The sequence below is a fragment of the Hwanghaeella sp. 1Z406 genome (assembly GCF_048892425.1).
Classification (GTDB): domain Bacteria; phylum Pseudomonadota; class Alphaproteobacteria; order UBA8366; family Aestuariispiraceae; genus Pacificispira.
On sequence record NZ_JBLZHU010000003.1, the window covers coordinates 113543 to 170872 of the forward strand.

The 57330-nt window shown below is 55.6% G+C and carries 57 protein-coding genes, 1 tRNA gene and 1 riboswitch (2 of these 59 only partly in view); of the genes, 21 read left to right on the plus strand and 37 right to left on the minus strand.

The window, feature by feature from the left end; all coding sequences use genetic code 11:
• Both ACOSDR_RS07890 and ACOSDR_RS07895 read right to left on the minus strand, forming a co-directional pair.
• A protein-coding gene (locus ACOSDR_RS07890; protein ID WP_420730889.1) for a phytoene desaturase crosses the window boundary here: on the minus strand, positions 1–858 show its 5' portion. Its footprint begins 684 nt before the window's first position; the window shows 858 of its 1542 coding nt (coding positions 1–858); it begins with the start codon at positions 856–858; its stop codon lies off the left edge, out of view.
• 75 nt (positions 859–933) lie between these two features.
• On the minus strand, positions 934–1947 hold the full coding sequence (locus tag ACOSDR_RS07895) for a zinc-dependent alcohol dehydrogenase family protein (protein WP_420730890.1): 1014 nt from the start codon (positions 1945–1947) through the stop codon (positions 934–936).
• Positions 1948–2050: 103 nt separating this feature from the next.
• On the opposite strand from ACOSDR_RS07895, the gene ACOSDR_RS07900 reads away from it, so the two are divergent.
• Positions 2051–3646, plus strand: a complete 1596-nt coding sequence (locus ACOSDR_RS07900) for a GMC family oxidoreductase (RefSeq protein WP_420730891.1) — start codon at positions 2051–2053, stop codon at positions 3644–3646.
• On the opposite strand, the gene ACOSDR_RS07905 is transcribed toward ACOSDR_RS07900, so the two are convergent.
• From ACOSDR_RS07905 to crtA, 3 genes are read right to left on the minus strand one after another with little or no spacing between them, the layout of a single operon-like run.
• Positions 3643–4044, minus strand: a complete 402-nt coding sequence (locus tag ACOSDR_RS07905; protein WP_420725693.1) for an ACT domain-containing protein — start codon at positions 4042–4044, stop codon at positions 3643–3645. The genes ACOSDR_RS07900 and ACOSDR_RS07905 overlap by 4 nt on opposite strands.
• Complete coding sequence (locus ACOSDR_RS07910; RefSeq protein ID WP_420730892.1) at positions 4041–5426, minus strand: cytochrome P450; 1386 nt, start codon at positions 5424–5426, stop codon at positions 4041–4043. The genes ACOSDR_RS07905 and ACOSDR_RS07910 overlap by 4 nt, the downstream gene beginning before the upstream one ends.
• The gene (gene crtA / locus ACOSDR_RS07915; protein WP_420730893.1) at positions 5419–6201 is read right to left on the minus strand and encodes a spheroidene monooxygenase; all 783 of its coding nucleotides are present in this window, start codon (positions 6199–6201) and stop codon (positions 5419–5421) included. The genes ACOSDR_RS07910 and crtA overlap by 8 nt, the downstream gene beginning before the upstream one ends.
• 118 nt (positions 6202–6319) lie before the next feature.
• On the opposite strand from crtA, the gene bchI reads away from it, so the two are divergent.
• From bchI to bchO, 3 genes are read left to right on the plus strand one after another with little or no spacing between them, the layout of a single operon-like run.
• Entirely contained in the window at positions 6320–7342 is a 1023-nt protein-coding gene (bchI, locus tag ACOSDR_RS07920; RefSeq protein WP_420730894.1) for a magnesium chelatase ATPase subunit I, read from the plus strand.
• On the plus strand, positions 7339–9159 hold the full coding sequence (locus ACOSDR_RS07925; RefSeq protein ID WP_420730895.1) for a magnesium chelatase subunit D: 1821 nt from the start codon (positions 7339–7341) through the stop codon (positions 9157–9159). Before bchI ends, ACOSDR_RS07925 begins: the two co-directional genes overlap by 4 nt.
• Complete coding sequence (gene bchO / locus ACOSDR_RS07930; protein ID WP_420730896.1) at positions 9152–10051, plus strand: alpha/beta fold hydrolase BchO; 900 nt, start codon at positions 9152–9154, stop codon at positions 10049–10051. Before ACOSDR_RS07925 ends, bchO begins: the two co-directional genes overlap by 8 nt.
• Here bchO and ACOSDR_RS07935 read toward each other — a convergent pair.
• On the minus strand, positions 10024–11154 hold the full coding sequence (locus ACOSDR_RS07935; RefSeq protein WP_420731061.1) for an NAD(P)/FAD-dependent oxidoreductase: 1131 nt from the start codon (positions 11152–11154) through the stop codon (positions 10024–10026). The two genes, bchO and ACOSDR_RS07935, sit on opposite strands and share 28 nt — an antisense overlap.
• A gap of 346 nt (positions 11155–11500) precedes the next feature.
• On the opposite strand from ACOSDR_RS07935, the gene ACOSDR_RS07940 reads away from it, so the two are divergent.
• A complete protein-coding gene (locus ACOSDR_RS07940) occupies positions 11501–11689 on the plus strand; it encodes a helix-turn-helix domain-containing protein (RefSeq protein WP_420731062.1) in 189 nt (62 codons plus the stop codon).
• Positions 11686–12996, plus strand: coding sequence for a HipA domain-containing protein (locus tag ACOSDR_RS07945; RefSeq protein ID WP_420730897.1), 1311 nt, complete (start codon positions 11686–11688; stop codon positions 12994–12996). The genes ACOSDR_RS07940 and ACOSDR_RS07945 overlap by 4 nt, the downstream gene beginning before the upstream one ends.
• A gap of 175 nt (positions 12997–13171) precedes the next feature.
• Here ACOSDR_RS07945 and ACOSDR_RS07950 read toward each other — a convergent pair.
• From ACOSDR_RS07950 to cyoE, 17 genes are all read right to left on the minus strand, one after another.
• Positions 13172–13247 (minus strand) — tRNA-Lys (locus ACOSDR_RS07950).
• A 69-nt stretch (positions 13248–13316) separates the two neighbouring features.
• Positions 13317–14474: a rod shape-determining protein RodA gene (gene rodA / locus ACOSDR_RS07955; protein WP_420730898.1), complete on the minus strand. Its 1158-nt coding sequence runs from the start codon at positions 14472–14474 to the stop codon at positions 13317–13319.
• Entirely contained in the window at positions 14474–16465 is a 1992-nt protein-coding gene (gene mrdA, locus ACOSDR_RS07960) for a penicillin-binding protein 2 (RefSeq protein ID WP_420725684.1), read from the minus strand. Before mrdA ends, rodA begins: the two co-directional genes overlap by 1 nt.
• A gap of 13 nt (positions 16466–16478) precedes the next feature.
• Entirely contained in the window at positions 16479–17003 is a 525-nt protein-coding gene (gene mreD, locus ACOSDR_RS07965) for a rod shape-determining protein MreD (protein WP_420725683.1), read from the minus strand.
• Positions 17004–17124: 121 nt separating this feature from the next.
• On the minus strand, positions 17125–18009 hold the full coding sequence (gene mreC, locus ACOSDR_RS07970) for a rod shape-determining protein MreC (RefSeq protein WP_420725682.1): 885 nt from the start codon (positions 18007–18009) through the stop codon (positions 17125–17127).
• Between the two features lie 74 nt (positions 18010–18083).
• Positions 18084–19127 (minus strand): rod shape-determining protein, encoded by a 1044-nt coding sequence (locus ACOSDR_RS07975; RefSeq protein WP_420725681.1) that lies wholly within the window; start codon positions 19125–19127, stop codon positions 18084–18086.
• A gap of 228 nt (positions 19128–19355) precedes the next feature.
• On the minus strand, positions 19356–19961 hold the full coding sequence (locus ACOSDR_RS07980; protein WP_420730899.1) for a GNAT family N-acetyltransferase: 606 nt from the start codon (positions 19959–19961) through the stop codon (positions 19356–19358).
• An 11-nt stretch (positions 19962–19972) separates the two neighbouring features.
• A complete protein-coding gene (locus tag ACOSDR_RS07985; protein ID WP_420730900.1) occupies positions 19973–21241 on the minus strand; it encodes a M16 family metallopeptidase in 1269 nt (422 codons plus the stop codon).
• Positions 21238–22644 carry a threonine synthase gene (gene thrC, locus ACOSDR_RS07990; RefSeq protein ID WP_420730901.1) on the minus strand — a complete coding sequence of 469 codons (1407 nt, stop codon included), beginning with the start codon at positions 22642–22644 and terminating at the stop codon, positions 21238–21240. Before thrC ends, ACOSDR_RS07985 begins: the two co-directional genes overlap by 4 nt.
• 9 nt (positions 22645–22653) lie before the next feature.
• Positions 22654–23532 carry a mechanosensitive ion channel family protein gene (locus tag ACOSDR_RS07995; RefSeq protein WP_420730902.1) on the minus strand — a complete coding sequence of 293 codons (879 nt, stop codon included), beginning with the start codon at positions 23530–23532 and terminating at the stop codon, positions 22654–22656.
• A 2-nt stretch (positions 23533–23534) separates the two neighbouring features.
• Complete coding sequence (locus ACOSDR_RS08000) at positions 23535–25040, minus strand: carboxypeptidase M32 (RefSeq protein ID WP_420730903.1); 1506 nt, start codon at positions 25038–25040, stop codon at positions 23535–23537.
• A complete protein-coding gene (locus ACOSDR_RS08005) occupies positions 25033–25767 on the minus strand; it encodes an SURF1 family protein (RefSeq protein WP_420725675.1) in 735 nt (244 codons plus the stop codon). Before ACOSDR_RS08005 ends, ACOSDR_RS08000 begins: the two co-directional genes overlap by 8 nt.
• Before the next feature lie 36 nt (positions 25768–25803).
• Positions 25804–26190, minus strand: coding sequence for a DUF983 domain-containing protein (locus ACOSDR_RS08010; protein WP_420725674.1), 387 nt, complete (start codon positions 26188–26190; stop codon positions 25804–25806).
• A gap of 130 nt (positions 26191–26320) precedes the next feature.
• Positions 26321–27160, minus strand: coding sequence for a cytochrome c oxidase subunit 3 (locus ACOSDR_RS08015; RefSeq protein WP_420725673.1), 840 nt, complete (start codon positions 27158–27160; stop codon positions 26321–26323).
• Between the two features lie 127 nt (positions 27161–27287).
• Entirely contained in the window at positions 27288–27911 is a 624-nt protein-coding gene (locus ACOSDR_RS08020; RefSeq protein ID WP_420730904.1) for a cytochrome c oxidase assembly protein, read from the minus strand.
• A gap of 7 nt (positions 27912–27918) precedes the next feature.
• Positions 27919–28059, minus strand: a complete 141-nt coding sequence (locus ACOSDR_RS08025; protein WP_420725671.1) for a hypothetical protein — start codon at positions 28057–28059, stop codon at positions 27919–27921.
• A gap of 51 nt (positions 28060–28110) precedes the next feature.
• Positions 28111–29070 carry a heme o synthase gene (cyoE, locus tag ACOSDR_RS08030; RefSeq protein WP_420725670.1) on the minus strand — a complete coding sequence of 320 codons (960 nt, stop codon included), beginning with the start codon at positions 29068–29070 and terminating at the stop codon, positions 28111–28113.
• An 18-nt stretch (positions 29071–29088) separates the two neighbouring features.
• Between cyoE and ACOSDR_RS08035 the strand changes: the two genes are divergently transcribed.
• On the plus strand, positions 29089–29211 hold the full coding sequence (locus ACOSDR_RS08035) for a hypothetical protein (RefSeq protein WP_420725669.1): 123 nt from the start codon (positions 29089–29091) through the stop codon (positions 29209–29211).
• Here the strand turns inward: ACOSDR_RS08035 and ctaD are convergent.
• The 3 genes from ctaD to ACOSDR_RS08050 form a co-directional block, all read right to left on the minus strand.
• Entirely contained in the window at positions 29208–30824 is a 1617-nt protein-coding gene (gene ctaD, locus ACOSDR_RS08040; protein ID WP_420725668.1) for a cytochrome c oxidase subunit I, read from the minus strand. The genes ACOSDR_RS08035 and ctaD overlap by 4 nt on opposite strands.
• 88 nt (positions 30825–30912) lie before the next feature.
• Positions 30913–31788, minus strand: a complete 876-nt coding sequence (gene coxB, locus ACOSDR_RS08045; RefSeq protein WP_420725667.1) for a cytochrome c oxidase subunit II — start codon at positions 31786–31788, stop codon at positions 30913–30915.
• A gap of 387 nt (positions 31789–32175) precedes the next feature.
• Positions 32176–33612 (minus strand): DUF3422 family protein, encoded by a 1437-nt coding sequence (locus ACOSDR_RS08050; RefSeq protein ID WP_420730905.1) that lies wholly within the window; start codon positions 33610–33612, stop codon positions 32176–32178.
• A 262-nt stretch (positions 33613–33874) separates the two neighbouring features.
• Between ACOSDR_RS08050 and tldD the strand changes: the two genes are divergently transcribed.
• A complete protein-coding gene (tldD, locus tag ACOSDR_RS08055) occupies positions 33875–35305 on the plus strand; it encodes a metalloprotease TldD (RefSeq protein ID WP_420730906.1) in 1431 nt (476 codons plus the stop codon).
• A 115-nt stretch (positions 35306–35420) separates the two neighbouring features.
• Positions 35421–35915 (plus strand): hypothetical protein, encoded by a 495-nt coding sequence (locus ACOSDR_RS08060; RefSeq protein WP_420730907.1) that lies wholly within the window; start codon positions 35421–35423, stop codon positions 35913–35915.
• On the opposite strand, the gene ACOSDR_RS08065 is transcribed toward ACOSDR_RS08060, so the two are convergent.
• The 4 genes from ACOSDR_RS08065 to ACOSDR_RS08080 form a co-directional block, all read right to left on the minus strand.
• A complete protein-coding gene (locus ACOSDR_RS08065) occupies positions 35912–36646 on the minus strand; it encodes a TVP38/TMEM64 family protein (RefSeq protein WP_420725663.1) in 735 nt (244 codons plus the stop codon). The genes ACOSDR_RS08060 and ACOSDR_RS08065 overlap by 4 nt on opposite strands.
• Before the next feature lie 72 nt (positions 36647–36718).
• Positions 36719–37216: a 6,7-dimethyl-8-ribityllumazine synthase gene (locus ACOSDR_RS08070; protein ID WP_420730908.1), complete on the minus strand. Its 498-nt coding sequence runs from the start codon at positions 37214–37216 to the stop codon at positions 36719–36721.
• Between the two features lie 97 nt (positions 37217–37313).
• Positions 37314–37506: riboswitch (FMN riboswitch) on the minus strand.
• 8 nt (positions 37507–37514) lie between these two features.
• Positions 37515–38438, minus strand: coding sequence for a fatty acid desaturase (locus ACOSDR_RS08075; protein WP_420730909.1), 924 nt, complete (start codon positions 38436–38438; stop codon positions 37515–37517).
• On the minus strand, positions 38435–39694 hold the full coding sequence (locus ACOSDR_RS08080; RefSeq protein WP_420730910.1) for an MFS transporter: 1260 nt from the start codon (positions 39692–39694) through the stop codon (positions 38435–38437). The genes ACOSDR_RS08075 and ACOSDR_RS08080 overlap by 4 nt, the downstream gene beginning before the upstream one ends.
• A gap of 66 nt (positions 39695–39760) precedes the next feature.
• Here ACOSDR_RS08080 and ACOSDR_RS08085 point away from each other — a divergent pair, with 66 nt between their 5' ends.
• A complete protein-coding gene (locus ACOSDR_RS08085; protein WP_420725659.1) occupies positions 39761–40081 on the plus strand; it encodes a heavy metal-binding domain-containing protein in 321 nt (106 codons plus the stop codon).
• Between the two features lie 41 nt (positions 40082–40122).
• On the opposite strand, the gene bmt is transcribed toward ACOSDR_RS08085, so the two are convergent.
• Together bmt and ACOSDR_RS08095 are read right to left on the minus strand one after the other, a co-directional pair.
• Positions 40123–41172: a betaine--homocysteine S-methyltransferase gene (gene bmt / locus ACOSDR_RS08090; RefSeq protein WP_420725658.1), complete on the minus strand. Its 1050-nt coding sequence runs from the start codon at positions 41170–41172 to the stop codon at positions 40123–40125.
• 26 nt (positions 41173–41198) lie between these two features.
• The gene (locus tag ACOSDR_RS08095) at positions 41199–42488 is read right to left on the minus strand and encodes an O-acetylhomoserine aminocarboxypropyltransferase/cysteine synthase family protein (protein WP_420730911.1); all 1290 of its coding nucleotides are present in this window, start codon (positions 42486–42488) and stop codon (positions 41199–41201) included.
• A 92-nt stretch (positions 42489–42580) separates the two neighbouring features.
• Between ACOSDR_RS08095 and ACOSDR_RS08100 the strand changes: the two genes are divergently transcribed.
• Both ACOSDR_RS08100 and ACOSDR_RS08105 read left to right on the plus strand, forming a co-directional pair.
• A complete protein-coding gene (locus ACOSDR_RS08100; protein ID WP_420730912.1) occupies positions 42581–42964 on the plus strand; it encodes a GFA family protein in 384 nt (127 codons plus the stop codon).
• Between the two features lie 7 nt (positions 42965–42971).
• The gene (locus tag ACOSDR_RS08105; protein WP_420730914.1) at positions 42972–43709 is read left to right on the plus strand and encodes a substrate-binding domain-containing protein; all 738 of its coding nucleotides are present in this window, start codon (positions 42972–42974) and stop codon (positions 43707–43709) included.
• 9 nt (positions 43710–43718) lie between these two features.
• Here the strand turns inward: ACOSDR_RS08105 and ACOSDR_RS08110 are convergent, their stop codons facing one another.
• Both ACOSDR_RS08110 and ubiA read right to left on the minus strand, forming a co-directional pair.
• Positions 43719–44357 carry a class I SAM-dependent methyltransferase gene (locus tag ACOSDR_RS08110; RefSeq protein WP_420730915.1) on the minus strand — a complete coding sequence of 213 codons (639 nt, stop codon included), beginning with the start codon at positions 44355–44357 and terminating at the stop codon, positions 43719–43721.
• A gap of 2 nt (positions 44358–44359) precedes the next feature.
• Positions 44360–45310, minus strand: coding sequence for a 4-hydroxybenzoate octaprenyltransferase (gene ubiA, locus ACOSDR_RS08115; RefSeq protein WP_420730916.1), 951 nt, complete (start codon positions 45308–45310; stop codon positions 44360–44362).
• Between the two features lie 50 nt (positions 45311–45360).
• On the opposite strand from ubiA, the gene ACOSDR_RS08120 reads away from it, so the two are divergent.
• A complete protein-coding gene (locus ACOSDR_RS08120; RefSeq protein ID WP_420730917.1) occupies positions 45361–46110 on the plus strand; it encodes a 16S rRNA (uracil(1498)-N(3))-methyltransferase in 750 nt (249 codons plus the stop codon).
• A gap of 50 nt (positions 46111–46160) precedes the next feature.
• Positions 46161–47531: a glutamate--cysteine ligase gene (locus ACOSDR_RS08125; protein ID WP_420730918.1), complete on the plus strand. Its 1371-nt coding sequence runs from the start codon at positions 46161–46163 to the stop codon at positions 47529–47531.
• Between the two features lie 9 nt (positions 47532–47540).
• Here ACOSDR_RS08125 and ACOSDR_RS08130 read toward each other — a convergent pair whose 3' ends face one another.
• Positions 47541–47747 (minus strand): YdcH family protein, encoded by a 207-nt coding sequence (locus ACOSDR_RS08130; RefSeq protein WP_420725650.1) that lies wholly within the window; start codon positions 47745–47747, stop codon positions 47541–47543.
• A gap of 149 nt (positions 47748–47896) precedes the next feature.
• Between ACOSDR_RS08130 and ACOSDR_RS08135 the strand changes: the two genes are divergently transcribed.
• Entirely contained in the window at positions 47897–48502 is a 606-nt protein-coding gene (locus ACOSDR_RS08135) for a TIGR02444 family protein (RefSeq protein ID WP_420725649.1), read from the plus strand.
• Here ACOSDR_RS08135 and ACOSDR_RS08140 read toward each other — a convergent pair.
• A complete protein-coding gene (locus tag ACOSDR_RS08140; protein WP_420725648.1) occupies positions 48499–49023 on the minus strand; it encodes an MlaC/ttg2D family ABC transporter substrate-binding protein in 525 nt (174 codons plus the stop codon). The genes ACOSDR_RS08135 and ACOSDR_RS08140 overlap by 4 nt on opposite strands.
• A 124-nt stretch (positions 49024–49147) precedes the next feature.
• Positions 49148–49993: a VacJ family lipoprotein gene (locus ACOSDR_RS08145; protein ID WP_420725647.1), complete on the minus strand. Its 846-nt coding sequence runs from the start codon at positions 49991–49993 to the stop codon at positions 49148–49150.
• A gap of 451 nt (positions 49994–50444) precedes the next feature.
• Between ACOSDR_RS08145 and ACOSDR_RS08150 the strand changes: the two genes are divergently transcribed.
• From ACOSDR_RS08150 to ACOSDR_RS08175, 6 genes are all read left to right on the plus strand, one after another.
• On the plus strand, positions 50445–50894 hold the full coding sequence (locus ACOSDR_RS08150) for a thioesterase family protein (protein WP_420730919.1): 450 nt from the start codon (positions 50445–50447) through the stop codon (positions 50892–50894).
• Positions 50895–51211: 317 nt separating this feature from the next.
• On the plus strand, positions 51212–52261 hold the full coding sequence (locus ACOSDR_RS08155; protein ID WP_420725645.1) for a GGDEF domain-containing protein: 1050 nt from the start codon (positions 51212–51214) through the stop codon (positions 52259–52261).
• A 151-nt stretch (positions 52262–52412) separates the two neighbouring features.
• Positions 52413–54179, plus strand: a complete 1767-nt coding sequence (locus ACOSDR_RS08160; protein ID WP_420730920.1) for a chloride channel protein — start codon at positions 52413–52415, stop codon at positions 54177–54179.
• Positions 54176–55159: a DMT family transporter gene (locus ACOSDR_RS08165; RefSeq protein WP_420730921.1), complete on the plus strand. Its 984-nt coding sequence runs from the start codon at positions 54176–54178 to the stop codon at positions 55157–55159. Before ACOSDR_RS08160 ends, ACOSDR_RS08165 begins: the two co-directional genes overlap by 4 nt.
• A complete protein-coding gene (locus ACOSDR_RS08170) occupies positions 55156–55569 on the plus strand; it encodes a VOC family protein (protein WP_420730922.1) in 414 nt (137 codons plus the stop codon). The genes ACOSDR_RS08165 and ACOSDR_RS08170 overlap by 4 nt, the downstream gene beginning before the upstream one ends.
• Before the next feature lie 70 nt (positions 55570–55639).
• Positions 55640–57330 carry the 5' portion of an ATP-dependent helicase gene (locus tag ACOSDR_RS08175; RefSeq protein WP_420730923.1) on the plus strand. It continues 745 nt past the right edge of the window, so 1691 of the gene's 2436 nt are visible here — the first part of the coding sequence; it begins with the start codon at positions 55640–55642; its stop codon lies off the right edge, out of view.

Below are 57330 nucleotides of genomic sequence, written 5' to 3' on the forward strand. Positions count from 1 at the left end.
CGAAATCCGCTCCCCCGTTTGCAGGCGCACGCCGGTGGCGCGATCTTGTTCGACGATGATTTCTGCAACATCAGCGTTGCATCGGATGCTGTTGCCTTGTCCTTCGATCAGATCGACCAGACCTTTCACCAGACTGCCTGTACCGCCCATTGCGAAATGAACACCATATTGTCGTTCCAGATGATTGATCAGGATATAGATCGCCGTAACCGTCGTCGGATTGGCCCCAATCAACAGGGGATGCAGGCTGAACACCATACGTAGTTTCGGGTCTTTGATATAGCTGGAAACCAGCCCGAAGACTGTTCGGTGACCCTTCAGCGTCAACATCTTCGGCACGACCTTGATCATGTCCAGGATTGAAGCAAAGTGCTTCATTCCCAGCTTTTCAAAACCAAATTCATAGACCTGCTTGCTGACCGCCATAAAGCGGCGATAGCCCTCTACATCGGTGGGATTAAAGCGCGCGACCTCTGCCTCCATCGCCGCGGCATCGCCGCTGTAATGGAACACGCTGCCGTCATCGAAGCGGATGTCGTAGAAAGGATTCATCGGACGCAGATCGATATGGTCGGAAAACGTCTTACCGCAGAGGTCCCAGAGTTCCTCTAGCAGAAACGGGGCGGTAATGATCGTTGGGCCCGCATCAAACCGAAACCCGTCCTGTTCAAAGACATAGGCACGGCCGCCCGGCTTATCCAATCGGTCCAGAACCGTCACTTTGTAACCCCGGGCCCCCAGCCGCACTGCTGCGGCCAAACCTCCAAAGCCACTGCCAACTACAACCGCGTGCGGTCGCTTATCGTCACGGCCATCAGGGGCACTTCCAGCACTGGGAGAGTACGGCTCTGTTCTCATTAGTTGACACTATACAATGTCAATAAATTCCGCAACGGTACAAAAAGTAAGCTTATTCCAACCTGGGAAGGAACCTCAGAAAGCACAGACAATCTTGCCGATATGCTCGCCTTTGGTCAGCCGTTTCAACGCATTGGCCAGATCGCCAAATTCAAAGGTCTGATCATCCAAAACAGGTTTTGTCTTATGCAGGGCCATTGCGGCCACCATTTCCTGCAACATGTGATGACTGCCAACCGTAACGCCCTGAAGCCGGATATTCTGGGTCACCACACGCCCCAACGGGAGGGATGCATCCGACCCTCCCAGAACACCAATCAGGCTGATTGAGCCACTGATGCGAATCGCCGACAGTGCCTTTTCCAGTGTCCCCGCGCCGCCGATATCGACGATATGATCCAGGCCGCGCCCATTGGTGATTTCCCGTGTCACACGATGCCATTCGGGGGTCTGTCGATAGTTGATCGTATGGTCTGCGCCCAGATGCGCGACCCGCTCCAGTTTCTCATCACTGGAAGAGGTCAGAATAACCTCCGCCCCCTGCATCTTGGCAAATTGCAGTGCGAACAGGGAGACGGCACCCGTGCCTTGAATCAGAACCTTATCCCCCGCCTTGACACCACCCTGGCCGACAACCGCGCTCCAGGCCGTAAGCGCCGCACAGGGCAGGGTCGCGGCCTCTTGCATCGACATATGGGGCGGGGCCTTCACTATGGCACTGGCCGGGACCGGCATTAATTCACGCATGGTCCCATCCAAGGGGCCTCCATGGGCGCCGGTATAGGTCTCTTCTGCGGGACTGCCATGCAGCCAATTGCGGCTGAATGCCGGGATGACGAAATCGCCGACGGTGAAATTCGTTACATTGGTCCCCACGGCGGCAATCACGCCCGCACCATCGCACAAGGGAATCAGCGGCGGCGTGCCCCCTTTGCGACCATAGCCTCCTTGCATCAGAATGCCATCACGCGGATTGATGGACACAGCCTCGATCCGGATCAACACCTCATCCGGCGCTGGTTCTGGATCCGACAGCGTGACCTGTTTCAGGTTTTCCAGTCCCCAGTCCTCAAGACGCATGGCTTTCATAAATCCCATTCCTTCCTGTATGCGGTTCCAGATTGACACCGTAGCGAAAATGCGGCGAATTCCCAACCACATACAAACCATACAATCCGTGGGGAGAAACAATATGGAGTTCGATTACGTCATCGTCGGTGGCGGCTCCGCAGGATGTGTTCTGGCCAATCGTTTAAGTGCGGACCCCAAGGTCACTGTGTGCCTGTTGGAGGCCGGGGGCGAAGACCGCAATCCGTGGATTCATATCCCCGCTGGTTACATCAAGACGATGGTCAATCCTTCGCTGAATTGGCTGTTTGAGACCCAACCTCACCCCAAGACCGGCAATCGCCCGATCCCGGTGCCACGCGGCAAAGTGCTGGGTGGGTCCAGCGCCATCAATGCCATGTTATATGTGCGCGGTCAGGCTCAGGACTATGATACCTGGGCCCAGATGGGCTGTCGCGGCTGGAGTTTTGAGGACGTCTTGCCCTATTTCAAACGTGCCGAACATCGTGAGCAAGGCGCTGATGCCTATCACGGTCAGGGCGGCCCGTTGAATGTGACGCTGCCAACCCAACGCTATGATATCTTAGACAAAGTGATCGCAGCCGGGGGCGCCCTGGGCTATCCAATGGATCAGGATTACAATGGGGCCGATCAGTCCGGTTTCCACTATTTTCAGGTCACCCAGAAGAACGGCACGCGATTCAGCGTCAAATCCGCCTATCTGAACCCGATCCGCAGCCAGCGGAAGAATCTGCATGTGGAAACCTATGCCTTCGCCAAATCCGTTCTGTTCGATCAGGGGCGGGCGACAGGCGTTGCCTATGAAAAGGCCAACCACGAACATGAAGTCCATGCCAGACGGGAGGTCATCCTGTGTGCCGGTGGCATCCAGTCACCACAACTGCTGGAATTGTCCGGAATTGGGCAGGGTGCGCGGTTGCAGGCGCTTGGCATCCCGGTCACCCATGATCTGCCGGGCGTCGGGGAAAACTTACAGGATCACTATATCTCGCGCCTGTCCTGGCGATTGAAAGATGCCGACAGCCTGAACCGCCTGACACGGGGTCTGCCATTGATGGGCGAACTGGCGCGGTTTCTGTTACACCGTAAAGGGGCCCTGACCATGCCTGCCGGAATTATAGTGGGCTTTGCCAAAAGCAATCCGAATATGGACCTGCCGGATATTCAGTACCACATTGCCCATGCCACCTTTGCGGACCCAAAGAAGCGCACTTTTGATAAATTCCCCGGATTGACCATAGGCCCGTGCCAATTGCGCCCGGAAAGTTATGGACATGTCCACGCGGTTTCCCCCGACTATCGCGTGGCGCCTGAAATCCAGCCAAACTTCCTGAGCAGCGAAACCGATTGTGCGGTCCATGTGGCTGGATTGAAACTGGCCCGTGACCTGGTCAAAACCGATCCGATCCGGGATAACATCGACGACGAAATCTCCCCCGGTCCCAATCTGCAAAGTGATGAAGAGCTTTTGACCCATGCCCGTACTACCGGGGCAACGCTGTATCACCCCACCTGCACCTGCCGCATGGGAACCGATCAGAAGGCGGTTGTTGATCCCAGCCTGCGCGTGCGGGGCGTAACAGCCCTGCGGGTTGTCGATGCGTCCATCATGCCCCGCCTGATCAGCGGCAACACAAATGCCCCAACAATCATGATCGCAGAAAAAGCCGCCGATATGATCATCGAAGCCAATCGCTAACCTTCTGATTTCCGGGACAAGGCTTGCAATGCCTGAAGGGCGCGATCTGCATCCGCCTGTGGCACGAAGATATGATCATGGTAATATCCGGCAACGACATTGGCCGATATGCCATGATCGGTCAGGCAGGCGGAAAAGGCCGCAGTCAGCCCCACAGCCTCCAATGCAGAATGCACAGAAAGAGTAATTCGCTGAAAACCCGCCCCACTCACCCCCTCTTGTTCCGCTTCCCTTTGGGACAGGATCAGGGTATCCCCCTCGACCTCCCGAAAGCGCATCAAGGGCGGGACCGTTGTCTGGTATTCATGGGGAACGGTCACAATGCTATACACTATTGGATCCAGAACAGGATTCATATCCGCCAACAAAAGCGCCAGGTTGCGTTCACCGCTCATCATTTTCCCTCCCTACGCCGAACCACATGCATTTCAATTTCCCCCGCCGGACGGGTTGCCAGATGGCTGATCGGCCGGACCTTCTGTGGATTTGATGTTTCGAAGTCGTACCGCCGGATCAGGCGGCTCAGTATCAGTACCGCCTCCACCGTGGCAAACGCCGCCCCGATACAAATGCGCGGCCCCAAACCAAAGGGTATATAGGCGCCGGGCGGTTGCGTCTGCTCACGATCTGGCATGAACCGGTCTGGGTCGAACCGATCTGCGGCCTCCCACAACCCTTCGTGACGATGAATGATCCAGGGCGAAATCATCACCATCGCACCGCGCGGTGTCGGCACACCCTGAATCACTGTGTCAAACAGACTGACGCGCGGGATAAATCCCAATGGTGGGTAAAGGCGCAAACTCTCCCGAAAGACATTGCGCGCCGTGGCCAATTTCTTTGTCACCGCAAAGCTGATTCCCCCCGATCCAGCGACATTCTGAACTTCGTCGCGCAAGCGCTGCACCATTTCCGGCTGCTGCGACAGGATAAAGAAGGCCCAGGTCAGGGCGCTGGCGGTTGTTTCATGTCCGGCCAGGAAGAAAACACCAACCTGATCAATAATTTCCTCCCGATCAAAACCTGTCCCTGTGACGGGGTCACGGGCGGCAATCAAATCGCCCACGATATCCGCCCGCTTCGGGGCTCCCAGCTCCATTCGCTGATCTACCAGATGCCCCAAATGGGATCGGATCACCATTGCCGCCTCTTGCGCCAGGGGTGGTTGTACCATTGACGTCCATGCTTTTCCCAAAATCAGACTTTTTAAATCGATGGTCGCGACAGAGTCCTGAAAACTGGCCCAGGCGTCAAAAAATTCAAACGCAACTGAGTTTTCCAATTTTTGTGAAAAGATTGTCCTGGTAATGATATCCGCGGTCAGGTGGCTCATTTCCCGTTCCAGTGACAGGGGTTTTCCCTTGTCAGACAGGATATCCCATCGGGCTTCAATATCGGCAACCGCCCCGACCATAGCGTCGAAGGCGCGATTGACCCGCATGTGACTGAAAGCCGGGTCGACCATTGCGCGCTGTCGGGTCCAGGTTTCCCCGGTTGATATGAACAGGCCGTCATTGATCAAAGGGGAAAGAGACCCCACCATCAGATCACTTTTCGGGAAATTCTCAACCTCTTCGATCATCACGCGACGAATGGCGGCAGGATCATTGACCAGGATTATCTTGCGCCTGGAAAATCCCAAGGGCGCAACGCTGCTGTGATAGGCCTGTTTGGGGATCAGGGCCAACAGATCCCGATCCCCCGCAACCAGGCTGCGCATCAAGGCCATGACAGGCCCGATTGGGGTTGGTGCCGGCGGTCGGTATAAATCCTTAGTCATCTTTTACAATATTCGTGCAGTTTGTTAGAGGATAAACTCCCTCCCATTTCCCATCTATCTGGAGTACGCGAAAGCGCGCGAACAATTCCTCACTAAACCAGCCCCCGGCGCGAACCGCCTGTACCGCTTCCCCATGCCATTGGCGATAGGCAAAGGCATCCATGGCGGCTTTGTTTTCCCAAATCGTGAAAGTCACCTGATGCAGCCAGGGCACTTCCCCCAAACCAATTTTGAATTGCAATTGATCCTGACTGCGGATCGCTGCACTGATATTGGGAACCTGACGCCAAAAATTGAGAATGTGGCAGGGTTTGATTGTTGCCCGTGTCAAAACAGCAACGGATTTGTTTTCCGCCTCGATAGGCTCCTCCCCCACATCAAAGGGCCGTATGCCAGCCCACTGCCCCCGGCAGCGCACTGCAGATAAATATACCGTACAGGTTTCCACTGCATGGCGGCGATACCGTTGAAACACTGGGGCTGACGCAATCTGGGTCTGCGCGTCTTCCTGCGTGGCCCACGTTGCCAGAATTCCATACACGCCAAAGTTCGGATAAGGATGAAATCCCTCCCGCGTGCCAGACCCTAAAAGTTTGTGAAACCCGATCCCCGGTACGGACTTCAGCGGATAGCGAGCAGCCAGCATCTGCGAAAAGGCCCACAGTTTGTTGGAAACCCCCTTAAACCTGAAAAAAGAAAGGGTTATTACCTGCATCGCCTCGCCGGATATGGTTGTTTCCAGGATCGTCGCACCCTTTGCAAAACCGTGCAACATGTGGCGAAATCATCTTACAGTATTGGTGTAAGGGTTCGAAGTTTGAAAGATTCCCTCATAAGGGGACGACACTTCGCATTTTATACCCGTAATAAGAACTGATTTTGGGGAGTTTTCTGTGGCAATACCGTTTCCGTTTTCCGCCCTGGTTGGGCAGGACGAAATTAAGCTGGCGTTATTGATCGCCGCAGTAGACCCCTCAATCGGGGGCGTTTTGATCTTTGGTGACCGGGGAACTGGAAAATCCACCGCTATTCGCGGGTTGGCCGCCCTGCTGCCAAAAATGCAGGCAGTCGCCGGATGTCGCTATTCCTGTAGCCCGGATGCCCCGTCTGACCTGTGCCCGGACTGTTCTGGGGAAAAGAAGAAAGCCTCTAAAACTGTTGAGATTTCTGTTCCAGTTGTCGACCTGCCCCTGGGTGCGACCGAGGATCGTGTGGTCGGCGCCCTGGACCTGGAACGTGCCCTGACCCAGGGCGAGAAGGCCTTTGAACCAGGGCTGCTGGCAAAGGCCAATCGCGGATTCTTGTATATCGATGAGGTGAACCTGCTGGAGGATCACCTGGTTGACCTTTTGCTGGACGTTGCTGCATCAGGGGAGAACCTTGTCGAGCGTGAAGGACTGAGCATCCGCCATCCCGCCCGCTTTGTCTTGATTGGCAGTGGCAATCCGGAAGAAGGGGAACTGCGCCCACAACTGCTGGACCGGTTCGGATTGTCTGTGGATGTGACAACCCCAGGCGATGTCAAAACCCGTGTTGAGGTTATAAGGCGACGCGATGACTTTGAGTGGGACCCGGCCGCCTTTCGCGATAAATGGATGAAAGAAGAAGACAAAACCCGCAAAAGCCTGATGCGGGCAAAGAAGTTACTGAAAGAGATTTCCGTGCCCGACACGGTATATGAGAGAGCCGCAGAACTCTGTCTTGCCCTGGGCACCGATGGTCTGCGCGGTGAGCTGACCTTGATCCGGGCCGCGCGCGCGCATGCCGCCCTGCATGGAAAAAAGACCGTAACCATCCAGGATTTGCGCAGCGTGGCTCCCCTGGCCCTGCGCCACCGCCTGCGCCGCGATCCCCTGGACGAAGCAGGATCCGGCACACGGGTACAACGCGCCATTGACGATGTTTTCGCCCCATGACGGGTCTGGCGCTGGATATTGCCTTTCGCGCACCAGCATTGCCGGATGATGCCTGCCGGGCTGCCCTGCTATTTGCAATAGACCCATTCGGTCTGGGGGGCGTGTGCCTAACCTCTCGTGCAGGGCCTCAGCGGGAGGCCTGGCTGACTTTTCTGCGTGCCCGATTGCCCCCGGACATGCCGGAACGCCGCCTGCCCAACGCCATCGCCGATGACCGATTGTTGGGAGGGCTGGATCTGTCCGCGACCCTGTCGTCCGGTAAGCCAATCGTTCAGCGGGGCCTTTTAGCCGATGTGGATGGTGGCCTGCTGATCATTCCAATGGCCGAACGCCTGGACCAGGGCACAGCCGCGAAACTATGTGCAACCCTGGACCAGGGGGAGGTACGGCTGGAGCGGGATGGCCTGACCGCCTGTCACCCGACCCGATTTGGGACAATCCTGCTGGATGAACGCACAGAAGATGAAGAACCCCCGCCAACTGGGTTGTGTGACCGTCTTGCCTTCCTTGTGGCATTGGACCCGACACAACAGGGTGATCCCACAATGTTCGAAGCTGCAGACCGGGATGCGATCCTTCTGGCGAGGGAGATTCTGCCAGGCGTTGAAATCGCACCGGAATATCTGGATGCGATCTGCGGAACGACCCTGGCCTATGGTGTTGCCTCCGCCCGGGCAGCCCTCCTAACTCTGCGGGCCGCCCGCGCTGCTGCGGCTCTGGAGGGGCGCAGTCAGGTCACGCAAGACGATGTGGCCCTGGCCGCCAGATTGGTCATCGGTCCCCGCGCGACGCAAATGCCCGCCCCACCAGAAGAGCCAGAGGCCGAGCCTGAAGAGGCCGAGCAGCCGAAACCACCACCAAATGACCTGCCGGAAGACCCGCAGGATGAACGCGATGCACCGCAAGATCCGCTGGATCCAAGCGCGCTGCAGGAAATGATGATTGAGGCAACTAGAGCCTCTCTTCCTGCCAATCTTTTGGCATCCCTGGCCTCAGAATTGGGCCGTGGCAAATCCGGACAGGGCGGGCGCAACGGCCAAACCCAAATGGGAGATCGCAGAGGACGCCCCATTGGCACACGACGCGGCATCCCAAAGCCAGGCCAGCGGCTGAATGTGTTGGAAACCCTGCGCGCCGCCGCCCCCTGGCAGCCCCTGCGCCGACACCAAAGGGCCAATGATGCAAAATCCGGTACGGTGCCGCGTATGGAAATCCGTCGGGATGATTTTCGCATCACCCGCTATAAGCAGAATGCTGAAACCGTCACAATTTTTGTCGTCGACGCTTCCGGCTCTGCTGCGGTGAACCGACTGGCAGAGGCCAAAGGGGCGGTCGAATTGCTGTTGGCGGATTGTTATATTCGCCGCGACAGCGTTGCCCTGATCACCTTTTCAGGCCGATTGACAGAGGTCGCCCTGCCGCCCACACGCTCCCTTGTAATGGCGAAACGCCGGCTGACTGGACTGCCGGGCGGGGGCGGCACGCCAATGGCAGCCGCCATTGATATGGCCGCCGACCTGGCACTGGCTATTCGCCGCAAGGGGCAAACGCCAACGCTGGTATTCATGACCGATGGCAAGGCGAATTTAACCCGCGAGGGTAAGGGAGATCGGGCACAAGCGGGTCAGGAGGCAATGACCGCCGCCCGTCAGTTGGCTGCTTCTGGCATTGGTACGCTGATGGTGGATATCAGCCCCCGCCCAAGCACGCCTGCCAGAGAATTGGCTGCTGCGATGCGGGCGAAATACCTGCCTCTGCCCTTTGCGGACCCCGCGAAACTGTCTAACGCCGTGAAGGGAGCGACGGACCATGTTTGAGCGGGATCGTCTGTCGCTGGACATTCATGGAAAGGACTGGCCCCTGCGCCAGCACAGCCGAACCGTCACAGCGGGGGGATTATCCTGGCATGTGCAGATCATGGGAACCGGTCCGGTTTTATTGATGCTGCATGGGACCGGGGCGTCGACCCATACCTGGCGTGCGCTGATGCCCGAACTGGCGCAGCATTATACCATCGTCGCACCGGATCTTCCTGGGCATGGATTTACCGGAGCCCCCACACGGCAGGATTTAACAGTCGGGGGCATGGCCCGTGCCGTTTCCGCCCTGCTGAAGGTTTTGAACCTGACACCAGACCTGGCTGTTGGTCACTCTGCGGGGGCGGCGGTCCTGATCTGGGCAACATTGGAGGGTTTGATCCATCCCAAGGCGCTGATCGCCATCAATGGGGCCCTGCTGCCATTCAAGGGGGCCAGCGGTTGGATATTCCCGACGATGGCGCGGTTGCTTTTCGTTAATCCCTTTACCCCCCGTCTGTTTGCCCGTCAGGCCAGCGCGGAAGGGGTCGCCCGCCTGATACGCCAGACCGGATCAACATTGGATGAAGGCGGGATTGATTATTATCGCCGCCTGATGCGCAGCCCCGCCCATTGCGCCGCCGCCCTGGGCATGATGGCAAATTGGGACCTGCGCCCGATGGGCCGCCTGTTTCCCAGATTACAGACACCCCTGCACCTGATTGTGGGGGAAGAGGACGAGGCGGTAGATCCAGATGATATGGAAATTGTTCTGAACAAGGTCCCCAAAGGTACGGGATACCGCCTGCCAGGGTTAGGACATTTGGCCCATGAGGAAGACCCGCACCAGATTATCGCCTTGATCCGGAAGATCGATAGGGACCTTCAGGGCACCGACCCCCCAGCGGCATGACCGCTGGACCAGGCCCATTGGAAATTGTAACCGCCCAGCCAGCCAGTGACATCCACAGCCTCCCCGATCACATACAGGCCAGGGACCGTCTTTACCTCCATTGTGCGCGATGACAGGGCATTGGTGTCCACGCCCCCCAATGTCACCTCAGCCTTTGCATATCCTTCTGTTCCCGACGGCGTGACACGCCAGGCATTCAGGCGGTCCCCCAGGGCAACCAGGTCTTTATCAGCGATTTCGCCAATTGGGCGCTTTGGCAGGTGATCGGCTGCAAAGGCGGATGCCAGACGCGCCGGGAGAAGTTCTGACAGCGCCGTTTGTGGCTCAATCTTTGCCCGTCCGCGCTTACGCTGACACAAATAATCCGCTGCCGATTGATCGGGCACCACATTCAGCGTGATCTCCTCCCCTTCGCGCCAATAGGAGGAAATTTGCAGGATCGCCGGGCCGGACAGGCCACGATGCGTCAACAGCATTGCTTCGCGAAAGCTGCGATTGCCACACTGGGCAATACAGTCCAAGGCAAGCCCGCTCAACGACTGCATCAGCGCCAGGTCCTGCGCCGCCACTGTCAGGGGGACCAGGCCAGGTCGCAAATTATGCAGCGGCAATCCGAATTTCTGCGCAATATCATGGGCAAAACCGGTCGCCCCCATCTTGGGGATCGACAGGCCACCGGTTGCCAAAACCAGAGCGGGCGCTTTAAACGCACCGTGATGGGTCGAAACCGTAAAGCCATCAGAATGGCTAACATCTGTGACGCTATGGCTGGTCCTGATATCGACCCCGACGACCTGACATTCCGCCAGCAACATCGCCACGACGGCGCGCGCAGAGCCATCGCAAAACAATTGCCCCAGGGTCTTTTCATGCCAGGCGATTTTGTGCTTTTCGATCAGGTCCAGAAAATCAAACTGGGTATAACGCGCCAGGGCGGATTTGCAGAAATGCGGATTGCCAGACAGAAAGTTTTCCGCAGAACAGCCGATATTGGTGAAGTTGCAGCGCCCGCCGCCTGAGATCAGAATTTTTTTCCCAACCTGATCGGCGTGATCCAACACCAGAACCCGCCGCCCCCGCGCACCCGCCGTCATGGCACACATCAGACCAGCCGCCCCAGCGCCGATGACAATCGTATCGAACTGCAGTGTCTGCACCAGGATTTACCACCAATTTTAGGAAGAATGGTTAAGGACAAAACCGATAAATTAAACGCGATACTGATCACCTGTATAACAAGGAACATGCCTGTAAAAGATTAAAATCTGGAGCAATATTTTATATATTTTTTGCTATAAATTTAGCTTAAGGGAATCATTTCCGCATTTTTATAGCGAAATCAATATTAAAATAGTATAATCTGCACCAAAATGTTATTTTATAGTAAAATCGCTATCAAGGCATACTATGATTAAGAGTCCCGACCAAAGAATATCGACGCCGGCTGAAATGGGAACCGTGATCCATCGGCGGAGACGTGCGCTTAAACTCAGCCAAGCCACACTATCCTCCATAAGCGGTGTAGCGCAACCGAACCTGTCTAACATCGAGCGGGGAAAGAGCTCGGCCACACTCGATACATATCTACGCCTGCTCACCGCCCTTGGCATCGACCTGTATGGAATTCCGCGATCATGAAACTGGATGTCTGGCTTGAAGGCAAAATGACTCCCGTTGGGACGCTAGAAAGGCTGGCCGACAAGACGCTGCGATTCACGTATTCCAACGATGCGACCCTTCCAATTTCCGCATCAATGATCGTCAGACAAGCATCCTATAGCGATGCAGCCTGCGTCGCATACTTTGGGAACCTTCTGTTCGAAGGCCAGGCATTGGAACACGTTGTTGCAACTCATGGCCTTGATCGCGATGACATCGGAAGCCTTCTGTATCACCTTGGTACCGATTGCGCTGGTGCAATATCAATTACGCCAGAAGGAACGGGACCGGGCAAATACCCAGGTCGATTCCCTCATGACTATGAAGAAATTGACCACAATCGGATGCGGACAATCATCACCTCGCTGCATCGGCATGGTCGGTTACCGGATGGCGAACGAGACCCATCCCCCGTGGCTGGCATCCAACCGAAGCTGGCGGTTGTCTATCATGACCAGAAATTCTACCAACCCAAAATCGGCAGTAAGGCGCCAACAACGCATATCCTGAAAGTATCCCCAAGATCCGATCTGGCAATCGCAAAATATGAGGCTGCCCTGTTGGGATTCGCTACAACAATTGACATCGTTTCTGCTGAAACCCAATTCCTGGAGTTTATAGGAGATGACGGCGAAGAAATTGGGGCTGTGTTGTCCACCAGGTTTGATAGACGTGTCGATGACAGCTGTATCTCCCGTCTGCATTGCGAAGACTTCTGCCAGGCGCTAGGCCTTTCCAAAGTTTTAAAATATGAACGAAACGCCCAGCGCGACGATCTCCGTTTCTCAGCAAAAGCCATAGGACAGATCGCTTCTCAAACTGCCGTCCCAGCAAATTTTCAAATCGATTTCTTTAAGCAGACATTGTTCAATCTTGCGGTCGGTAATACCGATAATCACGCAAAAAACGGAACCATTCTGTATCGTGGGAATTATGGAGTATTGGCACCGCTTTATGACGTTGTCCCGATCACGATAAACCCGCACTTTACGCACCAACTTGCTTTCAGAATCGGTGATGCTAAATGGACCGAAGACGTCACAGTCGATAACATCGAAAAATTCATGGGAGATATTGGTTTTCGACGAAAAAAGTTTGAAAAGAGATGGCTCGATATTCTGTCTCACATCGCGAAAGAAAGCGTGCCATATTTTGCGGCACAGGGGGGAAAACCGCTCGCAGATGGAATTGCAGCACAATTGACCGTCCTTCAGGAAGCCCTCAAACTCAACTTGAACATTCCTGAGCGGGACTATTTTCCGAGACCAATTCGGGATCAAGGGTGACATATCGAATTGTTAGATAAGGCGGTGTCCGAAAAGGACTGCGGTTTCGCAGAACGCGATTTTCTAGCCACCAACAATATCAGATTCCAGCAAGACACTGGTGAAGGTTCGAGATGAAACATACAGTCGCCAGCAACGCGACCGGATTAACCGGCCGCAGCGCGCGACGAAGGAATGGTGGGCCATGTAAGATTCGAACTTACGACCTGCCGATTAAGAGTCGGATGCTCTACCAACTGAGCTAATGGCCCGTACCGATTTTGTCGAACGGTGGCGCGGTATAGCGTCTGTGGACGGGCTTGTCGAGACCGAAGATGACCTTAAAGGCCATTGCTTTCGCCCTGTCGACCAATACGAAGGTCGCGATGGACATAGACATTCATAATCAACGCGAATCCGAACATCACCGCCAGCAGGGCAGACCCGCCATAACTGACCAGGGGAAGGGGCAAGCCGACCACGGGAATAACGCCCATCACCATGGCGATGTTAATGAAGACATAGAAAGAAAATGTCACGATACAGCCCATGGCCAGCAAACGGCCAAACTGGTTACGGGACCGCAAGGCGATGCCAAAGCCATATACCATCAAAACCAGATACAGCGACATCAGCGCCAGGCACCCGATCAGGCCGAATTCTTCCGCAAGCATCGTGAATATGAAGTCAGTCTGTTTCTCTGGCAGGAAATTCAAATGACTTTGAGACCCTTTGGTAAAGCCGCGCCCGACAATGCCCCCCGCCCCCATCGCAATTTTAGACTGCAGGATATGATACCCACTGCCCAGCGGATCAGATTCAGGGTTCAGCAACACCAGGACACGGCGTTTCTGATAGGGGTGCATCATGCTCCAAATCAAAGGACTGGCCGCCAGACCGGCAATCCCGACAACGGCGAATTTCCACCAGCGAACCCCTGCCAGCAGGAACATCACCACACCGCCGCCGCATAAAACAATGGCAGTTCCCAAATCAGGCTGGCGCAACACCAACAATGTCGGGGCGGCGATAAACAGGGCGGGAACGATCAAAACGCTGAAACGACCGACATCCTCGTAGGACAATTTATGAAAGTAGCGGGCAAGTGCCAGCACCAGCGTGAATTTCATTAATTCTGATGGCTGGAATGTGCCGATAAAGGGGATCGCGATCCATCGCGTAGCGCCGCCCCCGACAGCGCCCTTGATTTCCACGATAACCAACAGCAGAAAACTAAGCATATAAATAAGATAGGCATAACGCATGATGATGCGGATATCGACCAGGGCCAGCACCAGCATCCCGACAGAAAACGCCAGATACTTTGTCAATTGACTATGTGCCCAGGGGTCCCAGGACCCATTGGCCGCCGAATATTGCATCGCCAGCCCAACCCCGACACACAGGCCAATCAAAAGAAACATGATCCAATTGATCTGCCAGATCTTTTGACCCAGGGTCATTTCCGGTTGGCGCAACTCTCCATGGCGAATCGCCATCAGCCTGCCCCCTCGGATCCGGTTTCATTGGTTTTGGCGTCCGCCGTTGCAAATCCCTGCAGGCGCAGAACCTCTTCTAAAACATCGCGCGCGACAGGCGCAGCGGCACGTGATCCCCCCTCTGCATGTTCAACGACAACCGATACGGCATATCGGGGATTGTGAACCGGTGCAAAACCGACAAACAGAGCATGATCCCGCAAGCGCCAGGCAATATCATCGCCGGACCGAATGCCGGCATCGCGCTCCGCCTGGGAAATTCGACGAACCTGACTGGTTCCCGTTTTGCCGCCCATCGTCAAGTCGGCAAAGCGAAGGGCTGATTTTCGTGCCGTCCCATGAACCCCATTGACCACCGCATCCATACCGCGAAGAACGATTTCCAAATGATCCGGATGAAATCCGGTATCTTGAAAATCTGGGCGGGTGGCATCCGGCGGCGGGTTAATGGACCCGGCAGCTTCCGTTGCAGCCGCCAGCTTCTGTTCCGGCGACATCTCTTTGGAGGGGATATTTTGGGCATCATCCGACAGGGGTTTCCCATCCAGACCAAACCCTGGCACAGGAAAGGTCATACGCGGACGCACGGCCTTGCCGCCATTCACAATACGCGCCGTCATGACTGCTAGTTGCAGGGGAGTCGTTAACACGAAGCCCTGACCAATACCGACGACCAGTGTCTCCCCCATATGCCAGGGCTGTCCGCGTTCTTCACGTTTCCACTTGCGGGTTGGAATCAGTCCTGATCGTTCGCCCAGCAGCTCAATTTCAGTAGGAATGCCCAGCCCCAATCGGGCACAGACCTCTGCAATCCGGTCCACACCAACCCGTCTTGCGACATCATAGAACCAAACGTCACAGGATTGTTCCAGGGCCGAAACCATGTCCATGGAGCCATGGCCATAATGCTTCCAGCAATGGAACCGGCGATCCCCCAGTTCCATAAAACCGGGGCAATAAACGGAATGATCAGCAGCAATACCATTTTCCAGTGCCGCTAGGGCCACGGCGACCTTAAACGTGGAACCAGGTGAATACTGCCCGGCAATCGCCTTATTGGTCAGGGGACCATAGGGATTCTTCACCAGTTTCTGCCATTCGGTGGCTCCGATCCCTTCACTGAATGCGTTAGGATCGTATGACGGCACGGAAACCAATGCCAGGACATCGCCATTATGCACATCCATCACAACGACGGAGGCCGCCTTTTCATCCTTCAGACGATTTGCGGTGAATTCCTGTAACCGCATATCCAGTGTCAGGCGAATTTCACGGCCGGGTTGACCTTCCTGGCGGTCGATTTCCCGGATCACACGTCCCAGCGCATTCACCTCAACCTTGCTGGTGCCAGACGTTCCGCGCAAAGCAAGGTCATAATGCTTCTCAATGCCATTCTTCCCGACACGGAAGCCTGGCAATTCCAGCAAAGGGTCGCCGGTTAAGTCCTTTTCCGATACAGCCGCCACATAGCCCACGACATGCGCCATATTCTCCCCATAGGGATAGTGTCGGATCTGTCCGACATCAATACTGACCCCGGGAAGGTCGGGTTGATTGACCCCGATCCGGCTGACATCTCTCCAACTGAGATTCTCTGCAACAGTGATTGGAACGAAGGCCAGGCGGCTTTGCGCCTCTTTCAGCACCCGCGCGATGGTATGGTCCTTTAAGTCAATCAGCGTTGCCAGCTTGTTAAGCACCGCCTCTATGCCGCCAGCCGCCTGAGCCTGTTCCCGGACCAACACGACACGATAGTTCTGAACATTGATCGCCAGGTAGTCACCAGCACGATCCACGATAAACCCTCTGGGCGGTCCAATCAGGCGAAAATTGATGCGGTTCTCTTCCGCCAGCATGGCATAGCGTTCACTCTCCAGCACTTGAAGGTAATAGAGACGCGCACCAAGCCCGCCCATGACCAGGGTCTGTCCGCCCATAAACAGGGCGGCCCGGCGGGTAAATACTTTGGCCTTGGTCTTATCCGGATTCATTGTGTGCTAGATCCTATGCATCCGAGTCTCGTGCAGGCACCGCTTTATGGGCTTGTGATAACAAGGCAGCCAGTGGTGGATACAACATAATCGTTAACAGCAAACCAAAGGTCGCCCCCAGTGGATCAATGAACTGACCGGCCAACATGACATGGATCATCCATGTCACCATTGCGCCGCCAAATGCGATCAGCATAAAGCCCCACCATACGACACCAAAACTCTTGCCATGAAAGAAACGGCGTTGAGATACAACGACCAGATAGGTCAACAACAGGATAAAGGACGTGATGCCAATTGGCGCCCCGGTTAACATATCCTGCAGGGCGCCCAGCAACAGGATGTAAAACGTGTTCAACAGGTCCGGTCGATAAATCGTCCAATAGTAAACCGCGATCAAAGATAAAGCCGGGGCGATAAGGGGTAACATCGGCAAACGGGTCGGCACCGCGCTGACGACAACGATGACCAATGTGCACAGCAGGGGCAGCAAGCCGCGCGCAAAGTGATCCATTTTGTTAAAAAGTCCGGTTCTCATCGCCGTCCCATTCGTGATCCGGCGCCTGTGCCGTTCACCGATGCACTTTGGTCAGATTCTTAGAGCATCATGCGCTCGCATGAGCTCATACATGATGCTCTAGCCCAATGCAGAAATCGTCTTAGTCACTTTGTGACGTTTGGCCAGACCTGATCATGCCGTCCCCTAAAATGCCATCCAGCCCGAATTCCATCAACCGGACCAGCTCCGGGCGCTCAGACGTGGCATAAGGCATGACCCGAACGCCATTCTCATCCACGCTTGAAATAACGCCAACCGGCAGGCCCGGCGGAAAGGCCGCTGCATCACCCGACGTCACAACCCGTTGGCCCAGTTTCAATTCAGAATTGGCGGCCCCGTAAATCAATCGTGGAACGGCCGTGTTATCCCCGGCCAGAATTGCCCGCGCACGCGAACTTTCGATGACAACAGGAATGCGGCTATTCAAATCCGTGATCAACAGAACCCGCGAAGAGCGGCGACCAACTTCTGCGACGCGCCCGATCAGCCCGGCACCGGTCACGGCAACCTGTCCCTTTCGAACGCCATCCTGAGACCCGACATTCAACAACAGGGCCCGAACGAATATTCCCCCTGTACCGATGACGCGACCGGTTACAAATCGTTCTACATCCTGGCGCTGAAATGCCAGAAGGTCACGCATCTGGGTATTTTCAATTTCAAGATTTCGGGCAACGGCCTGCCATTGCTGCAGGCGCGCAACCTCTTGGCGCAGACGCGCATTGTCCTGATACATATTGGCAAATGCATCAATGCGATCAACCAAGAGATTGGCAGCATCGATCGGGCGCGCCAGGGTATCTAGGATTGGGGCAGCAACATCGGTGACCTGCGTGCGCGCCCGTTCAAATGCAGCAGGATCGGTTCGCCCAATGATCATCAAGGCGACGGCCGACCCCAGGAACAAGAGAAACAGAATCCTTTGCGCTGCCGTACGAAGCGGCTGCGCCGTTCTGATTTCCGGCCCTTTCGCGCGTTTCGCCAAGGTGGCCCCCGCCCTTTCAGATTCTATAAAACCAAACGACTCGCCAGAGAGTCGACCTTTTGAAAGGCAACCAGTTAATTATACATACTAATCAAGACGTTCTTCAAGGTTCGCATCTCTTCCAGACACCGTCCCGTCCCCAAAGCGACGCAGCTTAATGCTTCGTCAGCGATCGAAACAGGAAGACCCGTGGCATGACGCAGAACATAGTCCAGGTTGCGCAGCATCCCGCCGCCGCCAGTCAGAACAATCCCTTTATCGACAATATCAGCAGCCAGTTCCGGCGGCGTCTGTTCCAATGCGACTTTCACCGCCTCGATGATCGCGCCAACCGGTTCAGCCAGGCTTTCAGCAATTTGGCGTTCTGAGATGTTCAATTCCTTTGGCACACCATTCATCAGGTCGCGCCCTTTGATCTCCATCATTTCGCCATCGCCCTCTTCCGGCGGACAGGCCGAGCCGATCTTCTTCTTGATGCGCTCTGCAGAACCTTCCCCGACCAGCAGGTTATGATTGCGGCGAATATAGGCGATAATCGCCTCATCCATCTTGTCACCACCGACACGCACGGATCGGGAATATACGATCCCGCCCAGGGACAGAACCGCGACTTCCGTCGTGCCCCCGCCGATATCAACGACCATGGAGCCCGTTGGCTCGGTTACCGGCAGATTGGCCCCAATTGCTGCTGCCATAGGTTCTTCGATCAGGAAAACGCGGCGTGCGCCGGCGCTTTCTGCAGATTCCTGAATGGCGCGGCGCTCGACCGCGGTGGATCCGGACGGAACACAGACAATGACCTGCGGGCTGGCAAAGCTGCGGCGGTTATGGACCTTGCGAATGAAATGCTTGATCATTTCTTCGGCGACTTCGAAGTCGGCGATCACACCATCGCGCAATGGGCGAATGGCCTGGATGTTTCCAGGGGTTCGGCCCAGCATCATCTTCGCCTCGTCCCCAACAGCCAAGACCTGCTTTTTGCCCTTCACATCTGCGATTGCAACCACGGACGGTTCATTCAGGACAATACCGCGCCCTTTCACGTAGACAAGAGTATTGGCCGTGCCGAGGTCGATTGCCATATCGGCGGACAGAAAACCAAGTAACCGAGAAAACATAGTGGGTGCCTTTAGCCTCTAACGCTGTGTGATCCTATTTATCAGGATCTGACAGTGGGATTGTTTCATGCTCTGGTTAAGGGATCTGATGTGGTTTATAAAATTGGACCGCCTATTCCAAGCTAGGTCTTCTGGATGTACGCTGATTCATGCGACGCGGCAATTCTTTTCTCCGCAGAAAATCAGGCAAAAGTAAGGCATTTAACCAGATTGAAACCGTTGCTGTTGCTACTGTCTTTCTATAACCGGAACGGCGGGGCGGTCGTCTGTGCGCAAGATGCCAAAGGTGTCATGATCCTGCCATCGGCCATTTATGCATAGAAACTTGCGCGCGCGCCCTTCCAACTGGAATCCGGACTTTAGCAACAACTGGCGGCTGGCCTCATTATCAATCAGACATGCCGCCTCCACCCGGTGCAAATTGAGCTTGCGGAAGGCGAAATCCAGCGTGATTTGAAGGGATTCCGACATATAGCCCTGGCGCGCATATGCTTGCCCGACCCAATATCCAATGTTGGCGGATTCCACCACCCCATGGCGGACATTCGCTAGGGTGATCCCCCCAACCAGGCTTGAGGTTTTACCGTCAAATATAAAGAAACCGTAGCCGATACCCGAGCGCCATTCCTGTTCAACCCGATGAACACGGCGACGGAATGCCGCCGCAGTCAAGGCATCGCGCGACCAGGCAGGTTCCCATGGTTCCAGAAACGCCTTGGACTCTCCCCGAACCTTCAGCCACTCCTTTTGATCGGCCCATTTGGGGGGGCGCAAATAGACCCGTGGCCCAGAAAAGACACATCGTGGGGGAGAGCTTCGGAAAAAGTCAAACATCAGTCCCGCCGTCAGTTCAGGCGCAAACGATCTGAGATACGCTCATAACTTTCAAGCTGAGAAAGCGGCCCAATCGCCGCCAGGCTAAGCGGCGAGGCAAACACCCGCCGCGCCATAGCGGTCAAGGCATCATGGTCCACAGCGTCCAGCGCCTTGAGTTGATCTGCTTCGGACACTGGATGACCATGCGCCAGCATCTGATTTCCCAATTGATCGCTGCGGCTGTTCGTGCTTTCCCGCGACATCAGCAAGGACGCCTTGGATTGCGCGATTGCACGACTGATTTCAACTTCCGTTAGAGTGTCAGCCAGCGCACATATTTCGTCCGTCACAACGGGGATAAGTTCGGCAACATCCTTTTCGCTGGTACCGGCATACAGCCCAAACATGCCGCTATCGGCAAAAGTCGAACTGAAGGAATAGATTGAATAAACCAATCCACGCTCTTCCCGGATGGACTGAAACAGGCGAGATGACATGCCGCCGCCAAACAAGGCGGACAATACACCAGCCGTGTAATAGTCCTGACCTTCGAAGGAAGGCCCCTCAAACCCCATCAGCAGATGAACCTGTTCGCTGTCGCGGGCTTCGCGATACTCTCCCCCCCGATAGACTGCGCGGGGATTATCAGTCTCTTGTGCCGGGCCCAGATTCTGGAATTTCTCTGCCGCCAATTGGGCGAATTGTTCATGATCCAGTCCACCAGCGGCACACAGGACCATATTCTCCCCCGCATATCGCTTTGCCATAAAGTCACGGATTGCATCACGGGGCATATCGCGCACCGTATCAACAGTACCCAAAACAGGCCGCCCCATCGCCTGGCCGGGATAGGCGACTTCCTGGAACCGATCATAAATCACGTCATCGGGCGTATCATGACACTCCCCGATTTCCTGCAGGATGACGCCCCGTTCCCGCTCTAATTCCTGTGGATCAAAGGTTGAATTTTGTAGAATGTCGGCAATGATATCCAGGGCCAAAGGTAAATCATCGGCCATGACCTTGGCATAGTAAGCGGTATTCTCGCGCGACGTATAGGCATTCAGCAACCCACCAACCGCTTCAATTTCCTCGGCAATATGGCGGGCACTGCGCCGTTTTGTGCCCTTGAAAGCCATATGCTCCAGGAAATGCGCGACACCATTTATCTCCGCAGGTTCAACCCGCGCCCCGGCCCCGACCCACACGCCGACACTGGCGGTGCGCAGACCTGGCATCGGATCGGTTGCAATCCGCAAACCATTGTCCAGTGTTGTGATCTGGGGATCACTGGTCATTGCACACCCGCCCGATTAGACCCACGGCGCACATAATCCTGAACCGCACTGACGGAATTGGGCAGACGATCATAGCGCTCTTCCCGGTCAAACAAATCCAGCAGACGCGGGGGTAAACTGGGATGCAGCCCCGTTGCCTGCTTGACCACATCAGGGAATTTCGCGGGATGCGCCGTCGCTGCGACAACAAGTGGCACGCTGGGATCATGACGACGGGTCCAACCTGCGACAATGCCGATTGCGCTGTGCGGATCAACCAGTTCGCCAGTCGATTCCAAGACCGCCTTGATGGCTGCTATCGTCTGTTCATTAGACAATCTGTGACTGGAAAACAGTTGCAAAGCGTTTTGCCAACGGGGTGTTTCGATATTCAGATATCCCGACGCCCGGAAGGTTTGCATCAAATGGGCCGTCGCCGCGCCATCCCGGTCCATCAATTCAAACAACAACCGTTCGAAATTGCTGGAGACCTGAATGTCCATAGAAGGCGAATGGGTTGGCACCACATCGCGCATCGACATGTCGTTGCTTTCAAAAAAGCGAGTCAGAATATCGTTCTCATTGGACCCCACAATCAGTTGGGAAATGGGCAAACCCATCTCCCGGGCCGCATAAGCTGCAAAGACATTCCCGAAATTACCGGTTGGAACAGAAAAAGCGACTTCCCGATCCGGTGCCCCCAGCGACAGGGAGGCATGCACATAATAGACGATCTGACACATGATCCGCGCCCAATTGATCGAATTGACGGCAGACAGATGCATGTCATCCCGAAATTCCAGATCATTGAACAGGGCCTTTACGACATCCTGACAATCATCAAATGTCCCATCAATGGCGATGTTGTGCACATTGGATGCTGCTACCGTGGTCATTTGACGGCGCTGCACGTCCGAGCACCGCTGATACGGATGCATGATGAAGATATCAATCGCATCCCGGTCGCGACAGGCCTCGATAGCCGCGGACCCGGTATCACCCGATGTCGCACCAACGATACAGATCCGTTCTCCCCGTCGGGTCAGGACATGTTCGAACAAGCGTCCAACAACCTGCAAGGCATAATCCTTGAAGCTGAGTGTCGGGCCATGAAACAGTTCCATCAGCCACGTGTCAGCGCTGAGCTGCTTTAGCGGGGCAACGGCATCATGATCGAACCCGCTATAGGCATCGGTGGCGATGTCGGCGAAATCATCTTCTGAAATGACATCCCCCAGGAAGGGCATGCAGACCCGCACCGCCAATTCGTCATAGGGCAGGCCGCGCATTTCCCGCCATTCCGCAGCGGAGAATTTCGGCCAGTCGGATGGGACATACAAACCGCCATCCCGTGCCAAGCCGGTCAGCAAAACATCGTCAAAACCTAAATCAGGCGCAGAACCACGGGTCGAAACATAGCGCATCGCTGTATCCTATTTGGCGGGAACCGATGATGTTGCGACCTTTGACTCTGTGGTCGTGACCGGAATCATTCGCATATCCCGCTGCGGGAATGGAATGCTGAGCCCAGCGGCTTCGATCTGTTCCTTGGTCCACCGGGTCATATCCCACTTCAGCCCCCAGAAATCGGCGCTGTTTGCCCAGAACCGCATGGTGATATTGACCGAATTGTCGCCCAGGGTCGTGACCATGCATTGCGGCGCCGGATCCTTCAGGACGCGATCATCCTTTTCCATAAGACCATTCAAGACAGTCATCGCAACGCCAATATCATCCTCGTAGGATATGCCGACCACCAGATCCATCCGGCGCCGTCCGTTGCGGGAATAATTTGTCACCTTTGCATTCCAAATGCTGCTGTTCGGGCAGGAAACATAAACGCCATCAACCGTCGTGAATTGGGTCGTGAACAGGCCGATTTCATCCACCGTCGCTGAGACGGGACCAGCATCAATAAAATCACCGACCCGGAACGGGCGCAGAATCAGCAACATGATTCCGGCGGCAATATTCTGCAGGGTACCTTGCAGGGCCAGACCGATTGCCAAACCAGCGGCACCTAAAATCGCAATAATGCTGGCCGTCTGAACACCAAACTGGTTCAGGATCGCGATGATCGTGATAATGACAATCAAATAGCGCAACAGGCTTGCGAACAGTGGTTTCAAGGTACCATCGATCCGCTGGTACTTGTTCAGACTGCGTCGTGTCCAGCTTGACAAACGCCCCGCCAACCACAGCCCGATAATCAGGATTATCAAGGCCTGCAGAATGTTGCTGCCATAATCCAGGGCGGTGGGCACCAGCCAGTTCCAAACTTCTTCCATTTGTTCGGTCGAAAAATCCATCATCTCTATCCTTCCAGGTACCGTCGATGCAAATGACGCTTAAACGCCGTTGCGTCCAACGTGCGACCGGTTGCTTGGGTGATCAATCCATCGGCTTCCAGGTACGATCCTTTGGTATGAATGGCATCACCAAGCCACTGCATCAAGGGTGAAAAATCCCCGCGCGCAAGGGCTTGTGGGATTTCTGAATTGGCTTTGTGGGCCGCCTCCGCCAGTTGTGCGGCCAGCATCGCCCCCAATGTGTAGGTTGGGAAATACCCGAAGGCCCCGTCATACCAGTGAATATCCTGTAGGCAGCCACGACGATCATCTGGCACATCCACGCCCAGCAGTTCTTTCATCCCCTGATTCCAGGCGCCGGGCAGATCCGCCAATGGCAAATCCCCCGACAAAAGCGGTCTCTCTAATCGTGTGCGCAAAATAACATGGGCGGGGTAGGTCACTTCATCCGCTTCGACACGAATGAAATCCGGTTGAACCCATTGTTGCAGGCGTCGAAAATTCTCCGGCGCATAGGCGGGATCCGGGCCCAGAACATCCGATGCCTGAACAGCCAACCAACCCAGAAATTCTGAAGACCGACTGGCCTGCATTTCGACACTTAGCGACTGGCTTTCATGCACCACCATGCCCAGGGCTTGTCCAACAGGCTGTCTTGTCCAGGCGGCAGGCAATCCAGCCTCATAAGCGGCATGACCACATTCATGCAGCACTGCCATGACCGAGGCCATCGGGTCATTTTCGCGATAAGAAACGGTGATGCGCTGATCCCCGCGATACCCGGTTGAGAAAGGATGTGCACTGACATCAATGCGGCCTGCCTCAAAACGAAAGCCGGTTGCGCCTGCCAGGCGCTCCACCAGTTTCTGCTGCTGCGCCACTGGCACTGGTTTTGGCAGTACGGGCAATCCCTTTTGCGCCTGACGCGCGGTCACAGCTTCCAGGAAATCTGGCAGAAAAGCAGCATAATCATTAAACACCGGGTCAATATCAGCCGCCCGTACTCCCGGCGCATAGGATTCCAGCAAGGCATCATACGGATCCAGGTCCAAGGCCTGCCCATAGGCTTGGGCGCTTTCCTGGGTCAAATCTATCACGATCGACAGCTTGTCTGATACGACAGCAAAATCCGACTTGGCCCTGGCGTCGCGCCAGACATGCTCACAAGTACTGGTCGCATTGCTGATGGCCGCGACAAGATCGTCGGGCAGCGCTGTTGCAAATCTATGGTCCCGCCGCATTTCGCGCAAATTTGCGCGCTGCCAGGACTCCAGATCTTCCTGTTCTGCTGCGGAGAACAGATCCTCCATCACTGGGTCGGTTAGGGCGCGATGACCCAATACCCGTAATTCGGACAATTGCTCTCCCCGTGGCGACGCCCCTTCCGTGGGCATCATCGTGGCTGCATCCCAATGCAGGACGCTGGCCACTTCACCATATAGGGCAATCTGGCGAAACCGCGCTTCTAGTCTCTTATAGGCGGAATTCTGTTCCATCGCGGCATCAGGCATCCGATTGAGGATCCTGCTTCGGCGGGCGGTGATACAAAACAAATATGACCGCCAAGGCAATCGCCAGGAAGAACCATGTCAGCGCATATTGCAGATGATTATTTGGAATATCCAAACGCCACTGACGCCCCACTGGAAAGAGACCCGGTACCATGTCATTACCATCCACGACATAGAAGTTTGGTAAGGATGCGCCAATCTGAGTCCCCATCTGGGTACTGTTGATCGAATACCACATGTTTCGTTCCGGCTCATTCTCCGGAAGGAATACATGCTGCAGCCCCGTGATTGGACGCTGGAACCGCACAATGCCATTCACCGTGGTCTGACCATCGATCAGACCTTCCTCGCGTGTGGACTGTTCCTTTTTATCGAAGGGAACCCATCCGCGATTGACCAGGATCACAGGAGCGCCAGGCACATCATCCCGCTGAAACGGTGTGATGACATGCAAGCCGGGATTTCCATTCAGTGATCGATTTAACAGGAACATCTCCGATTCATTCAGGAAATGGCCTGTCATTTTAACCTGCCTGAATTCCATGTCGTCCATCGACAGGTCGCCCTGCGGCAATGTCTCTGCAGCCATTGTCGAGCGTTCCTGCAACTTTGAGATCAGGTCCGCCTTCCATTCCATCCGCTGCAGTTGCCAGACACCCAGCGACACAAGAACGATCAGTGAAGGGATCGTAAACAGGGTCGGAACCAACTTTAGACGCGAGAGCATGAAATGTATTTCCTTTTAGACGCAGAACGTCGAAATTTATGAGTTTTCCGGGCCGTCTGTTCCGCTATCACTGGCCTGATTCACATATTGCAGCGCGATCAGAAGACCTTTCGCACGGGGCATCAAAACCAGAGTCAGGAGTATCACAACCGGAACCGTCACCAGGATTGGCACCCAAACAGCGGTATCAAAAGCCAGCAGCACCCATGCGCCAAGCCCGACCCCGATTGCCCCAATAATCAGGATCAGAAACGGCACCGCACCATCACCAGCATTTTCAAAGTCATATGTCAGGCCACAAAAACCGCATCCCTGTGCAACCTGCAAGAACCCTGAAAACAACCGCCCTTCACCACAGCGCGGACAACGCCCCTTATACCCGGTCTTCCAGGGAGACGGGAGATCATAATGCGAATGAGCCATCGTTGGGGGCCTTTCAGGTATGTTGAAAACTGCAGCAAGGCACGTCTGTATAAAAGATCAGTTTTCAAACAAAGGGCCAGGGCGCCGCCATGACATCCCTGACCCCCTGATAAAAAGCAGACGTGTGAGGTCAGCCGCCCCACCAGTAGACACAGACAAACAGGAACAACCACACCACATCAACGAAATGCCAGTACCAGGCGGCCGCTTCAAAGCCGAAATGCTGTGTTGGCGTGAAGTCACCACGGTTCACGCGCACCAGGCAGACTGCCAGGAAGATTGTTCCAACCAGAACATGGAACCCGTGAAAGCCGGTCGCCATATAGAAGGTTGAAGAATAGATACCTTCGGTAAATCCGAAGGACGCATGACCATATTCATAGGCCTGTATGGCGCTGAAGCATGCCCCCAGGATGACCGTAAAGATCAACCCCTGGATCGTTCCTTTGCGGTTCCCTTCGCGCAAAGCATGGTGCGCCCAGGTCACCGTGCAGCCCGACAACAAAAGGATCATGGTGTTCAACAACGGCAGATGAAATGCATCCAGGGTTTCGATGTGAACCGGTGGCCACTGCCCCCCGGTTGCTTCGACACGTGCGAACTGGATCGGATCGGCGGTAAAGATACTGACATCGAAATACGCCCAGAAGAAGGCTGCGAAGAACATGACTTCCGATGCGATGAACAGCGCCATACCATACCGAAGGCCCAATTGAACCACTGGCTTGTGGTCGCCGCCATTGGCTTCCCGCACGACGTCGCGCCACCAGAAATACATCGTCAACAGGACCATAATCAGCCCGATGAGAGTGCCCGCCAGGCCAATGGAAATGCCCCCCATCATATCCGGATGGAGATACCACACCGTCCCAAAGGCCAGTATAAAGGCGCTTAACGCCCCAAAAGCCGGCCAGGGACTCGGATTTACAAGATGATAATCGTGATCGACCGCGTGATGATCGGCTGCCATGGTCTTCAACCCCCATAGTGATCCGCATTGACCCGTCCCACCACCGGAACGCCCAACACCAGACTCTTGTTTACGCCTCTTACCCTATGCCACGTGATGTGACACAGAACCACATTCTTCCACCGCGTCAATTGACCGGCTGGACACTATCAAGCGCTGCTGTGTTTTCATTTTCAGCTGCAGCCTTCTTGTCTTCCGACTCTTCCACATCCTTCTTACGATAGAAAGTATACGAAAGCGTGATCGTATTCGTATCATCCAGGTTACTATCTTCCAGGATGCCGGGGTCAATATAAAAACTGACCGGCATGTCTGCAACTTGGCCCGGATCAAGCGCCTGTTCCGTGAAACAGAAACATTCGGTCTTCACAAAATACTGTCCGGCCTTCAGCGGCGTGACATTGAAAGTCGCCGTGCCAACGGTCCGTTCATTGGATACGGATTCCGCCCTGTAAAAGGCCATGCCGGTTTCCCCGACCCGCACCGTGATCTCTCGCTGTTCCGGATTGAACTGCCACGGCAAGCCCTTGTTCATCGACGCATCAAATCGAATCGTAACCTGACGATCCGACACAGCATCCTGGGTTGGTGCCGTGCCGACCTGGGTCGTTCCACCATAACCCGTTACGCGGCAGAAGAGATTGTACAGTGGCACGGAGGCGAAGCTCATCCCCACCATAAAGCCGACGACCAATACGCAGCCGATCATCAGCCGTTTGTTTTTCCGTGCAATGTCGTTTTCTCTGCTCATTGGACAATCACCCGCCTGCTGATGCGTCAATACCCGCCTTGATGCGGACGACGGACACCACAAATACAATCACCACCAGGGCCGCCACAGACAGGGCGACAGCGATGTTCCGACTGCGTTGGCGGCGACGGATTTCATCGTCCGTCATCGTCAATGTGTCTTTAGACTCAGTGGCCAAAACAACCGCTCCTCAAAAACGTTACCCGATCAAGCCAACGCCACGATCCAGGATCATCGCGCCAAACAGGGCAAACAGATAGAATATCGAATAACCAAACATGCGCTTGGCCGATTTGTCACTGTCGTCCCGCCATACTGCGATTGCCGACAGGATAAACAATCCTCCCAACACCGCTGCGGCCATACCATACAACGGACCTGCAACGCCCAGCCAATAAGGGGCAACGGCACAGGGAAACAACAGCAGGGTATAGATAAACATCTGCTTTTTGGTTTCACGCACCCCCGCGACAACAGGCAGCATCGGTACGCCAGCATCGGCATAATCGCCCCTGCGATAAAGCGCCAGGGCCCAGAAATGCGGCGGCGTCCACAAAAAGATCAACCCAAACAGAACAACGGATTCCAGCGACACGCCGCCCGTCACTGCGGCCCAGCCAATCATCGGCGGGAAAGCACCGGCAGCACCGCCAATCACAATATTCTGTGGGGTAGAGCGCTTGAGCCACATCGTATAAATGAAGACATAGAACAAGATCGCAACCGCCAGCAAACCAGCCGCGACATAGTTCACCGCCAATGCCATGATCACGACGGACCCCAGCGACAGCACAGTTCCAAAGGCTAGTGCGTCATCCGGGGCAACCTTACCACGGGGGATCGGACGACCCCGCGTGCGCACCATGATCGCGTCGATATCACGATCAAACCACATATTGATGGCACCCGCTGCACCAGCGCCGACAGCAATACACAGCACAGCAACCGCCGCCAGAATCGGGTGAATGGAACCAGGCGCAACAAAAAGACCCGCAAAACCGGAAAACACGACCAGAGACATAACGCGCGGCTTCAACAGACGCACAAAATCACGGACCTCCGCCCCTTTGGAGGCAGACAACCCAGTCTGATCGGACAATCCCCGATTTATCAGGGCATTCCCTTCCAGGGTGGCGGATTGAAAAGTGGTATCACTCACGCTGTTTCAGTCCCAATCATGGTTCGTTTCGGTAGCGGCATCGACCATACGATGGCTTCCTGGCGACGCCCGCCAAACAATGGCTGGGCAAACCAACCCCGCCATTGGATTCTGACCAATGGCGGGGAAATCCTGGCTTAGTGGCCGCTGCCACCCCCAATGCGGGGCAGCGTGCTGAATGTATGGAATGGGGGCGGTGAACTGACCGTCCATTCCAATGTCGTCGCACCTTCACCCCACGGATTGGCCGCCGCCTTGCGGCCTGCAACCAGCGTGTAGATCACCACGATGACAAAAAACAGTGTCGATGCGAATGAGATATAGGCCCCGATCGATGAGATCAGATTCCATTCGGCAAACCCATCCGCATAATCGATGTACCGACGCGGCATCCCGGCCAGCCCAAGGAAATGCTGTGGGAAGAAGGTCAGGTTCACGCCAACGAAGGTGGTCCAGAAGTGCACGTAACCAGCCCAGGTCGGGATTTCCCGTCCGGACATTTTGCCCATCCAGTAATACATCCCCATGAACAATGCGAAGACAGCGCCCAATGACAGAACATAGTGGAAATGCGCCACGACATAGTAGGTATCATGCAACTGCAAATCCATGCCGGCATTCGCCAGAACAACACCGGTCACGCCGCCAACGGTGAACAGGAAGATGAAGCCAATCGCCCACAGCATCGGCACGGTGAAACGGATGGAACCGCCCCACATTGTTGCGATCCAGCTGAAAATCTTGATCCCGGTCGGGACAGCAATCACCATTGTTGCCGCAGTAAAGTAGGCCCGCGTATCGACATCCAGACCCACCGTGTACATGTGGTGCGCCCAGACGACAAAGCCCACGACCCCGATTGCGACCATGGCATAGGCCATGCCCAGATACCCGAAAATGGGCTTCTTGGAGAACGTGGAAACAACGTGGCTGAGGATGCCAAAGCCAGGCAGGATCATGATATACACTTCCGGGTGACCGAAGAACCAGAACAGGTGCTGGAACAGGATCGGATCCCCGCCGCCATCCGGACGGAAGAAGGACGTGCCGAAATTACGGTCCGTCAACAGCATCGTAATGGCGCCCCCCAGAACCGGCAGCGACAAGACCAAAAGGAACGCAGTTACCAGCATTGACCAGGCGAACAACGGCATTTTATGCAAGGTCATGCCAGGGGCACGCATGTTGAAAATCGTCGTGATAAAGTTGATCGCCCCCAGGATCGAGCTGGCCCCCGCCAGGTGAAGGGCGAAAATCGCAAAATCCACAGCGGCGAGATCATGCCCGGTAAACAATCCCTGCCCGGTGCTGGAAAGCGGCGGATACATTGTCCAGCCGGTTCCGGCGCCGCCACCAATCAATGTCGACAACAGCAACAGCGCAAATGCAGGAATCAACAGCCAGAAAGAGATGTTGTTCATACGCGGGAAGGCCATATCCGGCGCGCCGATCATCAATGGCACGAACCAGTTCCCAAAGCCCCCGATCAGTCCGGGCATAACAACAAAGAACACCATGATCAGACCATGCGCGGTGATCACCGTATTCCATTCATGCCCGCCCGACATAATCTGAACGCCCGGTTCCTGCAATTCCATCCGCATATAGATGGAAGCCGCACCCCCGATCAGTCCTGCAATAATCGAGAAGATAAGATACATCGTCCCGATGTCTTTATGGTTGGTTGAAAACAACCAGCGAGCAATACCCGTCGGGGCTCCGTGATCATCATGCGCTGCTGCGGCATATCCCATCGAAATTCTCCGTCTTCCCTTTTCGGCCCCAGGCAATACTGGTGACCTAAATTACATGGTCCAGGCGTCGAACGCGCCCGGCGCTCCGTTATTCGACCGCTTGGGCCGGCGAGGTGGCAACAGCGCGAGACACCGATGGCGCTTGTGCTTGTTCGACCGGATCATATTTTTCCCGCGCCTGTTCAACCCAGGCCGCAAATTCCGCCTTTGGCAGAACCTGAACCTGAATGGGCATGAATGCATGCGCATCCCCGCACAATTCAGAGCAGAAACCGTAGTAAATGCCAGGCTTGTCAATCTGGGTCCAGGCTTCGTTCAAACGACCGGGAACCGTGTCCATGCGGACGCCAAAATCGCTCATGGACCAATTGTGGATAACGTCTGCTGATGTCATCTGAAGGCGAATTTTCGTATCAGCAGGCAACACGAACATTTCATCTGTCGCCATCAGGCGGTGGACATCCTGTTCCTTCGCCTCTTCTTCCGTCGTCGCAGCAATGCGCGCTTCGATGAAGAAATTGCCATGATCCGGATATTGATATTCCCAATACCACTGATGCCCGACGATCTTCACCGTCATTTCCGAATCCTCAACTTCATCAGTTGCATATAGCAGCTTGAGAGAGGGGAAGGCCATGACCACCAGAATCAGAACAGGGATACCCGTCCACAGAACTTCCAGCATGGAATTATGGGTTGTCTTGGACGGCACAGGATTCGCGCTTTCACGGAACCGCCAGCAGACATACAGCAACAGGACCAATACGAAAATTGTAATGACCGTGATAATCGGCAACAGCCAGTAATTATGAAAATCGGCCATCTGGTGCGCCAAGGGCGTAACCGGATCCGGTAACCCCATTTGCCAAGGTTCTGCTTTGGCAGCCAAGGCTTGACCGGCACTGGCAATGGACCCAACGCCCGCTGCAGCCAAACCGGAAAGAATCGTAAAGAGCTTCCGCACCCTTAATCTCCCGTTTCCCCCGCGATATTCAATTGAACCAACCGTTCAACCGATCGCGCGTTACACCATGATCGTAAGAAACCCTTAACAGTGTCGGACCTGCGAGCCTTGCACGTCGTGTCACCAGATTTCCTACCCATCTCCATACTATCGTGCTCTGCGTCTCATTCAAGGTACACAGACTGTGGGACCCCACGTCTGACCCAAAAAGACGGACTTGCGAGTTAAACACCAGCCCGGCCATGAAATCAACGAATTTCGCCTAATTTCGGGGCATCCAGCCCATGTTCATATCCCAAGCTTGCGCCAACTTTGGGTAAAATTAAAGACGCGGAACCAATCAGCGACAGATTGTAGCACCTGACGATCCTGAGAAAATTCCGGCCGTCAATCGTCTAAACGGCTGTGTTTTCGGGCCTGGCGCAAACCGAACCAAACACCGATCGCAATCACCGGCACCGCAATACCCTGCACCAGCGGTGGGTAAACCGGCAGCCCGAACTCCATCAGCGCCTTTGCCGCATATCCAACCAATCCCACAGCATAATATGTTATCGCGGCCACAGACAGGCCTTCAACGGTCTGTTGCAGGCGCAATTGCATTTTGGCGCGCCGATCCATAGAGGTCAGTAACCCCTGATTCTGACGCTCAAGTTTAAAATCAACACGGGTGCGCAATAAGTTGGCGGCACGGGTGGCGCGCCGGGACATGCTGGCCATCCGATCTTCTACCGATTCGCAGGTTCGCATCGCAGGGGCCAGACGCCGATCCAGGAATTCCTGAATGGTCTGATATCCTTCAACACGCTCCTCGCGCAATTCTGTCAAGCGCGACCGAATCAATGCGAAATACGCTCTGGATGCCGAAAAGCGATAGCTGTGCTGGGAATTCAACCGTTCAATCTCTGCGGAAAGCTGCATCAATTGGATCAACAGCTCTGATTCACGGTGCGTGGCCCCCGTTTGTTTGGTTAAGTCCGGCTTGCTTCCATCGGGCCCGGATTCGACCAGGGATGCCGTTTCCGCCGTCAGTTTTGCCAAGCCACCGTCAATTCGGGTCAATTCCGGTCCGACTTCTCGGGCGGCAGGCAAGCCCAACAGCGCGAAATTCCTGTAGGCCGCAATTTCCAGCAATCGCTGCACAACACGCCCCGCCTTCGCCGGGGGCAGATCATAGGGTTTCAGGAGGATTCTATTATGACCATCGCCATGAATGCGCAAATCCGTCCAAACCTGTGCCGAATTCCCCGAAAGTATGCTGTTGACCAGGCTTTCCGGCACGAACAGGTCAGATAGCAGCTCAGGATCCGGATCGGGCCCTTCAACAGGAAGTATCGCGACATGAATGGCCAATAACACCTCCCCCGGCATGGATTCCAGCCATTCGCGCGGCAGAAAGTCAGAAGCGGGCTTTTCAAACGGCACATCAAAAGACCCATGGCGCAGCACCGTATAGGAGGCAAATTCAGTATGCCGTTCGAACCGCAACCGGAAAGGCCCAAAATCCGCTGAGAAATGGTTCATATCGCGATGCGGCGGATTGACGCCGTATCGATCACACAATGCTTTCAGGTGATCGAAAACGCCTGATCCAGCACCTTCGCCCAGAACGGTCGCATACATGCTGGTCTGTACCGGCGGCGTCAGCATCTCAAAAGGACGGGCGTGCAATTCGTTTGTCAGGGCATATCGCAATGGGTGTTCCTTCGGAAACGCGAATTTCCGCACACCATCATTTACCAGCCCTTGCTGTTCGGACACATCCGACAAGCTCCCTTCCGCGGGAGCGGGATGCTTGTCGATTGGTGCTTGGGTCTTGCCCATGGCGGTCCTGCTCCTATCTCAAATAAAGCAACACAATTTTACCTAAGCGCCCCAGGTTCCCGAAATGTCAGGAAGTCTTGCATACCCCGTTGCGGCAGGTAACGCTATGATCGTCGCAACCATCCTTTGAATTTTATGCTCACGTGTAACATATATGCGCCAACACCGTGTTTAGATCAGTGTCTGACCTGATTTACAGCCGTCCACGCCCGATCCATTTAGGCCAGTCAGTCTGTGGCCGAACAGTTAAAAGGGAATGATCATGTCTGATATCGCCATCACCGACGACCTGTTTTACGGTCGCACCGAACTGGACCAGGGACGGGTGGAACGGCTTGTCGCCGACAGCCTTAAAGGCGCTGAAGATGGCGAATTATATCTGGAATATGGTCAAAGTGAGAGCCTTGTGCTGGACGATGGGAGCATTCGCAGCGCCAGTTTCGATACTTCTCAAGGCTTTGGCCTGCGGTCTGTCGTGGGTGAAGTCTCAGGCTATGCCCATTCCGGCGAATTAAGCGAGGCGGCGATCAAGCGCGCGGCGACGGCGGTGCAGGCTGTGCATGGCGGCCATGGCGGCGTTCTGGCTGATGCCCCGCCCCGCACGAATATGGCGCTGTATTCCGACGTAAACCCGCTGGAAACATTGACCTTTGATGCAAAAGTCGGGCTTTTGAATGAAATCGATGCCTATGCCCGGGCAAAAGATCCCCGAGTCAGACAGGTCACGGCCTCTCTGTCGGCAGAATGGTCTGCCATCCAGATCGTGCGCCCGGATGGGGAGCGCGCATCCGACATCCGCCCCTTGGTGCGCGTCAATGTAAGCGTCGTCGTCGAACAGGATGGGCGCATGGAAACCGGCAGCCATGGATGTGGCGCGCGCATGGATTTCGCGACATTTGTCTCCCCAGACAAATGGCAGGCACAAGTGGATGAGGCCTTGCGTCAGGCACTTGTCAATCTGGAGGCGATCCCGGCCCCGGCTGGCGAAATGACGGTTGTTCTGGGACCGGGTTGGCCCGGCATTCTGCTGCACGAAGCGATTGGGCATGGCCTGGAAGGGGATTTCAATCGCAAGAAAACGTCCGCCTTTGCGGGATTGTTGGGTCAGCGCGTTGCGGCCCCAGGCGTGACGGTCGTCGACAATGGCACCCTGAAAGACCGCCGCGGGTCCCTGACCGTCGATGATGAAGGCACACCGACCAGCGAAACCGTGCTGATCGAAGACGGTATTCTGAAAGGCTATATGCAGGACCGCATGAATGCGCGCCTGATGGGGGTTAAATCGACCGGAAACGGTCGCCGCCAATCTTACGCCCACTGTCCAATGGTGCGGATGACCAATACCTATATGCTGGCGGGCGACAAAGACCCTGGGGAAATCCTCGCCTCCGTAAAGAACGGCATCTATGCCACCAATTTTGGCGGTGGTCAGGTTGATATCACCAATGGCAAATTCGTTTTCTCCTGCACCGAGGCCTATAAAATTGAAGATGGGAAGATCGGTGCGCCGGTGAAAGGTGCGACGCTTATCGGGAACGGCGCAGATGCGCTGACCAAAGTCTCCATGATTGGCAATGATCTGAAACTGGATGATGGTGTCGGCACCTGTGGCAAGGAAGGTCAAGGCGTTCCTGTCGGTGTCGGTCAGCCCACCCTGCGTTTAGACGGCTTGACCGTGGGCGGAACCGGATGATTCTGGACCAGGACTAAGATTTAGCGGTAGAATGCGCCCGTAAACAGTAAACTGGGAATGGGTTAATCTGAGTGCCGGATGAAGGTTATTTTATATGGGTGCATGGAAACGCGTAATGCTGGCGGCCCTTATTATGGGCGGCATGGCTGCCTGTGATGACGCGGATGATACATCTGCGCAAGAGACGACAAACCAGTCTGACCCAAGCGGCATCAGTACGGCCTGCCTGAAGGAATTGCCAGAGCCCAGCGTGGACTCCCAAACGCCCGCCCGGTTGAACCTGACACTCAGCGATTTCGTCTATTCATTTGAAGAAGGGCGACATCGCTTTACCCATGACCGCCGCTTTAAGGAATCAGCGGGAATAGGCCTGTTCATCTATCGCGGTAAGGTCTGCGTCGAAGACGGCACATCCTGCGCCGATGCCTGTGTGCGCTATCGCATTGAACCAGGCGGCAGCCTGACCCAGCGCGATCATCATTTCGCAACACCTTTGGACCCGGATCGCATTACCCTGCAATACTGGGCCCGCGACGATGCGGGACATGTCATGACACTGAAGCAGGAAATCCAGACAAAGGGCAGGGCGGCAACTGTCATGCCGAATTAGGCACCTTTCTTAAATCGCTTATATATGACGGGAATAACCGACAGAACGGCCAACCCTGCCAAGGCGATAATGATTTCCGGTGTCAGGACACTGCCCAATGTAAAGGCCTGCCCGGAATCGAAGATACTGCCCAGCCCGGTCCCAACCTGGGCATAAACAAAGGTTCCTGGAATAATGCCCAAAAAGGTTGCCGCGATGTAAACCCGCACAGGCACAGCCGCAAAAGCGGGCGCGATATTGACCAGAAAGAACGGGAATATCGGCACCAGCCGCAAGACCAGCAGATAATTAAACGCATCCTGACGAAATCCGCTCAGCAGCCTGTCAACCCGACCACCGGCTTTGTCTCGTAAGGTGTCTCCCATCGCGGTCCTGGCCACCAGAAAGATGATCGTGGCACCGATCGTCGCCGCCACAACCGTGTACAAGGTCGCAAGAATACTGCCAAACAGGAAGCCGCCCGCAACCGTGAATACCGTGGCACCCGGCAGCGAGGCGGAAACCATGGCCGCATACAGCACCATATAAACCAACACGGCCACTATGGCGTTAGCCGCGACAAAATCCTGCAACTGATCCCGATTTTCCCGCAGCGCGTCAAAACTGACATACCGCCCAAGATCCAAGGCAAAAAAGACAGCGAAAAGCCCCGCCAGAATCAACAGTGGCATGACGCGTTGCCACAGGGGTTTCTTCTTTGTGGGGTTTTCAGGGTTCACAGTGCTGCTCATTATCTTGTCTCGGATGATTGGCGATGTTCCAGGCCATCATCTAGTACGTCCAGCGACAATCCACTAATGACGTTACATGACAACTGCGTGAGGCATCGAGCCTGCCCCCTGATGCGAGGGCAGTAATATCGCCGCTGCCGCTTCTGCCGCTTCCCGGCCCTTCTTGTCAAAATGCGCGCTGAAGAAATCCAGATGATCCGCGTGATCATGAAAATGATGCGGCGTCAGCACCACGGACAGGACCGGCACGCCTTCATCCAACTGCACGCGCATCATGCCGTCGATCACCGAACGGGCCACGAAATCATGTCGATAGATACCCCCATCGACAACCAGAGCGCAGGCGACGATTGCATCAAACCCACCCCGCCGCGCCAATCGCTGACACAAGAGTGGGATTTCATAGGCGCCTGGCACAGTGAATTGTTCCACCTGCGCACCTGATAAGCCAACCTTCGGCAAATGTGAAACGAAGCTGGATGCCGCGCGATCCACAATATCGGCATGCCAGCGCGCACGAATTACCGCGATTTTGGGGGCCGTATTCTGATTGTCATGAGGCGACGTCATATAAATTTCCTTTCCGAACGATCCTAACCCAGCGGGGCGCACGGAAAGACGCAACACAGACCTGCCCCGACCATAGATCGCTGGGATCTGCGCACGCTTCCGTTCTCTACCATCCGGACTGTAACCGTCGGCGTCGGTTTCTCACCGACTCTGCTGACCTTTCAAACTGCCCAAACGGAATAAATTCCCAAACGGGCAATTTCAAAGCGCTCGCGGGCTTGGCCCATCCGTCCTGCCAGACGTCAGACCTTACCGCCGGTGGGGAATTTCACCCCGCCCCGAGAACATTTCAATCAGATTAGACCGAAGCCTGGGGGCTTCGCAAATGCTTAAGAAACTTTCTGTGAAATGCCCCATAGCCCGGCGTCTGCTCCGCGATACGGTCCTGAAACAGCGTATGAACCTGGCCCAGCCGATGAAAGGGAACGGCCATAAAGGCATGGTGTTCCGTGTGATAGGGCATGTTCCAGGCCAATGCCCGGACCAGCGGATTGGTCAGGGTCGTGCGGGTATTTCGAAACATATCATCAACCAACGGGCACAGCCCATGTTCCGCCAGCAGATACAAACGCAAGAACGGCTGGGCCAACACGACGGGAACCATCCAATAGATCACCAGGAACCAGCTTCCCAGCCACAGCGACAGCACCGCTGCACCGGCATAAAGGGCCAGATAGACTTGCGCCTCCCGCTGCACCGTTTGAATGGTGCGCCCGGTCAGGAAATCCTCCATGCCCCGTCCCAAAGCATGCATCACCAGGCCCGTCACCGCAGCCCGCCAATAGGGGATACCGGTCACATGCCACAGATACTGGCCCAGGGTTTCGATCCTCTTGCCCGCCAGTTCGGGATCTTTTCCCGGAATTTGCGTGTATCGGTGATGTTGTAGATGAAACGCCCGAAAATACTGCGGTGGCAGGATCAGCACCCACCCGGCAATGGCGGCGATGGCATCATTTAACCAGCGTGTGGCAAAGGCTGTGCGATGCACGCATTCATGGGCAGGCGCAAATAGAAATACCAAGGCGACACCCAACAGAAACTGCAATGGCACAGCCGAAACCCATCCCCAGACATCCTGAACCTGCCATGTCCCGAAACCAAGAAGACCGATCAGGCCAAAATGACCGATGACCTGCACCAAACCACGGGCATCTGATCTTTGACTCAATGCCTTCAGCGCCAATCGGTCCGCATGGCTTAGATCAGTTTTTGTCGTCATGTATCCTCTCGCACCCATTGTAACAGAATTAGACCCAGGATCAGGAAGGGAATGATCGTCGCCATACCAATGCGTTGGCTGTCCGTGATATCAATCACAACAGCCAGAAGCGCCGGGCCCAGAAAGGCGGTCGCCTTACCGCTAAGCGCATAGAGACCAAAAAATTCCGTGCGCAACGCGGCGGGCGCAATACGTGCCATCATCGACCGGCTGGCGGCCTGGGAGGGCCCCAGAAACAGGCCAAGTCCCATCCCCAATGCCCAGAAGACGGATTTATCCGTCACCATCAGCATTGCTATCCCGATCACTGCGATCGCCCCGACCGACAGGGTGATCACAGGCTTCGGCCCCCATTTATCATCCAGAAAGGCAAAGCCCGCCGCGCCCAGTCCCGCCGTGACATTCAGCGTAAGCCCGAACATCAGAACCTCATCGCTTTCCATCCCGAAACTGACCGCCGCAAAAATACCCCCGAATGCAAACAGCGTGTTCAATCCATCGGTATAAAACATCCGGGCGATCAGGAAGCGCAGAACCTGTCGATATCGCCCCAGATGCCGGATTGTCCCGATTAAAGTCGAGATACCTTCGCGAATGGCTGTTCCTGCCGAAATGCCGGTATCCTGTCGATCCGGCGTCCAAAGGAATAAGGGAATCGCAAAAAGCGCCATCCAGACCCCGGCCAGAACAGGGATCGCCCGGATATGCTCGCTGCTGTTTTTGTCCAGCCCAAACCAGGCAGGGTCAGGCTGAACAAAGACCACCAGGCTGATCGACAGGGCGGCAAGCCCCCCGCCGTAACCAAGCCCCCAGCCCCAACCGGAAATCCGGCCCGTCATGCCGTCCGGGGCAACATCGGGCAGCATGGCATTATAGAATACCATCCCCAGCTCAAAACAGATTGTGCCCAAAACCATCAATCCCAATGCCAGCGGGACTGCGGAGGCATCGGGCAAGGCCCACCACAGCGCCGCTGTTGCCGTCGCCCCGATACCGGTCAGAACAAACAGCCAGGGTTTGCGCCGCCCGGCCTTATCCGACACCGCCCCCAGAATCGGGGCAGAAAAAGCCACAATCAATGCCGCGACAGAAGTGGCATACCCCCATTGCGATGCTCCCTGCTCCGGCGTTTCCGCAACCGCCTGGGTAAAATAGGTGGCAAAGACAAAGGTAGAAATCAGGGTGGGAAAAGCAGAATTGGCCCAGTCATACAAGCACCAGCCCCAAATTGCGCGTTTATCCGTCTTTTGGTTCATTTCTTTCCCGATCCAGCCTATAAGATTGCCCACAGGGTTTAGCACAGCAGGAAGGAGCATCCCATCATGATTGTCACCACCACCGAGTCCATCGAAGGTCGCCGCATCACCGATTACAAAGGCATTGTCAGCGGAGAGGCGATCATCGGCGCAAACATCTTCCGGGATATGTTTGCAGGCATTCGTGACATTGTCGGTGGCCGGTCCGGATCCTATGAAAAAATCCTGCAGGATGCCAAAGAGGCGGCCATCGAAGACATGACCGAACAGGCCAAAGGCCTGGGGGCCCATGCCATTGTCGGCGTCGACCTGGACTATGAAGTGCTGGGCAAGGAAAACGGCATGCTAATGGTGGTCGCCAACGGTACCGCCGTTACCTTAGGATAAACGCACCATCCTATATCAGTCGCGGCGGCGATGGGTTTAGGTCAGTCGCGGCGGCGACGGCGCGCCCGACGGCCGCCATCTGATCCATCGTCACCGCCTGCCCCGTGGCTATGGCCATGGGCAGGCTTATCCGTGACCCCGGCCAGCGGGCCCAGCTTGGCGACCACCTGATCCATGGTCGGCGGTTCGCCAGGGACATAGCCATCCAGGGCGTCACGGATTGCCTTCAGCACGACACCCGTTGTGCCACAGCAACCGCCCACAATCCGTGCCCCGGAATCCCGGGCCAGCCGTGCATAATCCGCCATCAATTCAGGGGTTCCGGTATAGGTGAAGGCCCCATTCTTAAACTGTGGCACCCCGCAATTGGCCTTTGCCACCATGATCGCGTCCGGACCGATGGCTTCGCGCATGCCCAGAATCGACAGCACATTTTCCGTCGCACCCAAGCCGCAATTTGCCCCGATTGCTGTTGGTGCGGTCGGCAGGTCGATCAAATGGCGATAGGCATCCGCTGGCGTGACACCCATCATGGTGCGCCCAACCGTGTCGAATGTCATGGTGGAGACAACAGGCCGCCCCGTTTCTGCCGCGCCTGCAACCGCTGCTGCGCTTTCTTCCCGGGACGAAATCGTCTCAATCCACAGGATATCCGCGCCGCCATCAATCAGACCGCGCGCCTGTTCGGCAAAGGCAGCCTTGCCCTGTTCAAATGTTACCGGGCCGACCGGTTCAAACAATTCACCAGACGGGCCGATAGAACCCGCAACCACCACAGGACGCCCGGCCTTATCCGCCACGGCGCGCGCGACCTGGGCCGCAGCCTTCGCCAGTTCATAGGCGCGATCCTGGGCATCATGCAGTTTCAGCCGGAAACTGTTTCCGCCAAAGCTGTTGGTCAGGATGATATCTGCGCCCGCATCGACGAATTCCTGATGCACACTGGCAACCCGGTCCGGATGGTCGATATTCCAAAGCTCTGGTGCATCGCCGGACTGTAAACCGCGCTCAAACAGATTGGTGCCCATCGCACCATCGGCGATCAGGTGGCTGCGCTCTTGCAACAGTTTCAGGAACAGATTCTCGCTCATAGGTCAGATACTTTCTGTCAGTGGTGTCACGCGGTCGCGATTGCCAGCGCCCGATCCAAATCCCGGATCAAATCTTCTACCGTTTCCAGCCCGATGGACAGTCGGATCACATCGGGTCCCGCCCCTGCGGCTGTCTGCTGTTCTTTCGTCAATTGATTATGGGTTGTGGAGGCCGGATGCAAGATCAGGGATTTCGCATCGCCAATATTTGCCAGATGGCTGAACAATTCAACCGCATTGACCAGCTTGCGCCCGACCTCATACCCACCCTTTAATTTGAAGGTGAAAACCGATCCCGGCCCTTTGGGCATATATTTGCGTGCCAGGTCATAATAAGGGCTGGACGGCAGACCGGCATAGCCAACGGACGCAATCGCCGCATGGCCGTCCAGATAATCCGCCACAATCCGGGCATTGGCGATATGACGGTCCATCCGCACCGGCAGCGTCTCAATCCCCAAAATCGTCAAGAAAGCATTCATCGGCTGTTGCGTCGGACCAATATCGCGCAGGCCAACGGCATGCCCATATAATGTATAGGCCAGATTGCCAAAACTCTCCGTAAAGGTCAGGCCATGATATTCAGGGGCTGGCGTTGCCAGGCTGGGGAATTTCTCTGGATTGTGGAAATCGAAACTGTCACAATCGATTACCGCGCCGCCCAGCGCCGTGCCCTGGCCCGACAGGAACTTGGTTGTCGAATGGGTCACGATATCCGCGCCAAACTCCCCCGGGCGGCACAGATAGGGCGTTGCCATCGTGTTATCGACGATCAGGGGAATGCCCGCGCCATGGGCGATGGCAGCAATCGGCTCCAAATCCACCACGACACCGCCTGGATTGGCCAGGCACTCGACAAAGATCGCCTTTGTCCTAGGCGTCAGCGCCTTTTGAAAAGCATCAGGGTCGCTGGGATCTACAAAGCTGACCTGCCATCCGAATTTCTTGAAGGTATGGCCCATCTGGGTGATCGACCCGCCATACAGCTTTGACGACGCGATAATGTGATCGCCCGGCCCCATCAGGGGCAGCAGCGCGATCATCTGGGCGGCATGGCCGGACGCGGTTGCCGTCGCGCCAATCCCCTTTTCCAGGGCCGCGAGGCGTTCCTCCAGCACCGCAACGGTCGGATTGGTCAGGCGGGAATAGATAAAACCAGGCTCCTGCAAATTAAACAGGGAGGCCGCATGATCCGCATCGTCAAAGACATAGGACGTGTTCTGATAGATCGGTACCGCCCGCGCACCCGTCGCGCTGTCGGGGGCCGCACCAGCATGCAGCGCCAGGGTCTCAAATCCATATTCGTCTTTTGCCATCAGGGCCTCGCCTTTTTCCGTCCCGCCCTGTTATAGAAGAGGGCACGTCCCCCGTCGAGGGGGCTGGGAAAAGACAAAAGGAGCCGCACTGAATGAATACCGTAAAAACCTACAAGGCGACCTGCCATTGCGGTGCGGTTGAAATGAAGGTGACCTTGCCAAACGGGATCACCGCGCCCAGCCGATGTGATTGTTCCTATTGTCGACGGCGCGGCACAATCGTTGTCGAAACTGGTCTGGAAAATATGGAAATTATGAAAGGCGCAGAGTCTTTGACGCTGTATCAATTCCATACGGAAACAGCACAGCACTATTTTTGCAAAATCTGTGGCATTAATACCCACCATAAACAGCGCATGAACCCTAATCGGTTCAGCATCAATGTTGGCTGTTTGGAAGGCATCAATCCGTTCGACCTAGGCTCCGTTCCAACAAATGACGGCATCAACCATCCTTCGGATGGCGATGGGTCATAGGATGATAATGCCCCCTGCTCCTAAAATTGTCGCCGCGGGCAGTTTGAAACATGCTTTCACTTCGGACGATTCCGTCTTTGCGGATTATGTCCCTGACCCTGACTTTGAGTTCGGCGCGTCCGGCACCGTCGCTAGAAGGATAGAGAATGGCCTGCCGTGGGACCTGTTCTGTTCAGCCAATGCGGCGCATCCAGATCGCCTACATGCGGCGGGCCTTGCCAGTCCCAGCAAGATATTTGCGACCAATTCCCTGGCGCTTCTGATGTGCCGCGATATTCTGGACACAGGCCCGGACGACGCGGTTTCCTTGCTCAGGATGCCTGGATTGCGCATCGGCATGTCGACCCCGGCAGCAGACCCCAGTGGCGATTACGCGCTGCAACTGTTTGATCGACTGGCCCAACGCGCCCCGCAGGGTGATGCAGAGTTACGAAAGCGCACACATATTGTTACCGGCGGTGGGGAGGACACACCGATCGTCCATCCCGATGGCGTCTATGTTGGCGTTGTGCAGCAGGACAGGGTGGATCTGATGCTGGCCTATCGCACGATCTGCCTGGAAGCCTGCAGCAAGGAACCGAACCTGACCTATCTGACCTTCCCGCCAGACATTGAGGTGAGGGCACGCTTTGCCGCCGTCTTTAATGTGGCATCACCGGAGCTTGGCGCAGCCCTGTTACACTATCTGGTTGGACCTGTAGCACAGGCACGGTTGGCACGCTTTGGGTTTGGACCGCCGGACTGACCCCTGATCTTATTCAGCCAATCGCCAGACCCCGGCATTGCGCAGATCGGTATCTTCCATCAGGCCCGTCGTTTCCCCCGCATAGCGCGCAATCCGTTCCAGCCCCATATTGGGCAGATAGAATCGCCCCGGATCACCGATCAGGATTTCGCGCCCCTTGGCTTTTAATTCCTTGAGCCAGGGCAGCACCAGATCGGCGATCTGCTGGTCATAGAATACATCACCCACCAGGATCACCTCATAATCCTTGCTGATGCGCCCGATCACATCTTCGGTCACGATATCCAGAAATACGTCGTTCAGGTCGGCATTCATCTGCATCGCATCTGCCGCGACGGGGTCGATGTCATTGGCGATCACATCAAACGCCCCGGCCATGGCCGCTGCAATCGCCACCATGCCGGACCCAGCGCCGAAATCCAGCACCTTGCGCCCGCGCACGACTTTCGGATTGTCCAGAATATAGCGCCCCAGTGCCTGACCGCCCGCCCAGGCAAAGGCCCAATAGGGCGTGCCGATGCCCAGCGCGTCCAACTCATCCTCCCCCATGCGGTAGAGTGGCACATCGTCTTGCGCCAGATGCAGCTTCATCTCCGGCAGCAGGCGCGGTGACATGATCTTGGTATTCTCACGGATCAACTGTTGCACGATCAGACCGCTACCATGCCCAAAGCCAGACCAAGGGTGACCAGCATCCCGGCATGACGATTGCCCTTGAAATGCTTCAAAAGGTTTATCGGATCGTCGAAATCCAGGGTTTTGATCTGCCAGGCGAAATGCAGCGCAGCAGCAGCCCAGCCTGCCCAGAACAAGGGTCCAACCACCCCGTGCAGCCAGGCCGCCGTGGCAATTAGGGCCAGGGTCAGGACCAGAAACCCCGCGATGATCGGGCGGGTCTTGCTGCCGAATTTCAGCGCCGTGGATTTCACCCCGATTAACACATCGTCTTCCTTATCCTGATGGGCATAGATCGTGTCATAGGACATGGTCCAGCAGAAGCCCGCCAGGAACAACAGTATGATCTGTGGTTCGAAATGTCCGATCAGCAGGGCACCTGCAACCAGCGCGCCCCAGTTGAACGCAACCCCCAGGAAACATTGCGGGAAATAGGTATAGCGCTTCATGAAGGGATAGACAGCCACCACGCCCAGGCTGGCAATCGCCGTGATGGCGGCAGGCAGGGTGAACTGCGTCAGCACCGCCAACCCGACCAGCGCCTGAAGAACGATAAAAGCCAATGCCTGTTTCACGCTGACCTGACCCGATGGAATGGGCCGTGTCGCGGTGCGGGCAACCTTGCCATCGATATCCCGGTCGGTGATGTCATTCCAGGTACAACCCGCGCCCCGCATGGCCAGCGCGCCAATGCCAAACAACACCCCATACCACAGCAACATCAAAACACTGTGCCCGGACCCATGCCCAAACAGCGCAACGCCCCACCAGCACGGCAGCAGCAATAACCAGGTCCCAATCGGGCGGTCCCAGCGGGCCAGGCGCGCATATGGCCTGGCAAAGGGTGGCAACCAGCGGTCCACCCAATTGCCTTTGGGAATATCCGTCCGGTCCTGCGAAGAAATTTCTGTCGGCGATGGCGTCATAGCGCTTACTGATCCTTGCTCTTTCAGGCTGAGGCAGAATAGTCTGCGCCATGGCTACATCAACCCGCCTTTTTGTGACACAAGACCTGACCCCGGATCAACCGGTCGTCGCGACATCAGATCAGGCCCATTATCTGGGCCGGGTGCTGCGGTTGCAGGCGGGCGCATCGGTTATACTGTTCAATGGCCGTGATGGGGAGTGGTCGGCAACCCTGTCTGAAATAGGCAGATCAACCGGGCTTTTCACCCTAACGGAACAGATACGCCCCCAGATTGGCTCACCCGACCTGTGGCTGGCCTTTGCACCCGTCAAGAAAACACAAACGGATTTCATCGTTCAGAAGGCAACGGAGCTTGGTGTGTCGCGTCTGATCCCATTGCTGACAGAACGAACCCAATCGGAGCGGGTCAAAACCGACCGGCTGCGCGCAACAGCAATCGAGGCCGCAGAGCAATCTGAGCGACTGGATATTCCAGAAATTTCCGAACCAGTGCGGCTGGATCGGTTAATTCTGGAATGGCCGAAGGAGCGCACGCTGTTTGTTTGTGCAGAGGCAGGCACCGCCATCCCGCTGGCAGAAGCCGCGCAAGCCCGGAAATCTGGCGCTGTCGGATTTGTGACCGGACCGGAAGGCGGTTTTTCCGCTGCGGAACTTGACTTTATGCACCAGTCGCCTTTAGTCCTCCCCGTCGGCCTTGGTCCGCGCATCCTGCGGGCGGAGACGGCAGCGCTGGCAGCCTTGGCTGTCTGGCAGGCTGTTGCAGGGGATGGGATAAGCCGTCCACCCCGGCGCGGTTAAATACAGCAAGGGCCCCGGTGAGAGGCCGTTTTTGATGAGGAAATGCGCCGATGTCGTCTCCCACCGCGTCCGATGAAACGCTGGTCGAATCCAAGTCCCAGCTGATTGATTATATTGCGTCTGGCGAAAAGCCCCAGACGGATTGGCGCATTGGCACCGAACACGAAAAATTCCTGTTCTGCACAGACAGCCATCGTCCCTTGGCCTATGAAGGCCGCCCTGGCGTGAAGGGGCTGTTAGAGGCCCTGTCCGGCCCGGAATGGGAACCCGTTCTGGAGAATGGCAACATTATCGCCCTGAAAGGCGCGGATGGTGCCTCAGTATCGCTGGAGCCAGGCGGACAATTTGAATTGTCCGGCGCGCCGCTGGAAAACGTCCACCAGACCTGTGCCGAAGTCCATCGCCATTTGGATCAGGTCGTCGCAGCCTGTAAGGAAGTCGGCGCCGGAACGGTTGGCCTGGGCTTTAATCCCCTTTGGAAGCGCGATGATATTCACTGGATGCCCAAGGGTCGTTATAAGATCATGAAGGCCTATATGCCTAAGAAGGGCAATCTGGGCCTGGATATGATGAGCCGCACCTGCACCGTCCAGGTGAATCTGGATTTCGGCTCTGAGACCGATATGATTGAGAAAATGCGGATCTCCTTGGCCTTGCAGCCAATGGCCACCGCGTTATTTGCCAATTCTCCCTTCACCGAAGGCAAGCCAAACGGATTTCTGAGCTATCGCAGCCACATCTGGACCGATACGGACCCAGACCGGTGCGGCATGCTGCCCTTCGTCTTTGAAGACGGGTTCGGCTATGAACGCTGGGTCGATTATGTCCTGGATGTGCCGATGTATTTTGTCTATCGCGATGGCGTCTATCACGATGTGTCGGGGAAAAGCTTCCGCGATTATATGCAGGGCAATCTGGAAGGCTTTGAGGGGCAATTGCCCACCATGACCGACTGGACAGATCACATGACAACGGTCTTCCCGGAAGTACGGTTGAAGAAGTTCATCGAAATGCGCGGCGCCGATGGCGGCCCCTGGGGCAATCTCTGCGCCCTGCCCGCGCTATGGGTCGGCCTGATCTATGATGCTCAGGCACAACAGGAAGCGGCCGACTTAATCAAGGATTGGACCGTCGCAGAAATCTCCGCCATGCGCGACGCCGTGCCGAAACAGGCAATGGGCGCAAGATTCCGCGACGGGACGGTGCGGGATGTTGCCCGCAAGGTGCTGGAAATTTGCCAGGGCGGCTTGAAGCGTCGTGCCCGACTGAGCGCAAGTTCCGGCCTGGACGAAACGCAATATATCGAACCGTTACACCAGATCGTCACATCGGGCCGTACATTGGCGGAAGACCAGTTAGAAGCCTATCACACACGCTGGAATCAATCCGTCGAACCGATTTACGAAGAATTGAAATACTGAGCCGCTGCGTCAGGCAATAATATCGGGTAATAGAAAGCCGTTCAGCCGGGCCATTTGATCCTTGATCGCCAGCTTGCGCTTTTTCATTCGAATCAACTGCAACTGATCAAAAGGGGCGGATTCGGAGACCCGGGCGATCATTTGATCCAGATCGCGATGCTCTTCTTCCAGGGCCGCGATCCGTGCGCGGATTTCAGATTCTTCAACTTCGTCCATAACAGCCTTCAAGAAACAGGCAACCCGCCGGGTTAGGCGGGCCGCGTGGTATCACCTGTGAAATTATCATTCTATGCGGGCGGACTATAGCAGCCTCTGATGCAGGAATGAAGCATGTCCTTGCATACATTGGACGGCACCGTCACTCTATGGCTATGTCACAGGATTCCTTGCCCGAGAACGACACGTTTCGCCAGTTTTGCCTTACCCTGTATGAAGCAGAGGGGGTGGAAGAGGCCTGTCTGGATTTGCAGGATCGCTTTGACCTGGATGTCACGCTGATCCTGATGTGCTGTTGGGTTGGTCAACATGGCGTGCGATTGTCACCTGAGTCTCTGGCCCAGGCGGAACAGTCAATAAAACCTTGGCGAGAAACAGCAATCGACCCTATCCGCGCCCTGCGGCGCCGCCTTAAGGAAGCGGTTGGTCCGATTGATCCAGAGCGCGCGGCATCCGTGCGCGACCTGATCAAACAGGCCGAACTGGCAGCAGAATTTGTCCAGATGGATCATTTGCTTCTATTGCTGGAACATCTGCCCGGGCGTGATGCCCGAATGGCGGAACGTGCCGGTATCGTTCGCGGGAATTTGTTGCGGTATACGGCGATCAAAGGCGTCGAAACAGACAGGCTTCCCCGCACGGCGCTGGAGGCGCTGGTGGCCCAGACCGTAAGGCCACTTTACCAGGATGAAGAAATTGACGACGGGATAGACACAGAGACAATCGACACCGGACCAAAGGATTCAAAATCCTAGTCTTTTACGTTGGTGGCCAATTCTGCATTGCGTTCCCGCAATTCCCCCAGAAGCGATTCCACCTTCCCACCGCCACGGCGAATTACAGAGACGAATTCTTCTTTCTGGGTGGTGACCATCGAAACCCGCTCAACGATAATATCGATGATCTTGTTCTGACCATCCACCTTGTGGACGATCCAACGGACCTCAACCGGCGGCTCACCATTTGTGCGTCGAATTGCCACCGTCACTTGCTGCATATCCCCGCGCAGAGACTTGGTGTCGATCAGTTTAATGGCTTCACCGGAATAGCCTTTGAACATGATGGCGTATTTCCGGACGATATTCTCTTCCAACAGGGAAATGAATTCCTTCATCTCTTCATCTGTGGCGCGACGCACATAGGGCCCCAGAACGCGACTTGCGACTGTTGGAATATCCATGCCCTCTTGCAACAAATCGCGAAATAGGTCCGCGCGTTCGGCGTTGGAAATGTTTTCGTCAGTCAGCGCTGTCAGGGCCTTATCAGCGAGTTTCATAATAAACGCGCCGGCATCCTGATCGGCATGAGATGAGGGGGGAAGTCCAAGTCCCATCAAAACAAAGAGAACAACACCTGCAGATACACTAATGAAACTACGACGCTGCATTGTCACTCCACGTTTAATTTAATGCGCTTGGAGAGGGGATTTCAGCCTGCGGCACACCTTCTTCCGCAGGAGAGATCTCTTCATACCCAATTGTCGGGATCGAGTCGTTATTATCCATCCCGTTCCTGATCATACTCTGACGCTGCTGGCGATACAGGCTGCGGACTGTTGCATAGAAATCCAGCGAATTTTCCTCTAACGCTTGCATCTCACGGTAATTCCGGGAGCGGCTATCAATCAGTTCAACACCAGCACGGATCACCGTGTTGTACTCGATCCACGTCCGGTCCGAATGATATCCCCACCACCGGAAAGGATCGAGCCCGGAATCCACAATAAATCCAGCCAGAGCCCGCGGCGAAGAAGGGCCCAAGAAGGGCAGCATTATGTAGGGGCCTTCATCCACACCCCAAACCGCCAGTGTCTGGCCAAAATCTTCCTCATGATACGGAATGCCAGCAGCGCCAGCGACGTCAAAAAGCCCGCCGCCCAAAAGTGTATTGGTCAGGAAGCGCCCCATCGTCTGGCCCGCACGCTCCGTCTCACCCTGCATCAAATCATTGGCAAGGATCACAGGCGTTTTCAGGTTCCGGATAAAGTTTCGCACGCTATCGCGGACAAGATCAGGCAGCAGAAAGTCATAAGCCTTGGCAATCGGGCGAACAATGACCTTGTCCAGCGCCATATTGAACTCAAAAATCGCTTCGTTTAGGGGTTGAGCCGGATCATTGGCTTCTTCATAAATTTCGCGCTCTACTGGGTCGGTCGGCGCGGTTGCGCAACCAGCAAGACCCATTGCGAGAATGAGACCCAGCCCCGCACGCCGCAAAACAGAAAGGAAATCAGAGCCAGTCGACATTCTATTAAAAATCCCTCAACCCAAATGCCGACTTTATACCCCAAAAGCCAGCTTAGACGTATGCCACTTCTCTAATATAAGATATTGGCATTACGCAACAAATCATATCCATGCCGTTCTACAAAGATATGAAAACCCATCCTGAATATGTCGTTCTAATCTGGCAGACCAATCTATGATCACGTCCACCTTGCCCTTGCCGACACACCCGAAAACTCAACACTCAGTACAGACCTGAAATCCCTCAAATAACTGTACATTCAGGGTCTAGCACACAGGCCCGGAAGGCACCACAGAGCAAACCACACCACCTATATTTCCCTGAGTCACTGTTGCATTTATGCCAACCCAAACAGGGCATGGCAGGTCCTTTTGGCTTGCCCTTCCATCCGCTTCTCCAGCACACTGGGTTCGCGCCAGAAAATCAAACAACCGGCAGGATTTACGACGAATGGCTCATTCTACACACCCTGTTTTCGATGACTCCCTGATCAGCAGCGCAACACCTTCTGTGATCGCGGAATGGACGGATTATAACGATCATTTCAACGTCGCATATTATGTTCAGGCCTTCGATCTGGCAGCACAAGCATTTCGCCATGATCAGGGTATTAACCTGCCCTTCGAAATCAAAACCAATCGGGTGTCTTATCTGCGCGAGGTTCCAGGCGGGCGAAAGCTGACGCTGACCACTCAACTCATCGGTTTCACTGACAAAGGATTGCATACGGTCCAGGCACTCTATGCTGAACCGGAGCGATATCTGGCGGCCGTTGAGGAGCGCTTGGAAATGCCCATTTCAGGCACGGCTGAAGACATTGCCCAAATCACATCTGCTTTAAAACCTATCCTAGACGCGCATGTGAAGATTGCGCTTCCTGAAGCCTGGAACACATTCTAAATTGATATAAATGATGATAGGCTCCACTCAGAAGAGTTGATTATCATTTGCCAAAATGGTTGAGGGTCGGGGACAATTTGATAGCATAATACTATAAATGCATATGTCTTCCGCGAGATAACCAGAACGGGCACGGCACATCCTGCAGGGCCAGTTTACAAAAGTCACTGAGATGGAACCAATATGCATGGATGAATGGTTGGTATTCTAGTATGTCAGAGTAATAATCAGGACCTGCGTGTTCAGGCGGCGGATGGGGTCTGCCCTGACCAGCGAAAGGTTGTTCATAAAGTCTGTTCTGGGGAGGATGAGTTTCGGTGCAGTATTCTGAAGGGATTGAGTTGGCGCAGGAATATGCAGAGCGTGCGCTGGAAATCATGAAGTCCAATAATATTCCCGCCACGCCACGCAATTTCGCGATCTGGTACACCTATGTTAATGAAAAATACCCCGATCTGAAAAAGACACTGGATGTCCTGATCAGCAATAAGCAGATTTTCACGTCGCAAAAAAATGATGAAGTCTACGACAAATTCTTCACAAACTCAGATGAAGGTGTCGCGCTTCAGGAAACGTCACAAAAAATAGAAAACCAGGTCGGGCGTGTTCTGGAGATGATGGGGGATGCCTCTGGCGGCGTAGCGGATTTCGGCAAGACCCTGACCGAAAGTCTGGGTGCTTTGACAGATTCGAAGGGCCTGGCAGGGATTCGCGAAGCGGTACAATCGCTGGCGCTGGAAACCCAGAAAATGCAGAAATCAAACTCTACGCTGCAATCGAAACTGAAAGAGTCATCTCAGGAAATTGCCAGCCTCAGGAAGAACCTGGAGGATGTTCAGCGCGAGGCGATGACGGACGCCCTGACAGGAATTGCAAATCGCAAGATGTTCGACACGACCCTGCGCCAGCGTGCGATGGAGGCGATGGAAGATGGCGAGCCGTTGTGTCTCGCCCTGGCGGATATCGACTTTTTCAAAAAATTCAACGACACATATGGACACCAGACCGGGGATCAGGTTTTGAAACTGGTTGCCAATATTCTGCAAGGCAATGTGAAGGGCAAGGATCTCGCAGCGCGATATGGCGGGGAAGAATTCGCGCTGATCCTGCCCACAACGAAACTGTATGATGCGAAAACCGTCTGCGATCACATCCGAAACGCGGTTTCCACCAAACGCATCCGAAACCGCACCACAGGTGAAGAAATGGGCAATATCACCTTATCCATTGGTGTCGCCCTGTATCACCCCGGAGAATCGCTGACCGATTTTATCAGCCGGTCTGATGAGGGGCTGTATTTCGCAAAGGGTAATGGTCGCAATCAAACCGTTCTGGAAACCCAGTTGGAAGTCATTGACGCCGATTAAGATCCACCGAAGACGCTGCAATCGATTTTCCCGAACATCATTCAGCACCATGCCTTGCCGTGCCCAGCCGATTCTGGTCTTGTCTGAGGCCTAGTATATCAACGCAACAGGGTCGCATCCGGGGATGTGCGCCCAGGCGGGAGGGTCGGCCGTGGCGACGGTCGCGCCAAACAGCAAGATTGAACGGTTTCGACGGCTGATCAGGAACGATCAGATCCGATTGGGGGTGCTGGCGATTTTTATCGGTGCCTTGGGCGGCGGCACCGGGATCGCTTTCCGGGAGGCGATCGGCCTGGTGCAAACGCTATTCTTTGGATTTTCCAGCGACCGTTTCCATTCAAATGCAGCAGGGGTATCTCCCTGGATCATCCTTCTCGCCCCGGCGGTCGGCGGAATTCTGGTCGGTTTGATCGTCTATTACCTGATGCCGGATCGCCGTCCCCAAGGCGTCGCTGATGTCATGGAAGCCTCCGCTTTTCGCCGCAGTAAGATGAGCAAACGCAGCGGCTTTGGCGGCTTTGTCGTTTCCGCCATTACCATTGGATCGGGCGGGTCGGCGGGTCGCGAAGGGCCGGTTGTTCATTTCGCCGCCTTTCTGTCGACCCTGATTTCACAGATCCTGAAACTGGACCCGGAAACCCGTCGCCTGCTGTTAGGGTGCGGTGTGGCGTCTGGTGTGGCGGCCAGCTTTAACGCGCCGATTGCAGGCGTGTTCTTCTCTCTGGAGGTGGTCATTGGGTCCTATGCATTGCGCAGCTTCGCCCCTGTCGTCATCGCATCAGTTGGGGGCACCCTGGTCAGCCGCTCTTATTTTGGTGATTTTCCGGCCTTCACCATCCCGGTACACGAAATCGCCTCGTTCTGGGAATTCCCCGCCTTTGCGATTCTTGGCTGTATCAGCGCTGGTGTTGCAGTCGCGCTGTGTGTTTCCATTGACATCGTCCGGCATACGCATAACCGATTGAACATCCATCCCATTCTGCGCCCAGCGCTGGCAGGCCTGGCCGTTGGTGGGATAGGCCTGTTCCTGCCGCAGGTCATGGGCGTGGGATATGAGGCAACGGACGAAGCCTTAAATGAGATGCTGCCCCTGACCATGCTGATCACCCTGCTTGTATTCAAGACGGCAGCAACGGCGATGACGCTTGGCTCCGGCTTTGGCGGGGGGATCTTTTCGCCATCGCTGTTTCTGGGCGCGATGTTAGGAGGGGCGTTCGGCTTCGTCGCGACAGGTATTTTCCCGTATCTCTCTTCCGGGCATGGGGCCTATACATTGGTCGGTATGGGCGCAGTAGCCGGTGCCACATTGGGTGCCCCGATATCAACGATCTTCATCGTCTATGAACTTACCCGGGATTCCGCGCTGACAATTGCCGTGATGATCGCCACGGTCATCGCGACACAGATTTTTACAGCGACGTATAAGCGCTCTTTCTTTCACTGGCAGTTGGAAGCACGCGGAATCAATCTGATGGGCAGCCGGGAATCCCGAATTATCCGACAAACCAATGTCCGGGAAGTGATGGAACAGGACTATGTTACGGTCCAACCTTCCTCTCTGCTGCCGGAAATCCGCCAGAAACTGACCGCCACCCGCTACAGCGAGGTCTTTGTCGTTGATGAGGAAGGCTGTCTGGTCGGGACCATCATCTTAGGGGATTTGGGGGCGGATGCCTTTGAACATCTCCATGACTCGGACTTGCGCGCCATTGATGTCTGTCGCCGGACACCGCCCCTGGCCACCGTCGATACGGACCTGGAAGACGCGATGAATTTACTGGAAGAGTGTAACGAGGAACATATCGCCGTGGTCAATAATCTGGATGACAAGCGTTTGATGGGGGTTTTGCACGAACATGACGTGATGGCGCGCTATCACCAATGCATCCTGGATACCCGGCGGGAGGAAGCGATATGAGCGGCCCGACGCCCCCCACCATCCCGGCCCCCAATCTGCCGCAGCCCTTGCGTCCAACAACATCTGATCTGCCAACCAAAGGCATTGCCTTTTCGATTATGGGGTCATTTCTGCTGACCCTGAATGATACGATTGCGAAATTCCTGACCGCAGACTGGCCGGTCGGAGAGATCATGGCGCTGCGTGGTACTGTCATTCTGTTCGTGATCATTGGCCTGTTACAACTGAAGGGCCGTATGAGTGCGTTGCGCATTCAGAACAAGACGGCGATGGGCGTTCGGGCGCTGGCGATCACGGCGGCGACCTTCACCTTTCTGACCGCGCTCAGCCTGATGCCGATGGCGGACGCACTTGCAATCGTCTTCATCTCGCCTGTCTTCTCAACCCTGCTGGCAATTGTTATTCTTCAGGAAACCGTCGGGTGGCGACGTTGGATTGCCATGGCCGTTGGATTTGTCGGTGTCTTTATTGCGCTTAATCCCGGTGGACTGTTATCGGACGCGCCTGCAGCCTATGGCTGGCAGGTGGCGATGCTGCCCCTGGTCACGGCTTTACTGACCGCGATACGCGATGTCTCGTCGCGCCGACTGGTCTCAGGCGATGATTCGCTGGCCATTATGTTCTATACAGTGCTGGCGGTTGTGATATCAGGCTATACCACTGTGACAGCCGGTTCGTGGCAGATGCCGGGCCTGTTTGATATCGCCCTGATCCTGGGCGCTGCTGCCTTTATGTTCGGGGCGTATTTCTTTCAGATTGAAAGTTTCCGCTTCGCGCCTGTCAATCTGGTCGCCCCGTTCCGTTATATCAGCCTGATCTTCGCGGCTGGAATGGGGTATGCGATCTGGAACGATATCCCGACTTGGAATATGGCCTTGGGCAGTATCATTATTGTCGCCAGCGGCCTGGTGATCTGGTGGCGGGAACGGCAGGGCGCAGCCAATCCAACTGAAGCGGAGAAAATGGAACCCCGCCCATGAAACCCAGAATCAGCATGATCACGCTGGGCGTGGATGATCTGGAAAAATCAATCGCCTTTTATGAAAAAGGCTTGGGACTGCCGCGCATGGAATCCCCACCCTCCGTCGCCTTTTTCACCTTGAATGGAACCTGGCTAGGCTTATTTGGCCGCGACTCTCTGGCGGAAGACGCCAATGTGCCGTGCGAGAAAGCCAATTTTAACAGCTTCGCCCTGGCCCATAATCTGGGTTCCGAGGCAGAAGTCGATGCCCTGTTCGCAGAGGCCCTTGCGGCCGGGGCGACGGCTGTAAAACCCCCTCAGAAAGTTTTCTGGGGCGGCTATTCCGGGTATTTCAAGGACTTGGACGGCCATTTGTGGGAGATCGCCTATAATCCCTTCATGTGGGTTGGCCCCGAAGACACAGAATGATCCCATATTTTCTGTCCCTCCACCAACGGGTGGGGTTTTCCGCGCGCGCCCGAAGGCTATACTAGACCCTATGTCAGACCCACTGGATTACGATGATATCGACTTCCCCGCTGTGCCCAGCGGCCCGGCCCCCGCCTATCCGGGGCGCAGCAATTCCGCGCCACCGCCCTGGCTGGACACTCTGAATGATGCCCAGCGTCTGGCGGTGGAGGCGATTGACGGACCCGTCCTGGTGCTGGCGGGGGCTGGCACCGGCAAGACCCGCGTGCTGACCACCCGGCTTGCGCAAATTCTGCATCAGGGCAAGGCGAAACCCTATCAGATCCTGTGCGTCACCTTCACCAACAAGGCCGCCAAGGAAATGCGCGAGCGCGTCGCCCATCTGGTTGGCCCGGCGACAGAGGGCATGTGGCTGGGAACCTTCCACGCATTGGGCACCCGCATCCTGCGCAAGCATGCTGAACTGGTCGGCCTGAAATCCAGCTTTACCATTCTGGATACCGACGACCAGATCCGCCTGTTAAAGCAGGTATTGGAAGCCGAAGGCGTGGACGAAAAACGCTGGCCCGCCCGCATGCTGATCCATGTCATCCAGCGCTGGAAGGACAAGGGCCAAGTCCCGGAGCGTGTCAGTGCGTCCGAATCCGGCGACATTGCCAATGGCCGTGCTGTTGAAATCTATCGCCAATATCAACAGCGGCTTAGTACCCTGAATGCCTGTGACTTTGGCGATCTGCTGCTGCATAATCTGACGATCTTCACCAAACACCCCGAGGTGCTGGAGCGGTATCGCCATCTGTTCCAATACATCCTGGTCGATGAGTATCAGGACACCAACGTCTCGCAATATCTGTGGCTGCGCCTGCTGGCCCAGGGCCGCAAGGAAGGCGAAAGCCAGAATATCTGCTGTGTTGGCGATGATGATCAGTCGATCTATGGCTGGCGCGGGGCGGAGGTTGGCAACATCCTGCGTTTTGAGAAGGATTTTCCCGGCGCGAAGGTCGTGCGGCTGGAACGGAATTATCGCTCCACCCCCCATATCCTCGGCGCGGCCTCTGGCCTGATTGAGAAGAACGAGGGACGACTGGGCAAGACCCTGTGGACCGACCGCAATGACGGCGACAAGGTGCGCGTGCGTGGCCTGTGGGATGGCGACGAGGAAGCCCGCCTGATCGCCGATGAGGTCGAAGCGCTGCAATTGAAGAACGAGCCGCTGGACGAAATCGCCATCCTGGTCCGCGCCGGATTTCAGACCCGTGAATTCGAAGAACGCTTCATCACGCTGGGCATCCCCTATCGCGTCGTCGGCGGCCCCCGGTTCTATGAGCGCGAAGAGATCCGCGACGCCATCGCCTATCTGCGGGTAATCCACCAGCCCGCCGATGATCTGGCCTTTGAGCGGATCATCAACAAGCCCGCGCGCGGCATTGGTAAAACCACACTGCAAGCGCTGCACAAGGCCGCCCGGGCGCAAGGCCTGCCGCTGTCCATCACCGCCCAGCGCATGGTGGAAACCGACGAGTTGAAAGCGGCTGCCCGCAGCAAGCTGTTCGCCGCGATGGACATGTTCGACCGTTGGCGCCGTCTGTCCGAAGGCGTTGATCATGTGGAACTGACCGAAACCGTGCTGGAAGAAAGCGGCTATACCGATTTCTGGAAGCAGTCGAAAAAGCCGGAAGCCGCTGGCAAGCTGGAAAACCTCAAGGAAATGCTGTCGGGCATGGAGGAATTCGACGACCTGCCCGCCTTCCTGGAACATAT

Excerpts from the sequence above, each read along its gene's own strand:
- bchO (WP_420730896.1), top strand. The coding sequence starts at position 9,152 with ATGTTTGAGCGGGATCGTCTGTCGCTGGACATTCATGGAAAGGACTGG.
- ctaD (WP_420725668.1), bottom strand. The coding sequence starts at position 30,824 with ATGGGATATGCCGCAGCAGCGCATGATGATCACGGAGCCCCGACGGGT.
- bmt (WP_420725658.1), bottom strand. The coding sequence starts at position 41,172 with ATGAGCGAGAATCTGTTCCTGAAACTGTTGCAAGAGCGCAGCCACCTG.
- mreD (WP_420725683.1), bottom strand. The coding sequence starts at position 17,003 with ATGAGAACCGGACTTTTTAACAAAATGGATCACTTTGCGCGCGGCTTG.
- ACOSDR_RS07980 (WP_420730899.1), bottom strand. The coding sequence starts at position 19,961 with ATGTTTGACTTTTTCCGAAGCTCTCCCCCACGATGTGTCTTTTCTGGG.
- ACOSDR_RS08015 (WP_420725673.1), bottom strand. The coding sequence starts at position 27,160 with ATGGCAGCCGATCATCACGCGGTCGATCACGATTATCATCTTGTAAAT.
- ACOSDR_RS08075 (WP_420730909.1), bottom strand. The coding sequence starts at position 38,438 with ATGACGACAAAAACTGATCTAAGCCATGCGGACCGATTGGCGCTGAAG.
- ACOSDR_RS08135 (WP_420725649.1), top strand. The coding sequence starts at position 47,897 with ATGGCTATGTCACAGGATTCCTTGCCCGAGAACGACACGTTTCGCCAG.
- crtA (WP_420730893.1), bottom strand. The coding sequence starts at position 6,201 with ATGTTGCACGGTTTTGCAAAGGGTGCGACGATCCTGGAAACAACCATA.
- ACOSDR_RS08140 (WP_420725648.1), bottom strand. The coding sequence starts at position 49,023 with ATGAAACTCGCTGATAAGGCCCTGACAGCGCTGACTGACGAAAACATT.
- ACOSDR_RS07945 (WP_420730897.1), top strand. The coding sequence starts at position 11,686 with ATGAAACTGGATGTCTGGCTTGAAGGCAAAATGACTCCCGTTGGGACG.
- ACOSDR_RS08080 (WP_420730910.1), bottom strand. The coding sequence starts at position 39,694 with ATGAACCAAAAGACGGATAAACGCGCAATTTGGGGCTGGTGCTTGTAT.
- ACOSDR_RS07900 (WP_420730891.1), top strand. The coding sequence starts at position 2,051 with ATGGAGTTCGATTACGTCATCGTCGGTGGCGGCTCCGCAGGATGTGTT.
- ACOSDR_RS08025 (WP_420725671.1), bottom strand. The coding sequence starts at position 28,059 with ATGACGGACGATGAAATCCGTCGCCGCCAACGCAGTCGGAACATCGCT.
- ubiA (WP_420730916.1), bottom strand. The coding sequence starts at position 45,310 with ATGACGCCATCGCCGACAGAAATTTCTTCGCAGGACCGGACGGATATT.
- ACOSDR_RS08070 (WP_420730908.1), bottom strand. The coding sequence starts at position 37,216 with ATGACGTCGCCTCATGACAATCAGAATACGGCCCCCAAAATCGCGGTA.
- ACOSDR_RS08165 (WP_420730921.1), top strand. The coding sequence starts at position 54,176 with ATGAGCGGCCCGACGCCCCCCACCATCCCGGCCCCCAATCTGCCGCAG.
- ACOSDR_RS08065 (WP_420725663.1), bottom strand. The coding sequence starts at position 36,646 with ATGAGCAGCACTGTGAACCCTGAAAACCCCACAAAGAAGAAACCCCTG.
- ACOSDR_RS08060 (WP_420730907.1), top strand. The coding sequence starts at position 35,421 with ATGCTGGCGGCCCTTATTATGGGCGGCATGGCTGCCTGTGATGACGCG.
- ACOSDR_RS08085 (WP_420725659.1), top strand. The coding sequence starts at position 39,761 with ATGATTGTCACCACCACCGAGTCCATCGAAGGTCGCCGCATCACCGAT.
- mrdA (WP_420725684.1), bottom strand. The coding sequence starts at position 16,465 with ATGAATCCGGATAAGACCAAGGCCAAAGTATTTACCCGCCGGGCCGCC.
- ACOSDR_RS08020 (WP_420730904.1), bottom strand. The coding sequence starts at position 27,911 with ATGAGCAGAGAAAACGACATTGCACGGAAAAACAAACGGCTGATGATC.
- ACOSDR_RS08145 (WP_420725647.1), bottom strand. The coding sequence starts at position 49,993 with ATGTCGACTGGCTCTGATTTCCTTTCTGTTTTGCGGCGTGCGGGGCTG.
- ACOSDR_RS07895 (WP_420730890.1), bottom strand. The coding sequence starts at position 1,947 with ATGAAAGCCATGCGTCTTGAGGACTGGGGACTGGAAAACCTGAAACAG.
- tldD (WP_420730906.1), top strand. The coding sequence starts at position 33,875 with ATGTCTGATATCGCCATCACCGACGACCTGTTTTACGGTCGCACCGAA.
- ACOSDR_RS07985 (WP_420730900.1), bottom strand. The coding sequence starts at position 21,241 with ATGACCAGTGATCCCCAGATCACAACACTGGACAATGGTTTGCGGATT.
- ACOSDR_RS08050 (WP_420730905.1), bottom strand. The coding sequence starts at position 33,612 with ATGGGCAAGACCCAAGCACCAATCGACAAGCATCCCGCTCCCGCGGAA.
- ACOSDR_RS07975 (WP_420725681.1), bottom strand. The coding sequence starts at position 19,127 with ATGTTTTCTCGGTTACTTGGTTTTCTGTCCGCCGATATGGCAATCGAC.
- ACOSDR_RS08150 (WP_420730919.1), top strand. The coding sequence starts at position 50,445 with ATGGCTCATTCTACACACCCTGTTTTCGATGACTCCCTGATCAGCAGC.
- ACOSDR_RS08130 (WP_420725650.1), bottom strand. The coding sequence starts at position 47,747 with ATGGACGAAGTTGAAGAATCTGAAATCCGCGCACGGATCGCGGCCCTG.
- ACOSDR_RS07995 (WP_420730902.1), bottom strand. The coding sequence starts at position 23,532 with ATGATGGATTTTTCGACCGAACAAATGGAAGAAGTTTGGAACTGGCTG.
- ACOSDR_RS08095 (WP_420730911.1), bottom strand. The coding sequence starts at position 42,488 with ATGGCAAAAGACGAATATGGATTTGAGACCCTGGCGCTGCATGCTGGT.
- ACOSDR_RS07905 (WP_420725693.1), bottom strand. The coding sequence starts at position 4,044 with ATGATGAGCGGTGAACGCAACCTGGCGCTTTTGTTGGCGGATATGAAT.
- thrC (WP_420730901.1), bottom strand. The coding sequence starts at position 22,644 with ATGCGCTATGTTTCGACCCGTGGTTCTGCGCCTGATTTAGGTTTTGAC.
- ACOSDR_RS07940 (WP_420731062.1), top strand. The coding sequence starts at position 11,501 with ATGGGAACCGTGATCCATCGGCGGAGACGTGCGCTTAAACTCAGCCAA.
- ACOSDR_RS08170 (WP_420730922.1), top strand. The coding sequence starts at position 55,156 with ATGAAACCCAGAATCAGCATGATCACGCTGGGCGTGGATGATCTGGAA.
- rodA (WP_420730898.1), bottom strand. The coding sequence starts at position 14,474 with ATGGCGATTCGCCATGGAGAGTTGCGCCAACCGGAAATGACCCTGGGT.
- ACOSDR_RS07925 (WP_420730895.1), top strand. The coding sequence starts at position 7,339 with ATGACGGGTCTGGCGCTGGATATTGCCTTTCGCGCACCAGCATTGCCG.
- ACOSDR_RS07935 (WP_420731061.1), bottom strand. The coding sequence starts at position 11,154 with ATGTGTGCCATGACGGCGGGTGCGCGGGGGCGGCGGGTTCTGGTGTTG.
- ACOSDR_RS08035 (WP_420725669.1), top strand. The coding sequence starts at position 29,089 with ATGGTTCGTTTCGGTAGCGGCATCGACCATACGATGGCTTCCTGGCGA.
- ACOSDR_RS08010 (WP_420725674.1), bottom strand. The coding sequence starts at position 26,190 with ATGGCTCATTCGCATTATGATCTCCCGTCTCCCTGGAAGACCGGGTAT.
- ACOSDR_RS08120 (WP_420730917.1), top strand. The coding sequence starts at position 45,361 with ATGGCTACATCAACCCGCCTTTTTGTGACACAAGACCTGACCCCGGAT.
- ACOSDR_RS08105 (WP_420730914.1), top strand. The coding sequence starts at position 42,972 with ATGCCCCCTGCTCCTAAAATTGTCGCCGCGGGCAGTTTGAAACATGCT.
- ACOSDR_RS08125 (WP_420730918.1), top strand. The coding sequence starts at position 46,161 with ATGTCGTCTCCCACCGCGTCCGATGAAACGCTGGTCGAATCCAAGTCC.
- ACOSDR_RS08100 (WP_420730912.1), top strand. The coding sequence starts at position 42,581 with ATGAATACCGTAAAAACCTACAAGGCGACCTGCCATTGCGGTGCGGTT.
- ACOSDR_RS08000 (WP_420730903.1), bottom strand. The coding sequence starts at position 25,040 with ATGCCTGATGCCGCGATGGAACAGAATTCCGCCTATAAGAGACTAGAA.
- ACOSDR_RS07910 (WP_420730892.1), bottom strand. The coding sequence starts at position 5,426 with ATGACTAAGGATTTATACCGACCGCCGGCACCAACCCCAATCGGGCCT.
- ACOSDR_RS08005 (WP_420725675.1), bottom strand. The coding sequence starts at position 25,767 with ATGCTCTCGCGTCTAAAGTTGGTTCCGACCCTGTTTACGATCCCTTCA.